Annotated in this window: 48 protein-coding genes (1 of these 48 running past the window's edge); 30 read left to right on the plus strand and 18 right to left on the minus strand. The window is 60.7% G+C overall.

Annotation, left to right across the window (positions count from 1 at the left end; genetic code table 11):
- The first annotated feature begins 380 nt into the window (after positions 1 to 380).
- A complete protein-coding gene (rhtA, locus tag AK821_RS20405) occupies positions 381 to 1,268 on the plus strand; it encodes a threonine/homoserine exporter RhtA (RefSeq protein WP_064391313.1) in 888 nt (295 codons plus the stop codon).
- A 170-nt stretch (positions 1,269 to 1,438) separates the two neighbouring features.
- Entirely contained in the window at positions 1,439 to 1,720 is a 282-nt protein-coding gene (locus tag AK821_RS20410) for a hypothetical protein (protein ID WP_064391314.1), read from the plus strand.
- A 9-nt stretch (positions 1,721 to 1,729) separates the two neighbouring features.
- Here AK821_RS20410 and AK821_RS20415 read toward each other — a convergent pair whose 3' ends face one another.
- The gene (locus AK821_RS20415) at positions 1,730 to 2,299 is read right to left on the minus strand and encodes a TetR/AcrR family transcriptional regulator (RefSeq protein ID WP_064391315.1); all 570 of its coding nucleotides are present in this window, start codon (positions 2,297 to 2,299) and stop codon (positions 1,730 to 1,732) included.
- A gap of 90 nt (positions 2,300 to 2,389) precedes the next feature.
- On the opposite strand from AK821_RS20415, the gene AK821_RS20420 reads away from it, so the two are divergent.
- On the plus strand, positions 2,390 to 3,118 hold the full coding sequence (locus AK821_RS20420; protein WP_064391316.1) for an SDR family oxidoreductase: 729 nt from the start codon (positions 2,390 to 2,392) through the stop codon (positions 3,116 to 3,118).
- Between the two features lie 36 nt (positions 3,119 to 3,154).
- Positions 3,155 to 3,745 (plus strand): 2-hydroxychromene-2-carboxylate isomerase, encoded by a 591-nt coding sequence (locus AK821_RS20425; protein WP_064391317.1) that lies wholly within the window; start codon positions 3,155 to 3,157, stop codon positions 3,743 to 3,745.
- A 65-nt stretch (positions 3,746 to 3,810) separates the two neighbouring features.
- Here AK821_RS20425 and AK821_RS20430 read toward each other — a convergent pair whose 3' ends face one another.
- From AK821_RS20430 to AK821_RS20445, 4 genes are all read right to left on the minus strand, one after another.
- Positions 3,811 to 5,619 carry an aminopeptidase P family protein gene (locus tag AK821_RS20430; protein ID WP_064391318.1) on the minus strand — a complete coding sequence of 603 codons (1,809 nt, stop codon included), beginning with the start codon at positions 5,617 to 5,619 and terminating at the stop codon, positions 3,811 to 3,813.
- Positions 5,620 to 5,675: 56 nt separating this feature from the next.
- Complete coding sequence (locus tag AK821_RS20435; RefSeq protein ID WP_064391319.1) at positions 5,676 to 6,842, minus strand: aminotransferase class V-fold PLP-dependent enzyme; 1,167 nt, start codon at positions 6,840 to 6,842, stop codon at positions 5,676 to 5,678.
- A 205-nt stretch (positions 6,843 to 7,047) separates the two neighbouring features.
- Complete coding sequence (locus AK821_RS20440; RefSeq protein ID WP_064391320.1) at positions 7,048 to 7,662, minus strand: LysE family translocator; 615 nt, start codon at positions 7,660 to 7,662, stop codon at positions 7,048 to 7,050.
- A 102-nt stretch (positions 7,663 to 7,764) separates the two neighbouring features.
- Positions 7,765 to 8,034, minus strand: a complete 270-nt coding sequence (locus AK821_RS20445) for a hypothetical protein (protein WP_064391321.1) — start codon at positions 8,032 to 8,034, stop codon at positions 7,765 to 7,767.
- A gap of 389 nt (positions 8,035 to 8,423) precedes the next feature.
- On the opposite strand from AK821_RS20445, the gene msuE reads away from it, so the two are divergent.
- Genes msuE through AK821_RS20465 form a run of 4 tightly spaced genes read left to right on the plus strand, consistent with a single transcriptional unit; the run spans position 8,424 to position 12,496 of the window.
- Positions 8,424 to 8,987 carry an FMN reductase gene (gene msuE / locus AK821_RS20450; RefSeq protein WP_064391322.1) on the plus strand — a complete coding sequence of 188 codons (564 nt, stop codon included), beginning with the start codon at positions 8,424 to 8,426 and terminating at the stop codon, positions 8,985 to 8,987.
- Between the two features lie 10 nt (positions 8,988 to 8,997).
- On the plus strand, positions 8,998 to 10,143 hold the full coding sequence (ssuD, locus tag AK821_RS20455; RefSeq protein ID WP_064391323.1) for an FMNH2-dependent alkanesulfonate monooxygenase: 1,146 nt from the start codon (positions 8,998 to 9,000) through the stop codon (positions 10,141 to 10,143).
- 41 nt (positions 10,144 to 10,184) lie between these two features.
- Positions 10,185 to 11,372: an acyl-CoA dehydrogenase family protein gene (locus AK821_RS20460; protein ID WP_064391324.1), complete on the plus strand. Its 1,188-nt coding sequence runs from the start codon at positions 10,185 to 10,187 to the stop codon at positions 11,370 to 11,372.
- Positions 11,373 to 11,395: 23 nt separating this feature from the next.
- Positions 11,396 to 12,496: a sigma-54 interaction domain-containing protein gene (locus AK821_RS20465; protein ID WP_064391325.1), complete on the plus strand. Its 1,101-nt coding sequence runs from the start codon at positions 11,396 to 11,398 to the stop codon at positions 12,494 to 12,496.
- Here AK821_RS20465 and AK821_RS20470 read toward each other — a convergent pair.
- Positions 12,493 to 12,846 (minus strand): antibiotic biosynthesis monooxygenase, encoded by a 354-nt coding sequence (locus AK821_RS20470; RefSeq protein ID WP_064391326.1) that lies wholly within the window; start codon positions 12,844 to 12,846, stop codon positions 12,493 to 12,495. The two genes, AK821_RS20465 and AK821_RS20470, sit on opposite strands and share 4 nt — an antisense overlap.
- A gap of 92 nt (positions 12,847 to 12,938) precedes the next feature.
- On the opposite strand from AK821_RS20470, the gene soxR reads away from it, so the two are divergent.
- The 4 genes from soxR (at position 12,939) to AK821_RS20490 (ending at position 16,053) form a co-directional block, all read left to right on the plus strand.
- Positions 12,939 to 13,391 (plus strand): redox-sensitive transcriptional activator SoxR, encoded by a 453-nt coding sequence (gene soxR, locus AK821_RS20475; protein WP_064391327.1) that lies wholly within the window; start codon positions 12,939 to 12,941, stop codon positions 13,389 to 13,391.
- 140 nt (positions 13,392 to 13,531) lie between these two features.
- Complete coding sequence (locus AK821_RS20480; RefSeq protein ID WP_064391328.1) at positions 13,532 to 13,990, plus strand: VOC family protein; 459 nt, start codon at positions 13,532 to 13,534, stop codon at positions 13,988 to 13,990.
- A 213-nt stretch (positions 13,991 to 14,203) separates the two neighbouring features.
- Positions 14,204 to 15,079 carry an alpha/beta fold hydrolase gene (locus AK821_RS20485; RefSeq protein ID WP_064391329.1) on the plus strand — a complete coding sequence of 292 codons (876 nt, stop codon included), beginning with the start codon at positions 14,204 to 14,206 and terminating at the stop codon, positions 15,077 to 15,079.
- A 23-nt stretch (positions 15,080 to 15,102) separates the two neighbouring features.
- Complete coding sequence (locus tag AK821_RS20490) at positions 15,103 to 16,053, plus strand: LysR substrate-binding domain-containing protein (RefSeq protein WP_064391330.1); 951 nt, start codon at positions 15,103 to 15,105, stop codon at positions 16,051 to 16,053.
- A 126-nt stretch (positions 16,054 to 16,179) separates the two neighbouring features.
- On the opposite strand, the gene leuD is transcribed toward AK821_RS20490, so the two are convergent.
- Entirely contained in the window at positions 16,180 to 16,794 is a 615-nt protein-coding gene (leuD, locus tag AK821_RS20495; protein ID WP_064391331.1) for a 3-isopropylmalate dehydratase small subunit, read from the minus strand.
- Positions 16,791 to 18,209 carry a 3-isopropylmalate dehydratase large subunit gene (gene leuC / locus AK821_RS20500; RefSeq protein WP_064391332.1) on the minus strand — a complete coding sequence of 473 codons (1,419 nt, stop codon included), beginning with the start codon at positions 18,207 to 18,209 and terminating at the stop codon, positions 16,791 to 16,793. The genes leuD and leuC overlap by 4 nt, the downstream gene beginning before the upstream one ends.
- A gap of 398 nt (positions 18,210 to 18,607) precedes the next feature.
- Between leuC and AK821_RS20505 the strand changes: the two genes are divergently transcribed.
- Genes AK821_RS20505 through AK821_RS20540 form a run of 8 tightly spaced genes read left to right on the plus strand, consistent with a single transcriptional unit; the run spans position 18,608 to position 24,877 of the window.
- Entirely contained in the window at positions 18,608 to 19,810 is a 1,203-nt protein-coding gene (locus AK821_RS20505) for a PepSY-associated TM helix domain-containing protein (RefSeq protein WP_064391333.1), read from the plus strand.
- Complete coding sequence (locus AK821_RS20510; protein WP_064391334.1) at positions 19,807 to 20,346, plus strand: hypothetical protein; 540 nt, start codon at positions 19,807 to 19,809, stop codon at positions 20,344 to 20,346. Before AK821_RS20505 ends, AK821_RS20510 begins: the two co-directional genes overlap by 4 nt.
- Positions 20,343 to 20,684, plus strand: coding sequence for a hypothetical protein (locus tag AK821_RS20515; protein ID WP_064391335.1), 342 nt, complete (start codon positions 20,343 to 20,345; stop codon positions 20,682 to 20,684). The genes AK821_RS20510 and AK821_RS20515 overlap by 4 nt, the downstream gene beginning before the upstream one ends.
- Positions 20,681 to 21,256: a DUF6162 family protein gene (locus tag AK821_RS20520; RefSeq protein ID WP_064391336.1), complete on the plus strand. Its 576-nt coding sequence runs from the start codon at positions 20,681 to 20,683 to the stop codon at positions 21,254 to 21,256. The genes AK821_RS20515 and AK821_RS20520 overlap by 4 nt, the downstream gene beginning before the upstream one ends.
- A 35-nt stretch (positions 21,257 to 21,291) precedes the next feature.
- Positions 21,292 to 22,221, plus strand: a complete 930-nt coding sequence (locus AK821_RS20525; RefSeq protein WP_064391337.1) for a metal ABC transporter substrate-binding protein — start codon at positions 21,292 to 21,294, stop codon at positions 22,219 to 22,221.
- Positions 22,218 to 23,072 carry a metal ABC transporter ATP-binding protein gene (locus tag AK821_RS20530; RefSeq protein ID WP_064391338.1) on the plus strand — a complete coding sequence of 285 codons (855 nt, stop codon included), beginning with the start codon at positions 22,218 to 22,220 and terminating at the stop codon, positions 23,070 to 23,072. The genes AK821_RS20525 and AK821_RS20530 overlap by 4 nt, the downstream gene beginning before the upstream one ends.
- Entirely contained in the window at positions 23,072 to 23,971 is a 900-nt protein-coding gene (locus tag AK821_RS20535) for a metal ABC transporter permease (protein ID WP_007917717.1), read from the plus strand. Before AK821_RS20530 ends, AK821_RS20535 begins: the two co-directional genes overlap by 1 nt.
- Positions 23,972 to 24,877 carry a metal ABC transporter substrate-binding protein gene (locus tag AK821_RS20540; RefSeq protein WP_064391339.1) on the plus strand — a complete coding sequence of 302 codons (906 nt, stop codon included), beginning with the start codon at positions 23,972 to 23,974 and terminating at the stop codon, positions 24,875 to 24,877.
- Positions 24,878 to 25,055: 178 nt separating this feature from the next.
- On the opposite strand, the gene AK821_RS20545 is transcribed toward AK821_RS20540, so the two are convergent.
- From AK821_RS20545 to AK821_RS20565, 5 genes are all read right to left on the minus strand, one after another.
- Positions 25,056 to 25,280, minus strand: coding sequence for an MbtH family protein (locus AK821_RS20545; protein WP_064391340.1), 225 nt, complete (start codon positions 25,278 to 25,280; stop codon positions 25,056 to 25,058).
- An 83-nt stretch (positions 25,281 to 25,363) separates the two neighbouring features.
- On the minus strand, positions 25,364 to 26,776 hold the full coding sequence (locus AK821_RS20550; protein ID WP_064391341.1) for an aspartate aminotransferase family protein: 1,413 nt from the start codon (positions 26,774 to 26,776) through the stop codon (positions 25,364 to 25,366).
- Positions 26,777 to 26,919: 143 nt separating this feature from the next.
- A complete protein-coding gene (locus AK821_RS20555) occupies positions 26,920 to 27,405 on the minus strand; it encodes a GNAT family N-acetyltransferase (protein ID WP_064391342.1) in 486 nt (161 codons plus the stop codon).
- Between the two features lie 114 nt (positions 27,406 to 27,519).
- The gene (locus AK821_RS20560) at positions 27,520 to 28,842 is read right to left on the minus strand and encodes an ATP-binding protein (RefSeq protein ID WP_064391343.1); all 1,323 of its coding nucleotides are present in this window, start codon (positions 28,840 to 28,842) and stop codon (positions 27,520 to 27,522) included.
- The gene (locus tag AK821_RS20565; RefSeq protein WP_007908710.1) at positions 28,842 to 29,522 is read right to left on the minus strand and encodes a response regulator; all 681 of its coding nucleotides are present in this window, start codon (positions 29,520 to 29,522) and stop codon (positions 28,842 to 28,844) included. Before AK821_RS20565 ends, AK821_RS20560 begins: the two co-directional genes overlap by 1 nt.
- Before the next feature lie 153 nt (positions 29,523 to 29,675).
- On the opposite strand from AK821_RS20565, the gene dsbD reads away from it, so the two are divergent.
- From dsbD to dsbG, 3 genes are read left to right on the plus strand one after another with little or no spacing between them, the layout of a single operon-like run.
- Complete coding sequence (gene dsbD, locus AK821_RS20570; RefSeq protein ID WP_064391344.1) at positions 29,676 to 31,409, plus strand: protein-disulfide reductase DsbD; 1,734 nt, start codon at positions 29,676 to 29,678, stop codon at positions 31,407 to 31,409.
- Entirely contained in the window at positions 31,409 to 32,290 is an 882-nt protein-coding gene (locus tag AK821_RS20575; RefSeq protein ID WP_064391345.1) for a TlpA disulfide reductase family protein, read from the plus strand. The genes dsbD and AK821_RS20575 overlap by 1 nt, the downstream gene beginning before the upstream one ends.
- Positions 32,266 to 33,036 (plus strand): thiol:disulfide interchange protein DsbG, encoded by a 771-nt coding sequence (gene dsbG / locus AK821_RS20580; RefSeq protein WP_064391346.1) that lies wholly within the window; start codon positions 32,266 to 32,268, stop codon positions 33,034 to 33,036. Before AK821_RS20575 ends, dsbG begins: the two co-directional genes overlap by 25 nt.
- A 103-nt stretch (positions 33,037 to 33,139) precedes the next feature.
- Here the strand turns inward: dsbG and AK821_RS20585 are convergent, their stop codons facing one another.
- Positions 33,140 to 33,955 (minus strand): alpha/beta fold hydrolase, encoded by an 816-nt coding sequence (locus AK821_RS20585; RefSeq protein ID WP_064391347.1) that lies wholly within the window; start codon positions 33,953 to 33,955, stop codon positions 33,140 to 33,142.
- A 229-nt stretch (positions 33,956 to 34,184) separates the two neighbouring features.
- On the minus strand, positions 34,185 to 47,183 hold the full coding sequence (locus AK821_RS20590) for a non-ribosomal peptide synthetase (protein ID WP_064391348.1): 12,999 nt from the start codon (positions 47,181 to 47,183) through the stop codon (positions 34,185 to 34,187).
- Between the two features lie 370 nt (positions 47,184 to 47,553).
- On the opposite strand from AK821_RS20590, the gene AK821_RS20595 reads away from it, so the two are divergent.
- Positions 47,554 to 48,108, plus strand: coding sequence for an RNA polymerase factor sigma-70 (locus AK821_RS20595; protein ID WP_008088195.1), 555 nt, complete (start codon positions 47,554 to 47,556; stop codon positions 48,106 to 48,108).
- 109 nt (positions 48,109 to 48,217) lie between these two features.
- Here the strand turns inward: AK821_RS20595 and AK821_RS20600 are convergent, their stop codons facing one another.
- The 3 genes from AK821_RS20600 to AK821_RS20610 all read right to left on the minus strand — a co-directional run bounded on the left by AK821_RS20600 (position 48,218) and on the right by AK821_RS20610 (position 50,832).
- Positions 48,218 to 49,231, minus strand: a complete 1,014-nt coding sequence (locus tag AK821_RS20600) for a GNAT family N-acetyltransferase (protein WP_064391349.1) — start codon at positions 49,229 to 49,231, stop codon at positions 48,218 to 48,220.
- A gap of 87 nt (positions 49,232 to 49,318) precedes the next feature.
- Positions 49,319 to 50,116, minus strand: a complete 798-nt coding sequence (locus AK821_RS20605) for a substrate-binding periplasmic protein (protein WP_064391350.1) — start codon at positions 50,114 to 50,116, stop codon at positions 49,319 to 49,321.
- Positions 50,117 to 50,208: 92 nt separating this feature from the next.
- Positions 50,209 to 50,832, minus strand: a complete 624-nt coding sequence (locus AK821_RS20610; protein WP_064391351.1) for a TetR/AcrR family transcriptional regulator — start codon at positions 50,830 to 50,832, stop codon at positions 50,209 to 50,211.
- A gap of 184 nt (positions 50,833 to 51,016) precedes the next feature.
- Between AK821_RS20610 and AK821_RS20615 the strand changes: the two genes are divergently transcribed.
- The 6 genes from AK821_RS20615 to AK821_RS20640 form a co-directional block, all read left to right on the plus strand.
- Positions 51,017 to 52,801: an acyclic terpene utilization AtuA family protein gene (locus AK821_RS20615; RefSeq protein ID WP_064391352.1), complete on the plus strand. Its 1,785-nt coding sequence runs from the start codon at positions 51,017 to 51,019 to the stop codon at positions 52,799 to 52,801.
- Between the two features lie 12 nt (positions 52,802 to 52,813).
- Positions 52,814 to 53,683 (plus strand): SDR family oxidoreductase, encoded by an 870-nt coding sequence (locus tag AK821_RS20620; protein ID WP_064391353.1) that lies wholly within the window; start codon positions 52,814 to 52,816, stop codon positions 53,681 to 53,683.
- A gap of 3 nt (positions 53,684 to 53,686) precedes the next feature.
- Positions 53,687 to 55,303, plus strand: coding sequence for a geranyl-CoA carboxylase subunit beta (atuC, locus tag AK821_RS20625; protein ID WP_064391354.1), 1,617 nt, complete (start codon positions 53,687 to 53,689; stop codon positions 55,301 to 55,303).
- Between the two features lie 30 nt (positions 55,304 to 55,333).
- Positions 55,334 to 56,491 (plus strand): citronellyl-CoA dehydrogenase, encoded by a 1,158-nt coding sequence (atuD, locus tag AK821_RS20630; protein WP_064391355.1) that lies wholly within the window; start codon positions 55,334 to 55,336, stop codon positions 56,489 to 56,491.
- Positions 56,488 to 57,285: an enoyl-CoA hydratase/isomerase family protein gene (locus tag AK821_RS20635; protein WP_064391356.1), complete on the plus strand. Its 798-nt coding sequence runs from the start codon at positions 56,488 to 56,490 to the stop codon at positions 57,283 to 57,285. Before atuD ends, AK821_RS20635 begins: the two co-directional genes overlap by 4 nt.
- A 110-nt stretch (positions 57,286 to 57,395) precedes the next feature.
- Positions 57,396 to 57,671: the 5' portion of an acetyl-CoA carboxylase biotin carboxylase subunit gene (locus tag AK821_RS20640; RefSeq protein ID WP_064391357.1), read on the plus strand. The gene runs 1,686 nt beyond the window's last position; the window shows 276 of its 1,962 coding nt (coding positions 1-276); its start codon is at positions 57,396 to 57,398; the stop codon falls past the right edge of the window.

Genomic DNA, 57,671 nt, shown 5'->3' on the forward strand with positions numbered 1-57,671 from the left:
TATTTTCAGAAGTTTTCGAAGAATTCTTCAACAACTTCAACCACTTGCGCTTCAGATCTCTCTGCAGCGGGAGGCGAATTCTACAGCGTTACACGCTGCTGTCAACACCTCTTTTTCAACTTCCTTTTGGCTTCGATGAACTGAAGCAACCTGCTGCCGAAACCTACATAACTCATTGAATCTCAAGGAGTTTTCCGTTTCGACTGCGCCGGAAGTGGGGCGAATTATAGACATCTCAAATCTGCCGTCAACCGTTAATTTCAATTTTCTATCGAAACGTCAGAATAGCTGCCTATATATAGACGCAACGACAGCGAATGCGCAGTATATTGCCCAACAGCTATAAAAATACCCGCTCCTACCTTGGATGATGCCTAGTAATGACTGACCAGCCCCGCTCCCTTGCCTCCATGCTGTTTCCGGTTGGCCTGCTATTAATAGCCATGGCATCCATCCAGTCCGGAGCCTCTCTGGCAAAAAGCATGTTCCCGGTCGTAGGTGCACAAGGAACCACAACCCTTCGCCTGATCTTTGCCAGCGTGATCATGTTGATTCTGCTGCGCCCATGGCGCGCCAGGCTCACAGCCAGATCCCTGCGTACCGTGATCGTTTACGGGATGGCGCTGGGCGGCATGAACTTCCTCTTCTATATGTCTCTGCGCACCGTCCCTCTGGGAATTGCCGTCGCCCTGGAATTCACCGGGCCGTTAGCGGTGGCCATTTATGCCTCACGGCGCGCCATCGACTTTCTCTGGATTGCTCTGGCGGCAGCCGGACTGATGCTGCTGATTCCCACCGGCGCGACAACTGCTGGTATCGATCTGGTGGGCGCCGGTTATGCATTGGGGGCTGGAGTTTGCTGGGCACTGTACATTCTGTTCGGGCAGAAAGCCGGCGCAGACAATGGTGTGACGACTGCGGCATTGGGCGTAATGATCGCGGCGCTGTTCGTGGCACCCATCGGCATTGTGCATGCTGGTGCCGCACTGCTGACGCCCTCACTGATTCCGATTGCCATCGGCGTCGCGATCCTCTCCACCGCACTGCCCTATACCCTGGAAATGGTTGCGCTTACACGGATGCCCGCGCGCACCTTCGGCACACTGATGAGCATCGAGCCGGCATTCGGCGCACTTTCAGGTCTGTTTTTTCTCCAGGAATACCTGTCGTTGTCACAATGGATGGCGATCATGTGCATTATTCTGGCGTCTGTCGGGGCAACGATGACCATGGGCAGCAACGCAAAGCCCGCCATCGCGGCAGATTGAAACAGGATTTGACCGGGGTCTGGTAATTGGCGTTCATTTAGGCCATGTTTAGATCCCGTAACCCATCGCCAGACATGGATTTTTTCGCAAAGGGACGTAGAAACGCTGCAGAAGCGAGCGAACACAGGCAGACCCGAGCATCAGACTCGCGGCCGCTATTAAGGACGGTAATGAAACGAATTTTGATACTGATCGCCGTACTGGCGATCGCGGGTTGTGCTGCGACTTCGGAAACTCAGGTCAAACGCGGCAAGAAGGGGTTGCATATCAACTGTTCAGGACTCTCGTCCTCCTGGGAAAAGTGCTATGCCAGTGCCGCGAATTCGTGCGCGCCAAAAGGTTACAAGGTCATCGCCAAATCCGGCGATGCCGTGGAAGAGCCGGGCGATTATCCGTTCGGTCTCAACCCCGCCGGCTACACAAGCCGCAGCATGATCGTCATCTGCAAATGACCCTCCGCCCTACTCCGCTCCCTGAACCGCGAGCTGACGGGCGATCTCTTCGTGACTGGATTTCAATACCGTACGCTGTACGTCCGGTGTCGCTAACATCCGCGCAACTACCAAAGCGCCGACGCATTGCGAAAGTATCGCCCACGCCAGACTATCGCTTCGCAATATCTGCGCCCAGCTCTCCTGAAGACGGCAGATCCAGATTTCTGCCTGCTCGCGCACCAGCACATCCGAGCGGGCAATCTCCGCCCCCAATGTCGGCAACGCACACCCCGCCTCAGGCTGCTCGACATGAGCCATGCTCAGGTATTGCTTGAGACAACGCTCAAACCGCTCGCGATCTTCATTGCCTTGCCCGCCAAGTCGCTCAAGGCTTTGACCTAGCTCACGTTCGACGATGGCAGAAAACAAAGCATCCTTTGAGGAAAAGTGGCTGTAAAAAGCTGCTCCACTCAGCCCGATGGCTTTCATCAGCCCATCCACCCCTACCGTGGAAAACCCCGAGCGCTTTGCCGACAACGAACTGCTCTGCAGCAATCGTTCGCGGGTTTCCAACTTGTGACCGGCCGAATAACGCATGTGTTGACCCTGTAATTCGCCGCCTTGACGTTATCCGGATCCTAGCATAACGTTCGTTAACTAAACGATCGTTAAGCAAAAGGATTCACCATGAATAACAACAAGGTCGTACTGGTGGTCGGTGCTGGAGATGCCACGGGCGGTGCAATTGCCAAGCGTTTTGCCCGCGAAGGTTTTGTCGCCTGCGTCACTCGCCGCAGCGCCGACAAACTCCAGCCGCTGGTAGACGCGATCAAGGCCGAAGGCGGCGAGGCTTATGGCTTTGCCTGCGACGCGCGCAAGGAAGAGGACGTCATTGCCCTGATCGAGGATATCGAAACCCGCCTCGGCCCGATTGAGGCATTTGTTTTCAATATTGGCGCCAATGTGCCCTGCAGTATCCTCGAAGAGACCGCGCGCAAATACTTCAAGATTTGGGAGATGGCCTGCTTCTCCGGTTTTCTCAATGCCCGCGAAGTAGCCAAACGCATGGTCACTCGCCAGCGCGGCACGATATTGTTCACTGGCGCCACTGCCGGTCTTCGCGGCGCGTCAGGATTTGCGGCATTCGCCGGGGCCAAACACGGTATCCGCGCGCTGGCGCAAAGCATGGCTCGGGAATTGGGGCCCATGAATATCCACGTCGCTCATGTGGTAGTCGATGGCGCAATCGACACTGACTTCATCCGTGACAGCTTTCCCGACAAATACGCCACCAAGGATCAGGACGGTATTCTCAACCCCGAGCATATCGCCGAAAACTACTGGTATTTGCACAGCCAGCCAAGGGACGCGTGGACATTCGAGCTGGATCTGCGCCCATGGAATGAACGCTGGTAAGCCCGTTCCCATAACAATAAACAGAGAGCCGCGAGCATGAGCAAAACCGTTGAGTTCTACTTTGACCTGGGCAGCCCCGCGACGTATCTGGCTTATACCCAACTGCCAGGTATCTGCGCTGAAAACGACAGCGAGCTGATCTACATCCCGATGCTGCTCGGTGGTGTTTTCAAAGCCACGGGCAACGCTTCACCCGCGATGATTCCGGCCAAGGGCCGCTACATGTTTGAGGATCTGGACCGCTACGCCAAACGCTACGGCGTCCCGCTGAAATTCAACCCGCACTTCCCGATCAATACACTGATGCTGATGCGCGCCGTGACTGGCATGCAACTGCGCCATCCGCAACGTTTCCCGGCATTCATCGATTGCCTGTTCAAGGCACTTTGGGTCGACGGTCGCAGCCTCGATGAACCGGCAACCGTTGCGGCGGTGCTGACTGAACACGGTTTTGATCCAGATGCTGTGCTGGCATTGACCAACGACGATGCCGTCAAAGCCGCACTCAAGGACAACACCGAAGCCGCCATTAAACGCGGCGTTTTCGGCGCACCGAGCATGTTTGTTGCCGGGCAATTGTTCTTCGGTCAGGATCGGCTCGATTTTATCGAGGAAGCCTTGCGCTAAACCTCGAATCACTGGCTGCCAGGGAGACGCTCGAAAGAGTCGCCCTGGCATTGCACAACAACAGATCAGATTGCTGCAGTGCGGGTTTCGAGCCAGTCCAGCGCGGCGCCATCAAGCAGTGGGCTCAAGCGTTCGCGGACTTCGGCGTGATAGGCGTTGAACCACTGCTTCTCTTCCTGACTCAGCAGTGACGGCAGCAGACAACGCGTGTCGATCGGGCACAGCGTCAGGGTTTCGAACTTGAGGAACTCGCCAAATTCGCTGCTGCCTGCCTCGCGGTTCATCGCCAGGTTTTCGATACGTACGCCCCAACGGCCCGGACGGTAAGTGCCCGGTTCGATCGAGGTGATCATCCCCGGCTGCATTGCAGTCTGCGGCGCCGGCGCAGCCTGATAGGCAATCACCTGCGGGCCCTCGTGCACGTTAAGGAAATACCCGACGCCATGGCCGGTGCCGTGACCGTAATCAACGCTATCTGCCCAGATTGGCGCACGGGCAATAGAATCCAGCAGCGGCGACAGAATGCCTTTCGGGAAGTGCGCCCGGGACAGCGCAATCACACCCTTGAGCACGCGCGTGCAGTCGCGCTTCTGCTCTTCAGTCGGCGTCCCCACCGGGACCATCCGCGTGATGTCGGTTGTGCCGCCGAGGTATTGACCACCCGAGTCGATCAGCAACAAACCGTCGCCCTCGATCACCGCGTGTTCTTCTTCGGTAGCGTGATAGTGCGGCATCGCGCCATTGGCGTTGAACGCGGCAATGGTGTTGAAGCTCAGCGATACATAATCCGGACGACGCTCACGGGCAGCCGTGAGTTTTTCATCGATGGTCAGTTCGGTGATGCGTTCGCGCCCCCAGGCCGATTCCAGCCAGGCGAAGAACTCGCACAACGCTGCGCCGTCCTGTTCCATCGCTTTGCGGATGTGTTGCGCATCAGCCGCGCTTTTTTGCGACTTGGCCAACGTGGTCGGGTTCAAGCCCTCGAGCAGTTTCACACCACCATCGAGGTTATCCAGTAAACCGCTGGTGACCCGTGCTGGATCCACCAGCAAGCTCGCGCCACCCGGCACGGCACGCAGCGCCTCAGCCACTTCACTGTAATCGCGCAGCGTCACGCCATCCTGTTCGAGCACAGCACGCAAATCAGCATCAACCTTGCTCAGTGCGACGAACAGCGTGGCCTGCTGTTGATTGATCAAGGCAAACGAAACAAACACCGGGTTGAACGACACGTCACCGCCACGCAGGTTGAACAACCAGGCGATGTCGTCGAGGGTGGCGATGAAGTGCCAGTCGGCGCCGCGCTCCTGCAGGGTTTCGCGCAGTTTGGCGAGTTTCTCGCCACGGCTGACGGTCGCTTGCGGCGGCAGATGTTGATAGATCGCTGCGTTCGGCAGGCTCGGGCGATCGCTCCAGACTTCCTGCAACAGATCGATGTCGGTCCGCAGACGTGCACCGCGCGCCTCAAGCTTGCTGCTTAACGTGCGTGCCGAAGCCACCGCCATCACCGCGCCATCGACGGCGACGACACCACCTTGCGGGGTCTGCTCGGCCAGCCAGTCGAGCGGATTCGGCTGACCCGGCTGCAATTTGACCAGCTCGATGCCGCTGCCCTTGAGCTCCTTGCTCGCCTGCTCCCAGTAACGACTGTCGGCCCAGACACCGGCGAAATCAGCGGTGACAATCAAAGTACCGACGGAGCCATGGAACCCCGACAGCCATTGCCGCCCCTGCCAGTAACCCGGCAGATATTCTGACAAATGCGGGTCGGCGGACGGCACCAGCAAGGCATGAATGCCTTCGCGGCGCATCAGTTCTCGGGTGTGCGCCAGGCGCTGGGGCACCGATCCTTCGGTCGAGGTCTGGGTACTCATCATGTCTCCTGCTAATCACTTCTTCGTTATTGTTCGTAGCCGTAGATTCGGCTCGTTTAAAGCCCGGTCGCCCAGAATGCCGGAGCACTGGCGCAGGCGGTCTTGATCAGTTCGACAGCCTTGTCGACGTCTTCGGCGGTGGTAAAGCGGCCGAGACTCAAACGGATGGTGCGGCTGGCCAGATGCGCATCGTGCCCGAGCGCCAACAGCACATGGGACGGCGTGTTGCTGGCGGAATTACAGGCCGACGTCGCGGAGAAGGCAATTGAATGACTGAGCGCGGTACTGTTGAATTCGCCCTCGCTGAACGTCAGGCTCAAGGTATGCGCAATGCGTTGCGCTGCGCTGCCATTCAGACGCACGCCCGGCAGGCTCAACAGTTGCTCAAGCAAGCGCTCGCGCAGGGCCGCGATGGACTTTTTCTCCTCCTCGAACGCGGCCGCCGCCAAGGCAAACGCCGCCCCCATGCCGGCAATCTGGTGAGTCGCCAATGTCCCCGAGCGCAAGCCACCTTCGTGACCGCCACCGTGAATCTGCGCCTGCAGGCGCTGGTGCGCGCGCGGACCGACGTACAACGCGCCGATACCTTTGGGACCGTAGAGTTTGTGTGCCGAGAAAGACATCAGATCGACCGGCAACTGCGCAAGGTCGATCGCTACTTTGCCGGCGCCCTGAGCCGCATCGACATGGAACAGTGCTTCGCGCCCGCGCACCAGGGCGCCAATGGCCTGAATATCGTTGACCGTGCCCAACTCATTGTTGACAAGCATCAGCGACACCAGAAAGGTGTCGTCGCGCATTGCGGCGCTGACCGCTTGCGGGGTGATCAAGCCATCGGCGTCCGGAACCAGATAGGTCACGGCAATACCCGCATCCTGCAATTGGCGAGCGGTATCGAGGATGGCTTTGTGTTCGATCTGACTGGTGATGATGTGGCCGCCAGAGACAGCGCGTGCCTGGGCCACGCCCTTGAGGGCGAGGTTGTTGGACTCGGTTGCACCGGAAGTCCAGACAATCTGTTCGGCCTGAGCACCCACCAGTTCGGCAACCTGTCGACGGGCCTGCTCGACCGTGTGCCGGGCCTGCTGGCCGAAGGCGTGGGAGCTGGAAGCCGGGTTACCGAAGTTACCGTGAAACCCCAGACATTCGATCATCACCTGGATGACCCGCTCGTCCACCGGGGTAGTGGCGGCGTAATCGAAATACAACGGACGTGTGTTCATAAAAGACTCGCAGAGCGTGTTCCGGGATCAGGAGGCTCGTGTCTGCAAACGGCTCGGCGCTGCCTCGTGAGCAGCGCGTCGGTTCGAGAGCGTCATCAATACCTGATCGGATGCCGTTAAAGAAGAACAACTTCATTTAAAAGTGCGTGGGAACGCTCCTGAAGTCGAGCTTAACAGGCATCGGGCCGGTGGTTGAAGCTATGCGTCAGCTAAAGCTTTCGAGAAGTAACGGGTACAGCGAAATCACCAGCAGCGCCGCCATGCCCCAGTTGAATACGCGCAACCAGCGCGGCGCCTTCAACACATTACGCAACAGCGTGCCGCAAGCGGCCCAGACGCCAACGCTCGGCAGGTTGATGATGGCGAACACCGCAGCGATCACCACGACATTGGTGAAATAGCCCTGCATCGGCGTGTACGTGCTGATGGCACCGATGGCCATGATCCAGGCTTTCGGATTGACCCACTGAAACGCCGCCGCGCCGAGGTAACTGATCGGCTTGGCTTCGCCCTCAACGCTGTCACCGACAGGGCCCGAGTGGGCGATTTTCCACGCCAGGTACAGCAGATAAGCAGCGCCGACGTAGCGCAGGACCGTATACAGCAGCGGATACGTCTGGAACACCGCGCCCAGGCCGAAGCCCACCGCCACCACAAGCACGAAGAAACCGCAGGTGATGCCGAGCATATGCGGGATGGTGCGGTTAAAACCGAAGTTGACCCCCGAGGCCAACAGCATGGTGTTGTTCGGCCCCGGTGTAATGGAGGTGACAAGCGCAAACAGGGCAAAGCCCAGCAGCAGATCAAGCGAGAGGTTCATGGTGCGGCAGTCCGTCAGGGTCATCCAGGTGTTGACCCTATCCCACGCAGCCCGGCAAACCCACGGACAGTTGAGCAAAACTTCAAGCGGTACAGTTGGTTTTCAGCTGGAGCGACCGTGCAGCTGTACGGCACGCTCGGCACTCATCTCACCCTGCTTGTCGAAACCGTAAGTCTGCTGTGGCTGACCGAGCAGTTGAGCTTTTTTCGAGTGGTATTCATCGAAGGACAAACCGCTGCGGTTCAGCGCTTCCATCGCCAGCTCGCGAGATTCCTCGGCGCTGTAAGGACGCAATTCCGGAGCAACGTGGCTGGCGCATCCGGCCAGTACAGAGACAGCGAGCAGCAGCGAAACAGTCAGTAGATGGTTCATGGGAGCGTCCTGGCGAGCAATGTGAGGGTCGATGGAGAAAGGCTACGCCCGGCCACGCTCATGCAGAAATCAACGCTCTCAATAGTGGCTATCAGGAATTCGACACGACAGCTTCATATCTCTTAAAGATCTATAAATATCAATTTACGTTCTTTTGCGGAATAACAAACAACCTATATAAATCCCTTCATGCACTCATCGCTGTGGCTCCAGCAACTGTTGCTCAGCCAACAGCGGTTCAGCAAACAGCGTCGATATTCACACAGCCGGTCGCCAGCGGAACGCTCAATGCCACGTAAAACGGGCTCTGCGGGCATTGGTACAGCACTTGCTCCAGTCCAGTAACTTACTCACTGCTCGCTGAGCAACTGTTGAAAAAGGAACTGATCATGTCGCGTCCCCTGAAAGTCGTCGCCCTCTCCGGTGGCACCTGGCGTCCCTCCCGCACCTTGGTGCTGACTCAAGCCTTGCTGGCTGAGCTGGCCGGGCATCTGCCGATCGAGAGTCACCTGATCGAACTCGGTGACATCGCCCGTCCGCTCGGCGGCGCGCTCTCGCGTCAGGAACTGAGCGCTGAAGTCGAAGCCGAGTTGCGAGCCATCGAACAGGCCGACCTGCTGATCGTTGCCGCGCCGGTCTATCGCGGCTCCTACCCGGGGTTGCTCAAGCATCTGTTCGACCTGATCGATCTCAACGCACTGATCGATACGCCGGTATTGCTGGCCGCCACCGGTGGCAGCGAACGCCATGCGTTGGTGCTCGATCATCAGTTGCGACCGCTGTTCAGTTTCTTTCAGGCCGTCACTTTACCGATCGGCGTATACGCCACCGAGGCTGATTTCGCCAACTACCAGATCACCAGCGAAACCTTGAAAGCACGTATCCGTCTGGCTGCGGAACGCGCTGCGCCGCTATTCGCCACGCAAATCAAACCGTTGCTGAAAATCGCCTGAGGAGCTGTTCATGGATGTTTTCTGGTTTCTGCCGACCCATGGCGACGGGCACTATCTGGGCACCACTCAAGGCGCGCGCCCGGTCACGCTCAACTATTTGAAACAAGTCGCGCAGGCGGCCGACAGCCTCGGTTACCACGGTGTGCTGATTCCCACCGGGCGATCTTGCGAGGACTCGTGGGTGATTGCTTCGGCGCTGGTGCCGTTGACCGAACGCCTGCGCTATCTGGTGGCGATCCGTCCGGGGATCATTTCACCGACAGTGTCGGCGCGCATGGCCGCGACACTCGACCGTCTGTCCAACGGCCGCCTGTTGATCAACGTTGTGACGGGCGGCGACCCGGACGAAAACCGGGGCGACGGCAGCTTCCTCAGCCATAGTGAACGCTACGAAGTCACTGATGAGTTTCTGAAAATCTGGCGCCGGGTGCTGCAAGGCGAGGCCGTGGACTTCGACGGCAAACACCTGAAGGTGCAGAACGCCAAAGCGCTTTACCCACCCGTACAGAAACCTTATCCACCGTTGTACTTCGGCGGCTCCTCCGACGCTGCGCATGATCTCGCCGCCGAGCAGGTCGACGTCTATCTGACCTGGGGCGAACCACCGGCCGCCGTCGCCGAGAAACTGGCCGATGTGCGCGAACGCGCGGCACGGCATGGGCGCAAAGTGAAGTTCGGTATTCGCCTGCATGTGATCGTGCGCGAGACCGCCGAAGAGGCGTGGAAAGCCGCAGACAAACTGATCGAACACATCAGCGACGAAACCATCGAAGCGGCGCAGAAATCCTTTTCCCGCTTCGACTCCGAAGGTCAGCGGCGCATGGCCGCGCTCCACGATGGCCGGCGCGACAACCTGCAAATCGCCCCCAATCTGTGGGCCGGCGTCGGCCTGGTGCGCGGCGGTGCCGGCACGGCATTGGTCGGCGATCCGCAGCAAGTGGCGGCGCGGATCAAGGAGTACGCCGATCTCGGGATCGAGAGTTTCATCTTCTCCGGCTACCCGCATCTGGAAGAGGCTTACCGCTTTGCCGAGCTGGTTTTCCCGCTGCTGCCCGAGCCTTACGCGAGCCTGGCCGGGCGCGGCTTGACCAACCTCACCGGACCGTTCGGCGAAATGATCGCCAACGACGTCCTGCCGACAAAAGCCACGGCATAACCCACCCCGCGCAGGGGCAGATTGAATTCAGGAGTGTTGGTGTGACTGCCAAACCGCAAAGTACCCTTTTATCGCCATTGCAGAGCGCCCGCCAACTGGCTGCCGAGTTTGCCCTGACCGCCATCGAGCGCGACGAACGCGGCGGCACGCCCAAGGCCGAACGCGATGCCCTGCGCGACAGCGGCTTGCTGGCCCTGAGCATCCCCAGCCGTTACGGCGGCCTCGGCGCGAGCTGGAGCGAAACCCTGCAAGTGGTGCGCGAGTTCGCCAAGGTCGACAGCTCGATCGCCCACGTTTTCGGTTTTCATCACCTGATGCTGGCCACCGTGCGCCTGTTCTCCCGCCCGGAACAATGGCAGCCGTGGTTCGAACAGACCGCACGGCAAAACTGGTTCTGGGGCAACGCGCTCAACCCGCTCGACACCCGCACGGTGGTCAAGGATCTCGGTGGCTGGCGCGAATTTTCCGGGAAGAAGAGTTTCTGCTCCGGCGCCAGCGACTCACAAATGCTGATCGCCTCGGCGGTCGATGAAAGCGCCGGCGGCAAGCTCTTGATCGCGGCGATCCCCAGTGGCCGCAGCGGCATTACCCTGCACAACGACTGGAACAACATCGGTCAGCGCCAGACCGACAGTGGCAGCGCCACGTTCGAGCGAGTGCGGGTTGAAGAATCGGAATTGCTCCTCGATCCGGGCCCACTGAGCACGCCATTCGCCTGCTTGCGCCCGCTGATCGCGCAACTGACGTTCACGCATATGTTCCTCGGGATTGCCGAAGGTGCATTCGAGGAAGCGCGGCAATACACCCTCAATGAAACCCGTCTCTGGCACAAATCCACAGCCCGTACTGTGCAGGAGGATCCGTATGTGCTCGCGCATTTCGGCGAATTCTGGGTCGCCCTTGAAGGCATTCGCCTACTGGTCGAACGTGCGGCGGCTTTGCTTGATGAAGCGTGGGCCAAAGGCCCGAACCTCAGCGCGGAAGAACGCGGTCATGTCGCCACGGCGATTGCCACGGCAAAAGTCGCGGCCAGCCGTCAGGGCCTGGACATTTGCAGCCGTTTGTTCGAAGTCACCGGGGCGCGCGCCACTCACGCCTCACTGCGCCTGGATCGCCACTGGCGCAACCTGCGCACGCAAACCTTGCACGACCCACTGGATTACAAACTCCATGAGCTGGGCGACTGGGCGCTGAATCAGGCGCTGCCGGTGCCGACGTTCTATTCCTGATTGCTCCTTGAAAGGACGAGCCCATGCAATTGCTGACCTTACCGCCCTCACCCGCGCTCGCGACGTCGATCCGCGCCACCGCGCAAGTGTTCGAAGACCCGAAATCTCAAGCGCTGCTCGCGCATTTGCAACAGGTCGCGCCGAGCGAAGCCAGTGTGCTGGTCATCGGCGAGACCGGCACTGGCAAGGAACTCGTCGCACGACATATTCACAACCTGAGCAATCGCCGCCACCGGCCGTTTATCGCGGTGAACTGCGGCGCGTTTTCCGAATCGCTGGTGGAGGCGGAATTGTTCGGCCATGAAAAAGGCGCGTTCACCGGTGCGCTGAGCGCCAAGGCTGGCTGGTTCGAGGAGGCAGATGGCGGCACGCTATTTCTCGATGAGATCGGTGATCTGCCGATCGCGATTCAGGTGAAGCTGTTGCGGGTCTTGCAGGAGCGTGAAGTGGTGCGGCTCGGTTCGCGCAAAAGCATCCCCATCGATGTGCGGGTGTTGGCCGCGACCAACGTACAACTGGAAAAAGCCATCAATGCCGGGCATTTCCGCGAGGATCTGTATTACCGCCTGAACGTGGTCAATCTGGAACTGAGCCCGTTGCGTGAACGCCCCGGCGACATTCTGCCGCTGACCCGCCACTTCATCGAGGCTTACAGCCAGCGCCTGGGCTATGGCCGCGTCAGCATCAGTCCGGGCGCCGAGCAGAAACTGCGCGCCTACAGTTGGCCAGGCAATATTCGCGAGCTGGAAAACGTCATCCATCACACCCTGCTGATCTGCCGCAATGGCGTGATCGAGCGTGATGATCTGCGCCTGTCGAACATGCGCATCGAGCGCCCCGACGATCATGCCGGCGCCGATGATTCACCGGAAGCCTTGCTGGAACAGGCCTTTCAAAAACTGTTCGCGCAACAGGCCGGAGCATTACACGAAAAAGTTGAAGACGCCTTGCTGCGCGCCGCTTACCGCTTCTGCCATTACAACCAGGTGCACACCGCCGCGCTGCTTGGCCTGAGCCGCAATGTCACACGTACGCGGCTGATCAAGATCGGCGAACTGGCGGTGAACAAGCGGCGACTGAGCGAAAACCTGCACGGCGAGCGGCTTATCCAGCTATCAATCTAACCGACCAGATTGCAGTGCAAGGCATCGTCGTGACTGCGGGCGATGCTGCTCAGCACCTGGAAGGAATTGAAGGTGACGGTTTTCGCCCGATGAATGTGGATCAGTTGCCAGAAATCCTGTTCGCCACTTTCAAAACTGCGAAAAGCTGCCTCCCCCGCCTCGCGGGTTTGCCATTGCAGAAAACTCAACACCCGCCGACCATCATCGCTGGCCTGCACGCTGGCGCTGAGGAAACCGTCGTAGCGCTGGGCCAGACGTTCGCTTTGCACTGAAAGAGCAGTGACCAGGGCCGGTTGCTGACGCGGTTCGATTTCAAATTCGATCAATTGGGTGAAACTATGGTTGTTCATGGAACGCCCCCACTCATCGTAAGACGAGTCTTGCGACTCGAAGGCCTGCAGGGTAAAACCTCTAGTTAAGTCAAGGTCAAGAGTCTTTTCCAATGATCACCCGAGAAAACCTGCACAAGCAGCTTACCGTCGGTGAAGTCGCGGCGCGCAGCGGTGTGGCGGTGACTGCGCTGCATTTTTACGAAGCCAAAGGTTTGATCAAGAGCCAGCGCAATGCTGGCAATCAGCGCCGCTATGCGCGCGCAGTGCTGCGCCGGGTGGCGTTGATCAAAGTCGCGCAGCGCTTGGGGATTCCACTGGCGGAGATTGGCGAGGCGCTGAAAATTCTGCCGGATGATCGCGCACCGACAGCGGCGGACTGGAAGGTGCTATCCGAGCAATGGCGACGCGAACTGGATGAGCGGATCGAGCAATTGACGCTGTTGCGTGACCGACTCAATGGCTGTATCGGCTGTGGCTGTCTGTCGATGGAAGCGTGCCCGTTGCGCAATCAGGGCGACGTGCTTGGCGAACAGGGGCCGGGGCCACACTTCACCAAGGACTAATGTAGGCCCCGTGGCGAGGGCATTTATCCCCTTACCACAGGAGAGATGCGCCCCTGCTGCTCGTCGGGCAAAAATCTGCACTGCGTGGACAGTTCTATAGTGTTTCTTCACCTCGCAAAACAACAATCAGGGAGAACGTCATGAGCGTCAAACCCATTCCCGAGGGGTATCACAGCATTACCCCGTATCTCGGCATTCACAAGGCCGCCGAGGCCATCGACTTCTATAAGAAAGCGTTTGGTGCCACCGAAGTCATGCGCCTGGCGATGCCCGACGGCGGTATCGGCCACGCCGAACTGCGCATTGGTGATAGCGCAATCATGCTCGGCTCGCCGTGCGACCAAGGGCCGTTGAGCAATCCGGACAACGCGGTGTCGGTCGGTTTGCATCTGTACGTGACCGATGTCGACAAATCCTTTCAGCGGGCGCTGGATGCCGGGGCGACCACCGTGTCCGAGGTCAAGGATCAGTTTTACGGTGATCGCAGCGGCACGTTGAAAGATCCCTATGGACATCTGTGGTTTCTGGCTTCGCGCAAAGAGGATCTGACCCAAGAGCAGATCAGGCAGCGGGCTATGGAGATGTTTCAGCAGGGTTAGGTTTTGTAATGTTTGTAAAGGCGCTATCGCGAGCAGGCTCACTCCTACGGGGGAATGCATTTCAATTGTAGGAGTGAGCCTGCTCGCGATGGGGCCGGTACAAACATACACATCACACTTCATGAAGCGGCCCATCACGCTTTGCGCCTTGCCCCGAACGTCAGACAATTTCAGGATGCATCCAACAAGAACCCTGAAAAAAGGATCAGTCTGATGTTTGCCGGATTCCTCAAAGACCAGCGTCACGTCAACGGCGTCGACATTGCCTATCGCCTCGGCGGCAGCGGCCCGGGCCTGCTGTTGCTGCATGGCCACCCGCAGACCCACGTGATCTGGCACAAGATTGCCGAACAACTGGCCGAGCACTTCACGGTGGTCGCCGCCGACTTGCGCGGCTACGGTGACAGCGGTCGCCCTGACGCCGATGACCAGCATCGCAATTATTCAAAACGTGAAATGGCTCGTGATGGCGTCGAGCTGATGCAGTCGCTGGGCTTCACGCAGTTCTCGATCCTCGCCCACGATCGTGGCGCACGGGTAGCGCATCGCCTTGCGCTCGATCACCCGGCCGCCGTGCAGCGCATGATGTTGCTCGACATCGCGCCGACCCTGTCGATGTACACGCAAACCAACGAAGCCTTCGCCCGCGCCTACTGGCACTGGTTCTTCCTGATTCGTCCGGCGCCGCTGCCGGAAACCCTGATCGAGGCCAATCCCGATGCCTATCTGCGCAGCGTGATGGGCAGTCGAAGCGCCGGGCTCAAACCATTTACCGAGCAAGCCTTCGACGAATACCGGCGCTGCCTGCAACAGCCGGGCAGCGCGCGCGGTATCTGCGAAGACTACCGGGCCAGCGCCGGCATCGATCTGGAGCACGACCGCACCGACATCGCCGCCCAGCATCATCTGAATCTGCCGCTGCGGGTCTTGTGGGGCGCGGAAGGCACGGTTGGGCGCTGTTTCGATCCGCTGAAAGAATGGCAGCAGGTGGCGAAGAACGTCAGCGGGCAAGCCCTGCCCGCCGGCCACTATATTGCCGAAGAAGTCCCTGAATTGTTGCTTGCCGAAGCACTGGCCTTTCTGCGCTGACCAGGGCTGCGGATCCCGATGCTATGCTGGCGGCTTCTGCCGCCAGTGCTCGTTTCGACATGCCCCAGAAGAAAGACACCTTGCCTCTGCCCGAAGACCTGCGGGTGCTGCTCACCGTGATCCGCAAGAACGGCTTTGCTGCCGCCGCGGATGAACTGGGCCTGTCCCCGGCGTACGTCAGCAAACGCATTCAGATTCTCGAAACCACCCTCGGCACACGCCTGCTGCACCGCACCAGCCGCCGCGTCTCGCTGACCGAGGATGGCGAGCGGGTACAGCGCTGGGCGTTGCGCATTCTCGATGATTTCCAGCAACTGCACGACGAACTCTCCGACGCCCACGACAGCCCGCGTGGGCGTTTGCACATCTGCAGCAGTTTCGGGTTTGGCCGCAATCACGTCGCCCCAGCCGTGTCGTTGCTGGCCGAACGTTATCCGCAACTGGAGATTCGCCTCGACCTGTTTGACCGCGTCGTGGACATCATCAACGAAGGCTTCGACCTGGAGATACGCGTTGGCGATGACATTCCCGGCCAGCACATCGGCCGGCGTCTGGTCAGCAATCGGCGCGTGCTGTGCGCGGCGCCAAGTTATCTGCAACGTCGCGGCACGCCGAAAACGCTGGACGACCTGCAGCAGCACGATTGCCTGGTGATCAAGGAGCGCGACAATGCCTTCGGCATCTGGAATCTGGATCGCGATGGCGGCCAAGAGAACGTGCGGGTCAGCGGGCCGTTGTCGTCCAACAACGGCGAGATTGTTTTGCAATGGGCGCTGGATGGTCGTGGGGTATTGCTGCGCTCATTGTGGGATGTGAAGCCGTTGCTCGAGCAAGGCCGTTTGGTGCAAGTGCTGGAAGATTACAGCCAGAGCGCGAATGTCTGGGCGGTATACCCGACACGGCTGGCGCATTCGGGGAAGTTGCGCGCGTGTGTGGAGTTTTTGCAGGCGCATTTCAAAAGCCTGTCGCTGTAACCAGAACACCGCAACCCCCTGTAGGAGTGAGCCCTGCTCGCGATAGCGGTGTGTCAGACACAGCAACTCTGACTGATCCACCGCCATCGCGAGCAGGCTCACTCCTACAAGGAGGCCAGCGGTGGGTCAGGAGAGCCAGGGGTTGTTGACCAGGTGCTGGCGTTCGAAATCCTTGATTTGTTCGCGGCGTTGCAAGGTGCTGCCAATTGCATCAAGTCCCAGCAGCAGCGAAGTTTTGCGCAGACCATCAATCTGGAAATCGATCACGCTGCCATCCGCCAAACCAATCTGCTGCGTCTCCAGATCAATACTGATCCGCGCCATTTCAGGCTGACCGACAAGCCGTCCGATGCGCTGCACCTGCGCCTCCTCCAGCGTGATCAACAACACCCCGTTGCGCTGGCAGTTGTCGAAAAAGATCCCGGCGAAGCTGCTACCGATCAGCGCGCGAATGCCCAACTGCTGCAACCCCCACACTGCGTGCTCGCGGCTGGAGCCGCAGCCGAAATTCGGCCCGACCACGAGAAAACCAGCCCTCTGCCACGCAGGCTGATTCAGCACAAACTGAGGATTCGGCGTGCCGTCCGGCAAAAATCGCAGATCGAAAAACAAACCGCGATCCAGGCCTTTCCTGTCGATGCCCTTGAGAAACTGCTTGGGCATGATCACGTCGGTATCGACGTTGGCGGCCAACAATGGCGCGGCCTGCCCGCTGACCTGAGTGAAGGGTTGCAGGCTCATGGGCGTACTCCAACGTGGCGGATGTCGGTGAGGCGGCCGCTGATCGCAGCAGCGGCGACCATCGCCGGGCTCATCAGATGGGTGCGTGCGCCAGCGCCCTGACGCCCCTCGAAATTACGGTTGGTGCTGGACGCGCAGCGGTCGCCGGGGGCCAGCACGTCGTCGTTCATCGCCAGACACATCGAACAGCCGGACTGACGCCATTCAAAACCGGCCTCGATAAAAATCCGCGCCAATCCTTCCGCTTCGGCTTGGGCGCGCACTTCGCTGGAACCGGGGACGATCATCGCCCGCACATGCTCGGCGACTTGCTGCCCGCGCACGACACGGGCGGCATCGCGCAAGTCCTCGATCCGTGCGTTGGTGCAGGAACCGATAAAGGCATGGCTGATGACGATCTCGCTGAGCGGCATGCCGGCTTCGAGGCTCATGTAGTTGAGGGCGCGGCGCATGTCCTGACGCAGGATCGGGTCGTTGATCGCTTGCGGGTCGGGCACCCGAGCGCCAATCGGTGCAGCCTGATCCGGGCTGGTGCCCCAGGTGACCATCGGTTCCAGCAGATGGGCGTCGAGATGAATCTCGCGGTCGAACAAGGCGCCGGGATCGCTGCGCAGGTCGCACCATTGTTGCAGTCCGCGCTCCCACAAGTCGCCGGTGGGCGCGCGGGGTTTGCCTTTGAGATAGGCGAACACCTTGTCGTCCGGCGCCATGAACGCGCCACGCGCACCGGCCTCGACCGCCATGTTGCAGATGGTCATGCGCGCCTCGACGCTCAGGGCATCAATGGTCGAACCGCAGAACTCGATGGCATAACCGGTGGCCCCGGACGCGCCAATCTGGCCGATCAGCGCCATGATCAGGTCTTTCGACGTCAGCCCCGCTGCCAACTCGCCGTCAACCGTCACGCGCATGCTTTTCAGACGTTTGTAGACCAGGGTCTGCGAGGCCAGCAGGTGTTCGATTTCCGAGGTGCCGATGCCGAAACCGAAAGCGCCGAGCGCGCCATACGTCGTGGTGTGGCTGTCGCCGGCAGCAATGACCATGCCCGGCAAAATAAAACCCTGCTCCGGCGCGATCACATGTTCGATGCCTTGGCGTTTGTCGAGGATATCCAGCAACTCGATACCGAAGTCCCGGCAATTCTCTGCCAGATACGACACCTGTCGCGCGCCACCGGCATCCGGCATCGCGGCCACCCGCAGCGGTGTGGTTGGATTGACGTGGTCAACCACCGCCAACGCTGTTTCCGGACGCCAGACACCCCGCCCGGCCTCGCGCAAACCGCTGAATGCCTGGGGACTGGTGTATTCGTTGATCACCTGACGATCGATATAAAGCAGGACATGGCCCTGATCGTCGAGGCGGCACACCGTGTGCGAATCGATGTGTTTGTCATAGAGGGTTCTGGCGGTCATCAAGGTGCTCACTCAGGCATTCATCGTGAGCTCCATGATAGGGAGCGCCGGCGGGCCATCAATTGCCTGACAGTGATGGCGTCATGCATGAATCGTGTTCGATCCGATGATCACTCGCCCCTGCAGGAGCTGCGGCACGCTGCGATCTTTTGATCCGGTTTTTCAGATCAAAAGATCGCAGCCTCGTTTCACTCGTCAGCGCTTGCAGTGGGACGTGTGGTGATCGGGGAATTGCGAAACATTTGCTTTCATATCCCCTTTCGGGATTTGCAGCGCTCATTCGTCTTATATAGATGCAGGCCGTTCGCGTAGGCAAAAGCCACGAGCGGCTTTTCGGGGATCCCGTGCTGCGAAGCCCGTAGCCACGCGCCCTTTCACCGAATACAAGACGCGCAATCATGTCGAAGAAATCCCGCTCCAAACTGTGGTTCCTCGTTCATAGCTGGCTGGCGTTACCGATCTGGTTTTTCGTGCTGATCGTCTGTGTCACCGGCACATTGGCGGTGGTCAGTCAGGAAATCGTCTGGCTGGCCAACCCGCAGATGCGCGCCAGCCAGCCGTCGGACGATGCTCCCCGTCTCGGTTATGAACAGATCATCACAGCGATCAAGACCGCTGAACCGCAGGCACTGGTACAACGCATCAGCCGCCCCGACGAATCGCATTTCGCGCTGGATGTCACCCTCAGCTATCCCGACGGGCGCTCGCTGGTCACCTACGTCAACCCGTACACGGGCGTGATCCAGGGCACGGCGCCGGAATTCAATTTCCAGGCCTTTACCCGTGCCTTGCATGGCTGGTGGCTGGTGCCGTTCACCAATGGTTACAGCTGGGGCTGGTATCTGGTGTCAGCGCTGAGCTTGCCGCTGCTGGCGTCGTTGATCACCGGTCTGGTGGTGTACAAGCGTTTCTGGAAAGGTTTTTTCAGTCCGACCCTGCGCATTCGCCACGGTGCGCGAATTTTCTGGGGGGACTTCCATCGTCTGAGCGGCATCTGGTCAATCTGGTTCATTGCGGTCATCTCCGTCACCAGCACCTGGTTCCTGATTGAAGCGGTGCTGTCCGATAACCACATATCGATTTCCAGCGAGGCGATCATTCCGGCCATGTCGCGCGACAGCGTGCCGTTGACCGCCGATGGCCTGCCACCGGCCCGGCTCAGTCTTGATCGCGCGATCGAAATCGCCCAGCAAAAGATTCCCGGGCTCGAGGCCAGCGTCATCAACATGCCTTTCAATGCCTACAGTCACCTCGATATTCGTGGCCGTGGCTGGTATCCACTGATGTTCCAGAGCGCGACGCTCAACCCGTTCAACGGCGAGCTGGCATCCTCCCGCGTGCTGTCGGATCGCACGTCACTGGAGTTCGTCACCGAATCCATGCGCCCGCTACATACCGGTGACTTCGGTGGTCTGTGGATCAAGCTGATCTGGTTCTTCTTCGGCCTGTTGCTGAGCATGATGGTGCTCAGCGGTTTGTTGATCTGGACCAAGCGCACCGCGCTGGCGACCGCCAACGCCCTTAAACGCGAAAGCAAGAAAGCCCGCACCGCCGCCGTGCAGCCCGCGACCACCCGCGAGACTTCGGAGGCCAGCCTGTGAGCCAGACGACGAGCATTGCCCAACCTTCACGCCTGAGCCGCTTCTGGCATAAATGGCGCTTCCATATCAATGTACTGCTGCTGCTGATTCCGCTGGGTTTCATGCCGAAATACTTTGCCGATGTGGCGTTGTTCCGTGGCGACAGCGGCCTTGGCGAGCGCGAGATCGGTGACGTCCAGGTCGGCCCTTGGAGCCTGCGCCTTGCCGAGTTGCGCAACGACGCGCCGCTCAATGGTCCCGCCGGTTACTCGAAGGACTTCAACGCTGCGTTGTGTGACGCCTGTATCGAACAGGTCAAGGCCACTTACCTGCGCATCGGCAAACCCCGCAGCCTGCGCGCCGCCGGGGTGATCTTCTTCGGCACACCGTACCGCATGGGCACGCAATTGCTGATCCCGGAAAAGACCAAACCCGACGCCGAACTGTGGATCACCATGGAAGGCTGGGACGGCAGCATGCACCAAGCCTCTATTCCCCTGAGCCAGGCCTCTCCCGCCACGATTGCATGGCTGACCAAACAAGGAGCCAAACCATGAGCCACGCTCGCCGCCCTTCCCGTCTGCGCCTGAGCGCCGCGCTGCTGGTGCTGAGCGCCGGCTTCAGTGCCAGCGCCCTCGCCCACAACCCGATGTGCGAATGCAAGGCCATCGATGCCGAACAGATCAAATGCACCGGTGGTTTCTCCGACGGCAGCGGCGCACCGGGGGTGACCCTCGATGTGATCGGCTACGACGAAACCATTCTGGTGCCGGGCAAGCTCGGTGCCGACTCGACACTGACATTCAAGAAGCCTGGCGCCGAGTTTTATGTGCTGTTCGACGCAGGTCCAGGCCATGTGGTCGAAATCGACCAAGCGGATATCGAGGCCCCATGAGTACACCAACCAGCCAAGTTGTGCGCCCGGCGGGTGCCGGCCATGAAACCCTCAATGTGCTGCTGTTGTGTCTGTTGATTCTGGCGATTGCCGGCTCGGTCGTCGCATGGCGCGGGGTTTCCCATGAGCCGGAGCCGGTCGCGACAAATCAACTCGACGCACGCCGCGACCTCAGTGCTTCGGAGCAAGGCATCTACGCCGACCTGCGGGTGACCCTCGACGAAATCCGCTTGCTGCGCGAAGAACAGCAAGCCCTGCCGACGCCGCAGAACCTCGCGGACGAAGGGTTTGCGCCGTTTGCTCAGGACGCCAGCTCGGTCAGCCGCGGCGGTCATGCCTGGCAGTTGTTGGCGGACGCCGCGTATTTCGGCCAAAGCCAGACTCCTGCCGTCGCGGGTTCGTTCGTGATGCTGCTCAGTGCCGACGACAAGGCGGCGCCGGACATCTGGCTCAACCGTGATGCAGCCGTTCAAGCCCCCGCACAACTCACCGCCGACGCTCTGTCCGCTGCCGGCTGGAAACAGATCGTCGCGCAATACGATGCCGGGGTTACCCGCGAACATCGCCATTGATTCCTCGCCCCTATCCGAGAGAAGACCGCTTGCCCATGTCTATTTCATCGCCGCGCCGCCCTTTGTTACGCCTGTTTCTGGTCGGCCTCTGCGCCTGCCTGCTGAGCCCGCTGGCCAGTGCCGATAGCGCCAAACGCCTGCGTATCGGCATTACCCTGCACCCCTATTACAGCTATGTGGCAAACATCGTCGGCGACAAGGCCGAGGTGGTGCCGCTGATTCCTGCCGGTTTCAACCCGCACGCCTACGAGCCGCGCGCCGAGGACATCAAACGCATCAGCGGGCTGGATGTGATCGTGCTCAACGGTGTCGGCCATGACGATTTCGCCGACCGCATGATTGCCGCCAGCGAAACACCGAACATCAAAACCATCGAAGCCAATGAAAACGTGCCGCTGCTGGCCGCCACCGGGGTTGCCGCACGCGGCGCCGGCAAAGTGGTCAACCCGCACACGTTCCTGTCGATCAGCGCCTCCATCGCGCAGGTCAACAACATTGCCCGCGAACTGGGCAAGCTTGATCCGGACAACGCCAAGACCTATATCCAGAACGCCCGCGCCTACGGCAAACGCCTGCGACAGATGCGTGCCGACGCCCTGGCCAAACTGACTCAGGCACCGAACGCCGAACTGCGCGTGGCCACGGTTCACGCGGCCTATGACTATCTGTTGCGCGAATTCGGTCTGGAAGTGACGGCGGTGGTCGAGCCGGCGCACGGTATCGAGCCAAGCCCGAGCCAGTTGAAAAAGACTATCGATCAACTGCGCGAACTGGATGTGAAAGTGATTTTCTCGGAGATGGACTTCCCGTCCACCTACGTCGAAACCATCCAGCGTGAGTCCGGCGTGAAGCTGTACCCGCTGTCACACATTTCCTATGGTGAATACACCGCCGACAAATACGAAAAGGAAATGACCGGCAACCTCAATACCGTGGTGCGGGCGATTCAGGAGTCGGGCGCATGACCTCCAAAGAAACGATTTCGAACGAACTCGAATCCCCTGTGGGAACGAGCTTGCTCGCGAAGGCGCCAGATCAGCCAACATCTGTATTGAATGACACAGCGCATTCGCGAGCAGGTCGAATCGTCGCACCGTCGCTCCCACAAGGACCGACTTTGGACTTTGCGGAGGTTTGTCTGACGCTCGGGCGCACGACGATTCTCGACAACGTCACCTTCCAGGTGCAGCCCGGCAGCGTGCATGCGCTGGTCGGCCCGAACGGTGGCGGCAAGAGCTCGCTGATCAAGACGCTGCTGGGGCAGATGCCGCATCAGGGCCAGCTCAGCCTGCAATGGCCCGGCGCCCCGGGCACCATCGGATATGTGCCGCAGGCGCTGGAGTTCGATCGTGGTTTACCGATGACCGTCGACGATTTCATGGCCGCGATGTGCCAGCGTCGCCCGGCGTTTCTCGGTTTGAGCAAACACTACGCCGGCGCCATTGGTGAAGCGCTGGAGCGGGTCGGCATGCAGGACAAACGCAAGCGGCGCATGGGTGCGCTGTCCGGCGGGGAACGGCAACGGGTGCTGCTGGCGCAAGGGCTGATTCCGGCGCCGCAACTGCTGGTGCTGGATGAGCCGATGTCGGCCCTCGACGAAGCCGGGATTCAAGTTTTTGAACGGCTGCTCAATGACTGGCGCGCAGCGGGCATCACCGTGCTGTGGATCGAACACGATCTGGAAGCGGTCGGGCGTCTGGCCAATCACGTCACCGGCCTCAACCGCCGCGTCCTGTTCGACGCCGCGCCGCAACAGGCGCTGACCCCGGAACGTCTGTTGAGCCTGTTTTCGACCCATCCACGGAGCGCTGCCTGATGAGTTACGAAGCCTTTCGTTTGATGGTGCAAGGCTGGGCCTCATCCGGTTACCTGCCGGAAGCGCTGGCCTACGGTTTTGTGGTCAATGCACTGCTCGCCGGTTTGTTGATCGGCCCGGTGCTGGGTGGTCTCGGTACGCTGGTGGTGGTCAAGCGCTTCGCGTTTTTCTCCGAAGCGGTCGGTCACGCCGCGCTGACCGGCGTGGCCATCGGCATTCTGCTCGGCGAACCCTACACCGGACCGTACGGCAGCCTGTTCGGTTATTGCCTGCTGTTCGGCATCCTGCTCAATTACCTGCGTAACCGTACCGGTCTGGCGCCGGACACTTTGATCGGCGTATTCCTGTCGGTGTCGCTGGCACTCGGCGCGAGTCTGCTGCTGATCCTGGCGGGCAAGATCAATGTGCACATTCTCGAGAACGTGCTGTTCGGTTCGGTGCTGACGGTCAACGGCAACGATCTGGCGGTATTGGCCATCGTCGGTTCGCTGGTCATGGCCCTGGCCCTGCCGCTGTACAACCGCATCATGCTCGCCAGTTTCAATCCGCAACTGGCGGCCGTGCGCGGCGTGGCGGTGAAAACCCTGGATTATCTGTTCGTGATTCTGGTGACGCTGATCACCGTGGCGGCGGTAAAAGTGATTGGTGCGATTCTGGTCGGCGCGCTGCTGGTGATTCCGGCTGCCGCCGCACGCTTGCTCAGTCAATCGCTCAAGGGCTTTTTCTGGTGTTCGGTGCTGATCGCCACCGTCAGCACCTTGTGCGGCATTCTCGCGCCCATCGTGTTCGACCTGCCGATCCCGTCCGGCGCCGCGATCATTCTGGTCGCTGGTATCGCTTTCGCCCTCGCCGCCATTGCGCGCGGGGTTGTCCCGAGTCTGAAAGGGAATCTTGGATAAATGACTTTTTCACTGCGTAAGCTGACCTTGGTCATGGCCTTGTGCGGCGTGGTTTGCACCCCATTGATGGCCGCCGAAAACACTAAACAGTTGCGGGTGCTGGCCTCTTTGCCCATCACCTTTGGCTTGGCTGAGGTGCTACTCAAAGGCACTGATGTCAATCTCGAACGAGCGGCGCCAGCGAACCTGCCGGGCAGTCGTCAGAGCGCCTATTTCACGGGGCGTGGCGCCCCGGCACTGAGCAAACTGGCAACCGCGGCCGATGCCGTGATTGGCGTGCGCTCGTTGTGGCCGGATGATCAGCTGTACCCGATCGCCCGTCGCAGCAATATCCGTATTGTCGAAGTCGATGCGGCACGCCCGGTCGACGGCGCCCTGCCCGGCATTGCCGTGCAACCGGATTTGAAAGTCGATGGCCTGAACAGCCAGCCATGGCTGGCGAGCAACAACATGGGGCGCATGGCCGATGTCATGGCGGCAGATCTGACGCGCCTGGCACCGAGTGCCAAGCCTGCGATCGAGGCGAATCTGGCAACGTTGAAGCAGCGTTTGTTGAAGCTCAGCGCCGACAGCGAGGCGCGATTAGCCAGCGCCGACAACCTCAGTGTGATGAGTCTCAGCGATCACTTCGGCTATCTGATCGGCAGCCTCAATCTGGAGCTGGTTGGCCAGGATCCACGGCCTGATGCGGAGTGGACACCCGAAGACCTGAAAAAACTGACGGCGACGCTCAAGGACAATGAAGTCGCGGTGGTGCTGCATCATCGACAGCCATCGGACGCAGTGAAAGCGGCGATTGCCGAATCGGGCAGTCATCTGGTGGTGCTGAGTACCGATGCGGCGGATCCGGTGGCGGAGCTGGAAGGCAATGTGGATTTGCTGTTGAAGGGTTTGAGCGGGGCTTAATTTCAGCTGAAACCGCGTTATCGTTCATCGCGAGCAGGCTCACTCCTGCATTTGGAATGCGCTCCCCCTGTAGGAGTGAGCCTGCTCGCGAAGAGGCCAGCCCGGACTACACAAATCCAAGGCAAGAAAAAACCCGCTGACTGTTTCCAGTCCAGCGGGTTTCTTTTTGCCCGGCCGCTTATTGCGCGGCAGCCTGCCCTTCCATCTTCTGGCGCAGGCTCAGTGGACGCATGTCAGTCCAGGTCTCTTCGATGTAAGCCAGGCATTCCTTTTTCAGGCCGCTCTTGCCCACGGTACGCCAGCCTTCCGGCACGGCTTTGTAGTCAGGCCAGATCGAGTATTGCTCTTCGTGGTTGACCACGACCTGAAAGAGGATGTCCTCGCGGTCGAATACTGACGTCATGCTGGTTCTCCATCGTTGTATGGGTGAGCCGCACAACGGGTGCGGCCGGGTATGTAGAAAGAACGTTCGGCGCGGCGGAAAATTTACAGCGCGGCAGTCGCAGCAATCAGGGCGCGACCGAAGATCTCGGCAACGCGGTCGATCTCGGCGGCGGTGATCACCAGTGGCGGCAGGAAACGCACCACCGCACCATGGCGACCGCCCAGCTCCAGAATCAGTCCACGCTTGAGGCATTCGCGCTGCACCAGCGGTGCCAGACGCGCGAACGCTGGCGGATGACCCAGCGCATCCGGCGTACCGGCCGGATCGACCAGCTCGACACCGAGCATCAAGCCACGGCCACGAATATCGCCGAGTTGCGGGAAGTCGCGCTGCAGAATATGCAGGGGTTCGCTGAGGCGTGCCCCCATGGCGGCGGCGTGTTCGCAGACCTTGTGTTCGACCAGATAACGCATCACCGCCGACCCGGCAGCCATGGCCATCTGGTTGCCACGGAAGGTGCCGGCGTGCGCACCCGGTTGCCAGGTGTCGAGCCAGTCGCGATAGACCACCACCGCCAGCGGCAGGCTGCCGCCAATGGCTTTGGACAGCACCACCACATCCGGGATGATGTCGGCGTGCTCAAAGGCAAACATCTTGCCGGTGCGGGCGAAACCGCTCTGGATCTCATCGACGATCAGCGCGACTCCCGCCTTCTCGGTGATCCGGCGCAAACCGCGCAACCACTCGATATCGGCGGGAATCACCCCGCCCTCGCCCTGCACCGCTTCAACGATCACCGCCGCGGGCAGTTGCACGCCGGCCTCGGGATCGTTGAGCAGGTTTTCCAGGTAGCTCAAATTGGCTTTGACGCCGGCAGCGCCACCGAGGCCGAACGGGCAACGGTAGTCGTACGGGAACGGCATGAATTGCACGCCGCTGCTGAGCAGGGCACCCAATGGCTTTTTCGGCCCCAGGCTGCCCATCAGGCTCAACGCGCCCTGGCTCATGCCGTGATAACCGCCGGAAAACGACAGCACGGTGCTGCGGCCGGTGGCGGTGCGCACCAGTTTCAGCGCAGCCTCCACGGCGTCGGTACCGGTAGGGCCGCAGAACTGGATTTTGGCTTGCGCCGCCAGCTCGCGTGGCAACAAGCCGAACAGATCCTGGACAAACTGATCCTTGACCGGCGTAGTCAGGTCCAGCGTGTGCAGCGGCAGTTCGTCGGCGAGCACCTGCTGGATCGCTTCGATCACCACTGGATGGTTATGCCCCAACGCCAGTGTGCCAGCACCGGCCAGGCAGTCGATGAAGGTACGCCCTTCGACGTCCTCGACATACAGCCCCTTGGCCCGCTTGAGTGCCAGCGGAATACGTCGCGGATAACTGCGAGCGTTGGATTCCTGCTGGCTCTGCCGAGCCAGTAACGGCGATTCATTGAACTGATACAACGTTTCCGCTGGCGCCGAGCTGACCCGGGCCGACGACTCTTCGATAAGGCTGGTGGCGACTGACATCTCTCGACCCCTCAATTCGCTATGGATTGTGACCAAAACAGCACACCGCACAGGTGCGCATTCCGGTCGCGGAGCGCACTTGCAGGTTTTCCTGTTCTGGAAACGCTTAAGCGCGGCGAGGATTTAGACCCTTGATCGAGATGTCAGACAGGAACCGCCAACGACTTGTGCATGGGCGTGGCTTTTACGCCGTGATGGAGCAAGGCCGGTGCCGACGCGTGATAACCCAGATGCCGATAAAACGCTTCGCCGGTGCGTGTACTTTTCAAGGCCACGCTGGGCCTGCCACGGATTCGCAACCAGCCTTCGAGATCCGCCATCAGCGCCCGACCGGCCCCTCGGCGAAACCATTCCGGTTGCACATGGCAGAAGGTCACATCACCACTGGCGGCCGCCATGCCGACGCCGACCGGTTTGTCCGATAACAATGCGATGTTGAGATAGAAATGCGGATCGAGCAGCCACGCATTGATGCGCTCTGCCGATTGCTGACGTATCCAGGTATTGACGAGGCGCGGGTCGTTACGGTGATCAAGCGCGCAACCGACGCGAATCGAGCGTTCGATGATACGGCCGATGATGCCGGAGTCGGCGGGTGTGGCGGCGTAAATATAGACGGGAGCATCCATTGCGCTGTTCTCTCAATCCGTTGAGTCAAAGCAGGGGCCGACCTTAACCCCGCCCCGCCCGGATAGCGAACGCCAAGAAGTTACATTTGATGAGAATCCCCTGTACGAGTGAAATCAGAGCGTTTGCAGGGGCATGGTCAGTTCGACGCGTAAACCGTCAGGTCGGCTGTCGAAATGCAGCGCGCAGTCACAACGCTGGACGATCGCCTGGACAATCGCCAGGCCGAGGCCGCAGCCGGTGCTTTGGCCGTTGCGCCAGAAGCGCTGGGTCAGGTGCTGCAAATCATCCGGGGCAATGCCTGGACCATGGTCGCGTACGACAAACCGTACGCGATTGCCGATGGTCTCCAGGCTCACCTCGACCGCACAATCTTCCGGCGTATGGCGCAGCGCGTTGTCGAGCAAATTGCGCAGCGCGGCAATCGCCAACACCGCTGGCATTTGCAACGGAGCCTCAGAAAGTTGCGCAGGCAATTGCAGTTTGATCCGCAGTCGTTCGCCGCCAGTGGCGTCCTGAATCGCCAGTCGGGCGACCTGTTCGGCGCTGCATTGCGAACCGTCGTCGAACGACAGACTGCCTTCGACACGCGCCAGCAACAGCAATTGCTCCAGCGTGCGATGCAAGCGATCGGCGCCCTCCTCCGCCCGCGCCAGCGATTGATCGCGAGCGCTGCCTTCGGTCATGCGTGCCACTTGCAGGTGGGTCTTGATCGCGGTCAGCGGGCTGCGCAGTTCATGGGCGGCATCACCGGTAAGGCGACGTTCGCGTTCGATGGTTTTACCGATGCGCTGGAACAACTGATTCTGCGTTTCCAGCAGTGGCTTCAGCTCACTGGGAAACGACTGCAGCTGCAACGGTTCGAGCGAATCGGCGTTACGCCGCATCAACGCCTCACGCAGACGATTGAGCGGCGCCAGGCCCTGTCCGATTCCCAACCACAACAGGCACAGGCAACCCAACAGCGCCACACCGACTGGCACCGACGCCGCCAGCAGGATCGACATGTTCAGCGCTTCGCGTTCGATCTGTCGATCCGCCGTGGTTATGCGTACGTCGCCGCGCGCGAGGGTAAAGCTGCGCCACGGCGCACCATCGATCATCTGGTCGTGGAAGCCCATTTTCTCGGCTTCCAGTGCTTGCTCGGGATTGTTGTGGCTGCGCGCGAGAATTTCCCCGCGCAAGGAGCTGACCTGACAGGCCATGCCACCCGGAATGTTCAACTGTTCGGCACTGAAATGGGTGCCCTCGCCCTTGCTCGGCAATGTCGGCAACTGCTCCAGCAACCCGGCGACCATGCGCGCCGAAGCGACCAGGCGCTGGTCCAGCGAGAACATCATCTGATTGCGCAAGTCGCTGAGCATCCAGGCCGCCGCCAGTGCCCAGATCAGCGCGAAGGCTGCGCCGAGGGTCAGACTCAAACGCAATCGCAGACTCATCACTTGCCTTGATCCCCACCGTCGGCCGGGCCGAGGCGGTAGCCCAGACCGCGCACGGTTTCGACGATGCCTTTACCAAGCTTGCTGCGCAGGTGATGGATGTGCACGTTCAGCGCGTTGCTTTCCAGTTCGTCGTTGAAGCCATAGACGCTGTCTTTCAACTGCTCGGTGGACAGTACACGACCACGGTTGTGCAGCAGCGCTTGCAGCAGCGACTGCTCACGGCGCGACAAGTCCACCGGTTGCCCGGCGAGGGTGGTTTCGCGGCTGCTCGGGTCGTAGGTCAACGCGCCATGTTCGATCAGATTGACGCTGCGCCCGGCCACACGCCGCAACAGGGTTTGCAGCCGTGCAAACAGCTCCCGCAGATCGAAGGGTTTAAGCAGGTAATCGTCTGCCCCGGCCTGCAAACCGTCGACGCGGTCAGTGACCGAGTCACGTGCAGTCAGGATCAGTACCGGGATTTCGAGGCCGCTTTGCCGCAGTTGTTGGAGCAATTTGAGGCCATCTTCATCGGGCAGGCCGAGATCAAGCACCATCACGTCGAATTCGGCAACCTTGAGCATCGCCCGTGCCTTTGACGCCGTGTTGACGTGCTCGACGGTCAACCCCTGCGCCGTGAGACCGGCAACGATCCCGCTGGCGATCAACTCATCGTCTTCGCAAACCAGTACGTGCATGGTGAGTCCCGTAGAAAAAAGCCGATTAGGCAGTTGGCCGATTAAGCTGACATTATGCCCCGAACGTCACAGCGACAAGGGCATGGCGGTTAATCATCGGTTAATCGCCACCGCCCATTGTGCACCTCACTTGCACAGGGACAAGGCTCCTCCATGCGTCATTTTTTTCTTTTGTTTGCTCTGCTGATTTCGAGCCTGGCCCAGGCTGGAAACAACCCATTTGAGTCAAAACCGGAGTTTCTGCCGGTCGATAAAGCGTTCGTGCTCACGTCCGGGCGTCTGGAATCGGGTGAAACCCAGCTGTTCTGGCAAATCACCGACGGCTATTACCTGTATCAGAAACGCCTGAAATTCGACGGTCTGAGCGCCGAACAACAACCGGCATTGCCCGAAGGCGAATCGCACAGCGATGAGTTTTTCGGTGAGCAACCGGTTTACCGCCAAGGCCGGGAAGTCAAAACCCCCGCCTCGGCCAGCGGCCAGATCAAGGTCAGCTATCAGGGCTGTGCCGATGCCGGCCTGTGCTATCCGCCGCAAACCCGAGTGATTGACCTCGGCGGTAAAGCCGCCGTCGCGGCAGGCACCGAAGCACCGGATCAGGCCTTGGCCAGCAGCCTGCAACAGCGCGCGCTGGGCTGGAGTCTGCTGGTGTTCTTCGGCCTCGGCCTGCTGCTGGCGTTCACCCCTTGCACGCTGCCGATGCTGCCGATTCTCGCCGGTATGGTCGTCGGCAGTGGTGCCACACCGCGTCGCGGTTTTGCGCTGGCCGGCAGTTATGTGATTTGCATGGCGCTGGTGTATGCGGCGATGGGCGTGATCGCCGCGCTGCTCGGCGCGAACCTGCAAGCGTGGTTGCAGAACCCTTGGCTGCTTGGCACGTTCGCCGCGATCTTCGTGGTGCTGGCGTTGCCGATGTTCGGTTTCTTCGAGCTGCAATTGCCGGTGGCGCTGCGTGATCGTCTCGAACACGCCTCGCGCAGTCGTAGCGGCGGCAGCCTGGTCGGCGCCGGCGTGCTCGGCGCGCTGTCGGGCTTGCTGGTCGGCCCGTGCATGACCGCGCCGCTGGCCGGCGCGCTGTTGTACATCGCGCAGAGTGGCAATGCCCTGCACGGTGGCTTGATTCTGTTCTCGCTGGGCATCGGTATTGGTGTGCCGCTGTTGTTGCTGGTGACCGTCGGCAATCGCTTCCTGCCCAAACCCGGCGAGTGGATGAACCTGCTCAAGGGCGTGTTTGGTTTCCTCTTTCTCGCCACGGCATTGCTGATGCTGCGGCCGGTGCTGGACCCGTCGTTGTGGCTGGGCTTGTGCGGCGCGCTGTTGTTGATTGCCGCTTACAGTGCCTGGAAACAATCCGAAGGCTTTGGCCGTGTTGCACAGATGTTCGGCGCAACGGCGCTGCTGCTGGGTTTGTGGGGCAGTTTGCTGGTGATCGGCGCGGCAGGTGGCAGTGATGATCCGTACCAGCCGTTGCAGGTTTATAGCGCCGGTCGCACGACCAGCGCTGCACCCAATGGCCATGAAGCGTTCACCACAATCAACAATCCCGACGCCCTGCAACGCGAACTGGATACAGCGAAAACCAAAGGCCAATGGGTCTTGCTCGACTATTACGCCGACTGGTGCGTGTCGTGCAAAGTCATGGAAAAACAGGTGTTCGGCAAGGACAAGGTCATGCAGGCATTGAGCGATGTGCGCCTGCTCAGGCTTGATGTCACCGCCGACAATGCCGCCAGCCGCGAGCTGCTCAGCCGTTACAAAGTGCCGGGGCCACCGAGCTTCGTCTGGATCGGCACCGACGGCGAAGAGCGTCGCAGCCAGCGCATCACCGGCGAAGTCGATGCCGACACGTTCCTGCAACGCTGGGCCACCACCCGAGACGCCAATTAATGCTGACTTTCACCCTCGGCACCTTTGCCATCGCGCTCAACCACCTGCTGCTGATCAGTGCATTGGCGCTGGCGACCTTTGTCGGCTGGCGGGTGGCCAAGCGCGGCGGCGATAACCCCGAGTCGGCGTTATTCAGCCTGTTTCTGCTCGGCATGCTGGCGGCGCGCATCGCCTTTGTCGTGCTGTACTGGAGCCATTACCGCAACGATCCGTGGCAGATCATCGATCTGCGCGACGGCGGTTTTCTCGCCTGGCCTGGGGTGATCGTTCTGCTGCTGGCGGCGTTCTATCGCGGCTGGCGTCGGCCCGGTCTGCGCCGTCCGCTGGGCTTTGGCGTGGCCAGTGGCGTGGTGTTCTGGTTATTGGCGACCTTGTCATTGAATATCTACGAACAGGGCACACGCCTGCCGGATATTTCCCTGCGCAACGCCGCTGGGGAATCCATCCAGCTCAGCGACTACCAGGGCGGCCCGCTGGTGATCAACCTGTGGGCCACCTGGTGCCCACCGTGCCGACGCGAAATGCCAGTGCTGGAAAGCGCCCAGCAACAACGCCCGGACCTGACCTTCCTGTTCGTCAATCAGGCCGAAAGCATGCAAAGCGTGGCGACCTTTCTCGAAACCCAGGGCCTGAGCCTGAACAACGTATTGTTCGATCGTCGCGGCCAGCTCGGTCAGGCCGTGGGTTCAATGGCGTTGCCGACTACGCTGTTCTATAGCCCCGACGGGCGTCTGCTGGCCAGTCATCTTGGCGAGCTGTCCAACGCCAGCTTGGCGCGCGCGCTGGAAAACTTCGACACCCCGACCCCGAATTCGACCCCGGCCACTGCCCCGGCCACCTCTGCAAGGAAACTGCCATGCCCCGCCTCCGCCACCTGCTGACGCTGACTCTGGGCACTGCCCTGCTGCACTTGCCGTTGGTGCAGGCTGCTGAAGAACTGCCCGCAGCGATCAAGCAGATCGAAGCCAAAGGCGCAAAAATCGTCGGCCAGTTCGACGCCCCCGATGGCCTGCGCGGTTACGCAGCGCAATATCAGAACCGTGGCATGGCGCTGTACCTGACCCCGGATGGCAAACACGTTCTGCTCGGTAATCTATACGACGCCGACGGCAAGGACCTGAGCAGCGAACCGCTGCAAAAACTGGTGTATGCGCCGATGGCCAAGGAAGTCTGGGCCAAGTTCGAGGCGAGCAACTGGATTCAGGACGGCAACAAGGATGCACCGCGCACCGTGTACCTGTTCAGCGATCCGAACTGCCCGTACTGCAACATGTTCTGGGAACAGGCGCGGCCATGGGTGAAATCCGGCAAGGTGCAGCTGCGGCACATCATGGTCGGGATCATCCGCGAGGACAGCCCGGGCAAGTCAGCGGCGTTGCTCGCTGCGAAGGATCCGGCCAAGGCCCTGGAAGATCATGAAAAGGCTGGCAAGGGCAGCACGCTCAAGGCCTTGAAAGATATTCCGGTGGCGGTGCAGAGCAAACTGGCGGCGAACATGCAGTTGATGGAAGACCTCGATTTGCAGGCGACACCGGCGATCTTCTATATGGATGACAAGGGTGAGTTGCAACAGCAGCAAGGTGCGCCTTCGCCGGACAAATTGGCGAAGATTCTCGGGCCTAAGTAATTTCCGGTGCTTGGACTGGCCCCATCGCGAGCAGTCTCACTCCTACAGGGGAATGCATTCCAAATGTAGGAGTGAGCCTGCTCGCGATTGAAGATCACTCGGTTTAACGGTTGCGCTCGCTGAGGAAGGTAAGCAACGCCTCCGTCACAAACTCGGGATTCTCCAGATTGGAAATATGCCCCGCCTGCGGCACCAGCACCCACGGGCAGCCGATCAACTCAGCCATTTCCTGTGCTTCCGAGGGTGGTCGCGGCTTGTCCTGATCGCCACACAGCACCAGCGTGGACGCGGCATTCAATTCGCGCAAACGCGGCAACACATCATCACGACCAAAAGTGATACGCCCCATCGGCACGATGCTGTCGCGCAGTCGATCAGACGAATACGCCGCCAGTTTTGCACGGAAATCCTGATACAGCGCCGACTGCGGATCGATGCCCGGACGGAAGAAGATCGGCACGACGATATCCAGTAATTGCTCGGAGATTTCGCCGGTGTCTTCGATCTGCTTGAACAGCGAGAAGTAGTACTGGCGGGTGGGCTCAGGTTCGACACCGACGTAAGTGTCCATCAGCACCAGACCGTTGATGCGCTGCGGTGCCGCCAATGCCAGGCGCACGCCCCACATGCCGCCGACCGATAGTCCGACAAGAGTGACCTGATCGATGTCCAGATGATCGAGCAGGGCTTGCGCCTGACGGGCGATATCATTCAGGGACGCCGTGTCTTCAGGCAACCGGCCCGACTCGCCATGGCCCCACAGATCCAGGGCAATCACCCGATAGTGCGGTGACAACGCGGCAATCTGCGGCGCCCACATGGCCTGGTCCCACAGATAGCTGCCAGCCAGCAACACCGCCGGGCCTGAGCCTTGATCAATGTAATGCAGCGCTTGTCCGTCAACCGTGAAAAAAGGCATCGACCACCTCCGCGACAAAAAAGAGAACCGGCAGACTGAGCTGCCGGTTGCTGATCGTCAATCGAGAATTGTCTGAAAATGTGCCGGTTTAATGTGTTGAATTCACTGACGCCATCGCTGGCAAGCCAGCTCCCACAGTGTCCGAAGGTGTTCACAAGTTTTGTGTTCACATCAGGAAATTGTGGGAGCTGGCTTGCCAGCGATGAGGCCGGTACAGACACCGAAAAAACTACAGACCCTCCAGCTCCGCCATCAGATCATTCAACCGATCAACCTTCTCTTCAGTGATATCACTCGCCGCCAGTCCATCAATGTACTCGGCCAACTCCTCCACTGTGCTGCACTCGAACATCGCCCGCAGCGGCACATCACGTTGCAGGGATTTCTGCACCCGCGAAGCGATTTGCGTGGCCAGCAACGAATGCCCGCCCAACTCGAAGAAGTTGTCGCGCACCCCGACCTGCTCGACCTTCAGCACCTCAGCCCAAATATCAGCCAGCGTCTGCTCAAGATCATTGCGCGGCGCCAGATAGTGCTGGCTCTGCAACTGGCCGATTTCCAGTGCCGGCAAGGCTTTGCGGTCGAGTTTGCCGTTGGCATTCAGCGGCAGTTGGTCGAGCCACGACCAGTGCAGCGGCACCATGTATTCCGGCAATTCGGCGCGCAGGCGCTGTTTGATCCGCTCCAGGCGTTCGCTCGGATTGAGTGCCGAATCGGCGGCGACCAGATAGCCGACCAGGTGCTTACCGTTGACACCCTCCTGCACACCGACCGCACCATCGCGCACTTCCGGCTGTTCATGCAGGCGCGCTTCGATCTCACCCAGTTCGATGCGGTAACCACGAATTTTCACCTGGTGGTCAACCCGGCCAACATATTCCAGCACACCGTCACTGCGGCGCCTCGCCAGGTCACCGGTGCGATACAGACGCTCGCCCGGCGCACCGAACGGGTTCGGCACAAACACCGGCGCGGTGCGCAACGGATCGCTGACATAACCGCGACCAACGCCGGTGCCCGCGACACACAACTCACCCACCGCGCCCAACGGCACCAACTCCAGCGCGCCATCGACCAAGTACAACAAGTTGTTGTCGGTCGGCGTACCGATCGGCAAATAGCTGCCGCGCGTCGAGGCCAAGTCGACACGGAAAAACGCCACGTCATCCGAACACTCCGCCGGTCCGTAAGCGTTGACCAGACCGATGTCCGGGTAACGCAACAGCCACTGGTGCGCCAGTTCTGGCGGCATGGCTTCACCGGTCGGCAACATCCAGCGCAGACCATCGAGGCTCAGTCGCTCCGAGGCGAGCATGCCCTGAATCAGCGACGGCACGCTTTCCAGCACGGTGATGCCCTGCGCTTGCACGTGCACCAGCAAACCTTGCGGATCGTGGGCGATGGTGTTCGGCACGATGTCCACCCGCGCACCGAACAGCGGCGCGGCGAGGAACTGCCAAACCGAAATATCAAAGCTTTGCGATGCGGTCTGGGCGATGACGTCGGCGTCGCTCAGGTTCAGATATGGCACCTTGCTCAACTGGTTATTGAGCATGCCGCGCTGCTCGACCATCACGCCTTTCGGCAAGCCAGTTGAGCCCGAGGTGTAGATCACGTAAGCGAGGTTGTCCGGGCCGCTATAGATGCCCAAGTCCTGTGCCGATGTCGCCGCCGTTTGAATCTCTTCCCACACCAGCAAGCGTGGGCGATTGGCGCAGCTGAATTCATCCAGCAAGGTCTGCGCCTGTTCAACGCACGCTTGAGTGCAGACCAGCACCGGCGTGCGGCTCAGCTCGATGATGCGTTGCAGACGCTGGCTCGGCAGGCCCGGATCCAGCGGCAGATAACCGGCACCGGCCTTGAAGCTGCCGATGATCATGCCGAGCAGATCGAGATTACGTTCGGCGAGCAGTGCCACCGGTTGATCCATCTGCACACCCGCGGCGACCAGTGCATGGCCGAGACGGTTGGCGTTGTGGTTCAGCTCGGCGTAGCTCTGTTGCTGATCAAGGCACGTCGCGGCGATACGCTGCGGATGCGCAGCGACCTGCGCTTCGAACAGCGCCACGTAGCTCTGCTCCAGCGGATAGTCGTGGGCACTCTGGTTGCAACCGTGCAACAGGAAATCCTCTTCCTCGGTACCCAGCAGCGGCAGATCGGCCATGTCGCCATGGAAGCCATCGACCAGCGCCAGCAGCAGACGCTTGAACTCGCCGAGCATGCGCTCGATGGTCGTTTCATCGAAGTAACGCTGATCATAAGACAGGTGCAGGCCAAGGTCGTCGCCCGGGTAGCACACTGCCGTCAACGGGAAGTTGGTGTGGGTACGGCCCGAATCCGACGTCGCGTTGAGACTCTGCGCACGGTCCAGTACCGAGACTTCCACCGGGGCGTTTTCAAAGACGAACAGACTGTCGAACAGTGGCTGGCCTTTCGGCAATTCGCTTTGTTCCTGGATGTTCACCAGCGGCAGGTATTCGTACTCGCGCAGCTGCATGTTGCTGTCGAGCAAACCGCTCAGCCACTGACGCACACTGCTGCGCTGATCGTCTGCAGGCATCTGCACCCGCAGCGCAATACTGTTGATGAACAGGCCAACGGTGCGTTGCATCTCCGGCATTTCCACCGGGCGCCCGGCCACGGTGACGCCGAAGAGCACATCACGATCGCCGCTCATGCGCCGCAGTACCAAGGCCCACGCCGCTTGGGCGAAGGTGTTGATGGTCAGCTGATGGGCCTGCGCCAGTTCACGCAGACGTGCACCGTCCTCGACATTAAGACGGGTGTAGCGGTCGCCAACGATCATGCCGCCGCTTTCGCCAGCATGTTCGCGCAGGAATGGCCGGTCACTCGGGATCGGCGTGGTGCGCTCGAAGCCTTGCAGGTTCTGCTGCCACCAGTTCCGCGCTTCGGCGAGGCTCTGGCGTTGCAGCCAGCCGATGTAATCGCGATAACGCGGCGGCACGGCGAGTTGCGCTTCACGACCCTCGCCCATCGCGGTGTAGATCTCGAAGAAGTCGTTCATCAACAGCGAGCGACACCAGGCATCGATAAGGATGTGGTGGTTGCTCATCATGAACCAGTAACGCGCCGCGCCGACCTTGATCAGGCGCAGGTGGAACGGTGCCTGATTGAGCAGATTGAAACCAGCCTCGCGCTCGTTTTTCAGCAGCGTTTGCAGCTGCGGTTCCTGCTCGCTTTCAGCGATGGCGCTCCAGTCCAGATACTCGATCGGCGTGCGACCCGGCGTGTGAATCACTTGCAGCATGTCTTCGCCAACGTTCCAGCAGAACGAGGCGCGCAGCGCTTCGTGACGGGCGATCACCGCTTGCCACGCCTGGGCGAAACGCTCGGCGTCGAGTTCGCTGTTGATGCGGTAGCGATCCTGCATGTAGTACAGACCGGTGCCCGGTTCGAGCAGGGTGTGCAGCAACATGCCTTCCTGCATCGGCGTCAGCGGATAGACGTCTTCGATGTGCGCGGCCGGTACCGGCAAGGCATCCAGTTGCGCCTGAGTCAGTCTGGCCAACGGGAAGTCCGACGGCGTCAGGCCACCGGCCTCGTCTTGCAGGCAATGGGCGATCAGGCTTTGCAGTTCACCGATATAAGCATCGGCTAGATCGTTGATGGTCTGCGCCTCGTAACGCTCGCCGCTGAAGGTCCAGCGCAGGAGCAATTCACCGCCGTAGACCTGACTGTCGATGCTCAGTTCGTTCGGCAATGGCGCCTGCGGATCGTGGGCAGCACCGACCGGCTCATCCAGCGGACGGAACAGCGCATCACTGCCGAAACTCTGGTCGAACTGACCGAGGTAGTTGAAGGTGACCGGCGCGTTCGGCAGCGCGGCCATGCTGCGCTGGCTGAGGTCATCGGCGAGATATCGCAGCACGCCATAACCCAGACCTTTGTGCGGCACGGCACGCAGTTGCTCCTTGATCGCCTTGATCGAAGCGCCCTGCCCTGCAGCTTCTTCGATGTTGTGCGGGGTCAGGCGCAGCGGATAAGCGCTGGTGAACCAGCCGACGGTTCGAGTCAGATCGATCTCGTCGAACAGCGTTTCGCGGCCGTGGCCTTCCAGTTGAATCAGCGCCGACGGCTGCCCGCTCCAGCGGCACAGCACGCGCGCCAATGCGGTCAGCAACAGATCGTTAACCTGAGTGCGATAAGCGCTCGGCGCTTGTTGCAGCAACTGCCGGGTGTGCTCGGCATCGAGGCGCACGCTGACGGTTTGCGCATGACGATTGTGCTGGCCGCCCTGTGGGTTTTCGCACGGCAAATCGGCGTTCTGACCGGCCAGTTGGGTCTGCCACCAATTGAGTTCTTCACGCAGGGATTCGCTGCCGGCGTAGGCCTGCAGACGCGCTGCCCAATCCTTGAAGGCACTGGTTTTCGCCGGCAGTTTCACCGCTTGTTCGGCGTCGAGTTGGCGGTAAACGGTTTGCACATCGTCGAGCAATACGCGCCACGAGACGCCGTCGACCACCAAGTGATGGATGGCGATGAACAGGCGTTGCTGACCTTCAGGGCCATCGACCAGCACGGCGCGCACCAGCGGACCATTTTGCAGATCGAGGCTGCGTTGAGCATCGGCGAACAGCGCTTCGCACTTGTCCATCGAGGTCACGCGCACTTGCCACAAGACAGCGGCATCGGACACCGCTTGGTGCGTGGCTTGCCACTCGCCGTTGGCCTCGGTAAAGCGCAGACGCAGGGCGTCGTGCTGCTCGATCACCGCCAACAACGCCTGCTCCAGACGGTGCGGTTCGAGGGTCACGGTCGGCTCCAGCAACAGCGCCTGGTTCCAGTGCTGACGCTCCGGAATTTCCGTGTCGAAGAACCAATGCTGAATCGGCGTCAGACGCGATTCACCAACCACCAAGCCTTGCTCCGCCGTCACCCGCTCGGTGCGGCTGGCCACAGCGGCGAGGGTCTGCACGGTCTGATGCTGGAACAGATCACGCGGGCTGAAATGAATACCCTGCTGGCGCGCACGGCTGACTACTTGAATCGACAGAATCGAGTCGCCGCCCAGTTCGAAGAAGTTATCGTTGAGGCCAACCTGTTCAACGTTGAGCACCGCGCACCAGATCTGCGCCAGGGTCTGCTCAAGTTCATTGCTCGGCGCAACGTAGTCCTGACGATTCAGCTCCGGATCCGGCGCTGGCAACGCGCGGCGGTCGAGTTTGCCGTTGGCGGTCAGCGGCATGCTCGCGAGCAAAATCAGGTGCGTCGGCACCATGTAATCCGGCAGTTGCGCCTTGAGGTGCGATTTCAGCGCCTCACGCAGCTCTGCCTGTTTCGTTTCGCTTTGCTCGGCGATTTCGCTGACCAGATAGCCCACCAGTTGTTTGCCGCTCGGCGCATCCAGTGCCAGCACCACGGCTTCGCGGATCGAATCGTGATCGAGCAGGCGCGTTTCGATTTCGCCCAGTTCGATACGGAAACCCCGGATTTTCACCTGATGGTCGATTCGCCCCAGATACTCCACCAAACCATCGGCACGCTGCCGCACCAGGTCGCCAGTGCGGTACATGCGCCCGCCATCGGTGGCGAACGGGTCAGCGACAAAACGTTCGGCAGTGATGCCTGGACGGTCATGGTAGGCCTGGGCCAGACCGGCGCCGCCGATGAACAATTCACCGGTCGCGCCTTGCGGCACCAGCGCCAGATCGGCGTCGAGAATGTACGCCATACGCGCGCCAATCACGCTGCCGATCGGCACACTGCCCGCGCCCTCTTCCAGCACCTCCGGCGCCAGACTGGCCAGCGGCATGACCACGGTTTCCGTCGGGCCGTAGGCGTTGAAGAACATCGCCGGTTTGAACGCTGCACGAATGCGTTGCAGATGTTCACCGGTCAACGCTTCGCCGCCGGTGATGATCATCCGCACCGGCAGAATTTCATTTTGCGTCGAGAGGAACTGCGCCAACTGGCTGCCGTAGCTCGGGGTGAAACCGAGCACGTTGATTTTATGCGTGCGGATCAGACCGCAGATTTCTTCCGCGTCCCACTGACCCTGCGCGCGCAATACCACCTGCGCGCCACTGAGCAGCGGCACCAACAGACGCTCAGTCGCGGCGTCGAAGTTGATCGAATAGAAGTGCAGTTCGCAATCGTCCGCACGCATGCCGAAACGCTCGATCACTGCTTGGCAATGCATGGCGATTTCGCCGTGGGAGACCACCACGCCTTTCGGCTTGCCGGTCGAGCCCGAGGTGTAAATCAGGTACGCCTGATGTTGCGGCAGGCTGATAAACGGCAGTTCAGTGGCCGGGTAATCAGCCAGCTCCACGCTGTCGTCTTCCAAACACCAACGCGCCACGCTCGCCGGCAGATCGCCGAGGGCTTTGAACATCGCGCGATCGCTGAGCAGCAGGCCAATGCGACTGTCTTCGATCATGTAATGCAGACGGTCGAGCGGGTATTCCGGGTCCAGCGGCACATACGCACCGCCAGCCTTGAGAATCGCCAGCAGGCCGATGACCATTTCCAGCGAACGTTCCAGCGCCAGACCAACGCGCACTTGCGGGCCAACGCCACGCTCACGCAGGGCCCAGGCCAGACGATTGGCGCGGGCGTCGAGTTCGGCGTAGCTCAGGGTCTGCCCGGCGAAGGTCAGGGCCGGTGCGTCTTTGCGCGCCAGCGCTTGTTCGGCGAACAGATGATGGATGCACTGGTCAAGACGATGCTCGCCCGGCGCGATGCCGAGGCTGTCGAGCAACTGCTGTTGCTCGGGCTGCTCGAGCAGCGGCAATTCACTGAGGCGCTGTTGCGGATCGGCGATCAGCGCTTCCAGCAAGTTGCGCCAATGTTTGGCCATGCGCGCGATGGTCGGCTCGTCGAACAGATCGGTGCTGTACGTCAGGCAGCAACCGAGGCGATGATCGAGGTCGGTGACTTCCAGATTGAGGTCGAACTTGGTCGCCCGCGCATCGTTGGCCAGGTACTCGACGGTCATACCGGCGAGCATGCGGCTCTGCTGGAATTCCCAGCGTTGCACGTTGCACATCACCTGGAACAGCGGGTTGTACGCGGCACTGCGCGGCGGCTGCAACGCTTCAACCAGATGATCGAATGGCAGATCCTGATGCGATTGGCCTTCGATCACGGTGTGGCGCACCTGCTCGAACAATTCGCCGACCGACATCATGCCGTCGAGCTGGCAGCGCAGCACTTGAGTGTTGAGGAAAGCACCGATCAGCCCTTCACTTTCCGGACGAATACGGTTGGCCACCGGCGCGCCGATGCGCAGATCGGTCTGGCCGCTGTAGCGGTAAAGCAGGGTGGCGAGCGCGGCGGTCATGGTCATGAACAGGGTCAGACCGTTTTGCGCATTGAACGCACGAACCCGCGCGGCGAGGTCGTCGCTCAGGTCGAAACGGAACAGCTCGCCCTGGTGGCTTTGCACCGGCGGACGCGGGCGGTCGCCGGGCAATTCCAGCAGCGGATGTTCGCGACCGAGTTGCGCCGTCCAGTAATCGAGTTGGCGTTGACGCTCACCGGATTCCAGCCAGTGGCGCTGCCAGACGCTGTAGTCGAGGTACTGCACCGGCAGCGGCTCCAGCGGCGAATCGCGGTCGTCGACAAACGCTTCGTACAGTGCGCTGAGTTCGCGGGCGAAGATATCCATCGCCCAGCCTTCGGTGACGATGTGGTGCAGGGTCAGCACGAAGTAATGTTCCTGCTCGGCGGTCTTCACCAGACAGGCGCGCAGCAGCGGGCCAGTTTCCAGATCGAACGGCAGATGCGCTTCTTCATCGGCGAATTGCTGAACCTGTTGCTCGCGCAGATCGGCGGCAATCTTCGAGAAATCCTTCCAGCCCATACGCACGCCGGTTTCGGCATGCACCTGCTGACGGGCGACGCCGTCGACACTCGGGAACGTGGTGCGCAGGGTTTCGTGGCGCAGGATCAGCGCTTGCAATGCGGCCTCGAAACGCTCGACGTGCAACACGCCGCGCAAGCGCGCCATGCCACCGACGTTGTACGCAGGGCTGTCCGGCTCCATCTGCCAGAGGAACCACATGCGCTGTTGCGAGTAGGACAGCGGCACCGGTTTGCTGCGATCAACCTTGTCGATCGGCGGCTGTTTGTTGGTGCGGCCGCTGGCCTGGATCAGGCGGATCTGTTCGGAGAAATCACCGAGTTCGCTGTGCTCGAACAAGGCGCGCAACGGCAGCTCGACGTCGCAGGCCTGACGGGTGCGCGAGATGATTTGCGTGGCCAGCAGCGAATGACCGCCGAGGGCGAAGAAGTCGTCGCGCAGACCGACTTGGGTAAGGCCAAGGACTTCGCGCCAGATCGCGGCGATCTGCTGTTCCAGCTCAGTCACCGGCTCGACGTGTTCACGTACTTGCCATTGCGGCTCGGGCAGCGCGCGGCGGTCGAGTTTGCCGCTTGGGCTGAGGGGCATTGCGTCAAGACGCATCAATTGCGCCGGGACCATGTATTCCGGCAGCTCGGCGGCCAGTGCGGTTTTCAGCCGGGTGATTTGCTCGTCATGATTTTCGCTGGCATCGGTGGCGGTGAAGTAGCCGATCAGCTGCGCGCCGGCAGCGGTTTCACGCACCAGCACCACGGCTTGGGCGACGCCGTCCTGCGCTAGCAAACGTGCTTCGATTTCTTCCGGTTCGACGCGGAAGCCACGCAGTTTGACCTGTTGATCGAGACGGCCGAGGTATTCGATCACGCCGTCAGACGTCCAGCGCGCACGGTCGCCGGTACGGTACAAACGTGCGCCCTGCTCGCCCAGCGGATCGACGACAAAACGCTCTGCGGTCAACGATGGACGGCCGAGGTAACCACGGGCCAGACCGATGCCGCTGATGCACAGTTCACCCGGCACACCGGCCGGCACTGGATTGAGATCGGCATCGAGCACGCGGCAAATCACGTTGCCCAACGGACGACCGATCGGCGAGCGTTCGCCATCGGCCGTGGTGCAATGCCAGTGGGTGACGTTGATCGCGGTTTCGGTCGGGCCGTAACGGTTGTGCAATTGCACCGCCGGCAGTTGCGCCAGCACGCGGTTACGCAGTTCGGCCGGCAGCGCTTCACCGCCGGAGAATACCCGGCGCAGGCTGGTGCATTCGGCGCTCAGCGGTTCATCGATGAACAGCGAGAGCAGCGGCGGCACGAAGTGCAGCGTGGTCACGCCATATTCCTGAACCAGTTGCGCGATGCGGTGCGGATCGCGGTGTTCACCCGGGCTGGCAATCAACAGGCGCGCACCGGTGATCAACGGCCAGAAGCATTCCCACACCGAGACGTCGAAACTGATCGGTGCCTTTTGCATCAGCACATCCGTTTCATTCAGTGCGTAAGTGTTCTGCATCCATTGCAGACGTTCGGCCAGTGCCGCGTGGGTGTTGCCGACACCTTTCGGTTGGCCGGTGGAACCCGAGGTGTAGATCACGTAGGCGAGGTTGTCGCCGTACAGGTGCAGGCCCGGCGCCTGGCTCGGCCAGTTTTCCAGGTGCAGCGCGTCCATGGCGATAACACTGACGCCGTCGCTGGCCGGCAAGCGGTCGAGCAATTCGGTCTGGGTCAGCAGCAGTTCGACGCCGCTGTCGCTGAGCATGTAGGCCAGACGATCCGCCGGGTAGTCCGGGTCCAGAGGCACGTAAGCGCCGCCGGCCTTGATGATTGCCAGCAGACCGATCAGCAGTTGCGGCGAACGCTCGGCGGCGATGGCTACACAAACGTCCGGGCCGACGCCTTTGTCGCGCAGGTAATGCGCGAGGCGATTGGCCTGGGTGTGCAGTTCGGCGAAGTCGAAGCTGCCGCCGTCCCACACCAGCGCGGTGCGTTCCGGCGTGAGGCGCGCCTGTTCATTGAGCAACTCTGGCAGCCACTGTTGCGCCGGGGTGCACGGGGCGACGCTCCAGTCTTTTTGCTGATTGTATTCGCCGACGGTGAGCAGTTGCAGATCGCCAATCGCTTGCTCCGGACGTTCGCAAACTTCGCGCAGCAGGTTGCTGAAGTGTTCGGCCAGACGCCCGATGGTCGCGGCGTCGAACAGTTCGCTGGCGTAGTCGAACGACAGGGTCAGGCGACCGTTACGGTCTTCTTCGCTATGCAATTGCAGGTCGAACTTGGCTTCGCGGCTGTGCCACGGCAATTCTTCAGCAAGCAGACCCGGCAGACGCTTGAGTGCACTCAAATCGCGCTGCTGGTGGTTGAACATGACCTGGAAAAGACCTTGTTCGCGGGCCTGCGGGAACGCTTCGAGCAACTGTTCGAAGGGCAGATCCTGATTCGCCTGGGCACCGAGCGCGGCTTGGCGGGTCTGGGCCAGCAGTTCGACGAATGACAGGCGCGAATCGATCTCGGCGCGCAGCACCTGAGTGTTGATGAAAAAGCCGATCAGGCCTTGGGTTTCCAGGCGCGGACGGTTGGCGTTGGGCACGCCGATGCGAATGTCGCGCTGACCGCTGTAGCGGTGCAGCAGGCTCTGGAATGCCGAGAGCAGCAGCATGAACGGCGTCGATTGATGCGCCTGCGCGGTGGTGCGGATCGCATCGCTGAGGCTCACACCCAGACGCACGGTGTGGCGGGCGGCACTGTGAACGTGTTGAGCCGAACGCGGGTGATCCGTGGCCAATTCCAGCGCCGGATGTTCGTCACCCAACTGCGCTTTCCAATACGCCAGTTGCCGTTCGCCCTCGCCTTGCGCCAGCCATTGGCGCTGCCAGCTGCCGTAGTCGGCATATTGAGTTGGCAGCGGCGCGAGGCTGGCAATCGCACCTTGCGAAGCGGCGGCGTACAGGCGCGAGAACTCGTCGATCAATACATTCAGCGACCAGCCGTCGGCGATGATGTGGTGCAGGGTCACCAGCAGTTGGTGATCTTCGTCATCGAGACGCACCAGCGTCACCCACAGCAGCGGGCCTTGTTCCAGGTCGAACTGGCTGCGTGCTTCGTCTTCGCGGATTTGCTGCGCGCGCGCTTCGCGCTCATGGGCCGGCAGGTCGCTGATGTCGATCAGTTGCAGGTTGAATTCAGCGGCGGCATCGACGTGTTGCAGGGCGACGCCGTCGCGCTCGAAGAAGCGTGTGCGCAGCGATTCGTGGCGTTCGATCAGTTGCTGGAAGCTGGCGCGCAAGGCGTCTTCATCGAGCTCGCCGCGCAAGCGCAGGCCGCCGGGAATGTTGTAGGCGCTGCTCTGCGGGTCGAGTTGCCAGGTGATCCACAAACGGTTTTGCGCCAGCGATTGCGGCATCGGCTCGTTGCGCGACAACGCGCCGATCGCGCCTTGGGCGTTGCCGCCGTCCTGCTGCTGTTGCGCCACCGCAGCGGCAAATGCCGACAGCGTCGGCGCTTCGAACAACAGACGCAGGTTCAGCTCAAGGCCAAGTTCTTCACGGACCCGGGCGATCACTTGCGTGGCAGCAATCGAGTTGCCGCCAAGCAGGAAGAAGTGGTCGTCGGCGTTGACCTGTTTGACGTTGAGTTGTTCGGCCCAGAGCTTGCCGATCAGTGCTTCGAGTTCGGAGGCGCTGGCGGTCGACTCTTGGTCTTCAGTTACTGTCGACGGGAATACGGCGTAGCTGTCGAGGCTGCCATCGGCCAAGCGATTGCGGCACGCCGAACGCTGCAATTTGCCGCTGGAGGTTTTCGGCAGCGCGCCCGGATTGAGCAGCACCACCACGCTTGGCGCCTCTTGATACGCCTCGGCCACCGCTTGGCGAATGGCTTTGATCAAGGCTTCCGGCGGGAGGATTTTCTGCACGCTGCGGCTGATTTCCGCCGCGATGCCGATGCCCTCTTCACCATCCTGACTGACCGCAAATGCGGCGACGCGGCCCTTGCGCACCACTTCCACTTCGTTCTCGACGGTCTTCTCGATGTCCTGCGGATACAGGTTGTGGCCGCGCACGATCAGCATGTCTTTCAGGCGACCGGTGATGAACAGCTCACCGTTGCGCATGAAGCCCAGGTCACCGGTGCGCAGCCAGGCGCGGCCGGCATGCTGGACGAAGGTCTTGGCGCTGGCTTCGGGGTTGCGCCAGTAACCGTGGGCGATGCTCGGACCGGCCGCCCAGACTTCACCGACGGCGTTATCGGCGAGTTCTACGAGCGTGCTCGGCTCGACGATCAGCACCGCGTGTTCCGGCTGACTGATGCCGCAACTCATGATCGGGCTGCCCTCGCCCGGCTCGGCGCGGTTTTGCGCCAATGCTTGATCATCCACCCGCAATGCCGGGATGCCGGTGCCGCGCGGGGTGCCGGCGACGAACAACGTCGCCTCGGCCAGACCGTACGAGGCCATGAAGTTATCAGCACTGAAACCGCACGCAGTGAACTTCTCGGCGAAGCGTTCGAGGGTGTCGAGACGAATCGGCTCAGACCCGGAATAGGCTACGCGCCAGCGACTCAGGTCGAGACGTTCAAGGGCCGATTCACTGACCCGTTCGCTGCACAAGCGGTAGGCAAAATCCGGCCCGCCACTGATGGTGCCGCCGTATTGGCTGATCGCTTCGAGCCAGCGCAGTGGACGACCAAGGAAGTACGCCGGCGACATCAGAATGCACGGCACGCCGCTGAAGATCGGTTGCAGCAGACCGCCGATCAAACCCATGTCGTGATACAGCGGCAACCAACTGACGATCACATCATCCGGGTTCACGTCGATGCCGAAACCGTGACGGATCAGCAGTTCATTGGCGACCAGATTGCCGTGGCTGACCTGCACGCCTTTGGGCAGCGCGGTGGAGCCGGAGGTGTATTGCAGGAAGGCGATGTGGTCTTGCGGCAGGTTCGGTTCGACCCAGTTTTCGGCCTGTGCGCTGTCGAGCGTATCGACGCACAGCAACGGGGGCGCGCCTTCGATCTGCTGCAAAGCGTCACGCAGGTCGGCGCTGGTCAGCAGCAGACGTGGTTCAGCGTCGGCGATGATCGACAGCAGGCGCTCCTGGTGATGACGACGCGCGGACTCCGGCGGATAAGCCGGCACGGCGATCACGCCCGCGTACAGGCAACCGAAGAACGCCGCGACATAGTCCGGGCCGCTGGGAAACAGCAGCACTGCGCGATCGCCGAACTCAGCCTGGGCCTGCAGTGCTGCCGCTATGGTGCGCGCGCGTTCATCCAGCTCGCGGTAACTGAGCACCACGCCCTGCTCCTCGGTTTCAGCGAGAAAACGCAAGGCCAGTTGATCCGGCGTCAGGGCCGCGCGGCGCTGGAGGGCTTGGACCAGGGTGCTGGGGAGTTCGAACGCGTCGGTCATGAGGTTTCCTGCCTGAATTCGGCTTGCGAGTGGAATCGGGTTGCTGTGTCACGCCCTTCGAGGGCATGCAGGGCGCGGTCTACGCCGACCGCGCAAGGCACTGGAATGCTGTCTGGCCGGGACTCTGTACCCGGAACCATTCACCAATGAGAACGGATGACGTCTTGAAATAATTAGTCGGCAGGCTGGATCGCCAACGGGGACGGGGTGTGGCGGCGTGTCGCAGTTCTCACAACGCACCGATTTGGATCATTAATTCTTTTTCTCATTTGACAATCATTATCATTCAACATAATTTGTCGCTCGATGTGTAGGACGGCCCCGTCCCCCCAGGCGTCCCACTAACCTATTTGGCAGCAAGGTGATTTCCATGACGGAACAAGTATCCACAAGCAGGTGCGATTCACCGCTACTTCAGGCATTCGTCGACAATCGACTGATTCTGGTCAAAATTGCAGCCCGCATTACCGGCTGCCGCTCACGTGCCGAAGACGTGGTGCAGGACGCATTTTTCCGACTGCAGTCGGCACCGCCGATCACCTCGTCGATCAAGGCCCAACTGAGTTATCTGTTCCAGATCGTGCGCAACCTCGCCATTGATCACTACCGCAAACAGGCGCTGGAACAGAAATACTCCGGCCCTGAAGAGGAAGGGCTGAACGTGGTCATTCAGGGTGCTTCGCCGGAAACCTCACACATCAATTTTTCGACCCTGGAACACATCGCCGACGCGCTGACCGAACTGCCCAGCCGCACTCGCTATGCGTTCGAAATGTACCGCCTGCACGGCGTGCCGCAAAAGGACATCGCCAAGGAACTCGGCGTATCGCCGACCCTGGTCAACTTCATGATTCGTGATGCACTGGTGCACTGCCGCAAGGTCTCGGGCAGTCGGCGGGATGCGGTGATTGCGGGTCGTCGTTAAGACCACATGGCCAGATAGAAAAAGATCGCAGCCTTCGGCAGCTCCTACAAGGAAATGCATTCCTCTGCAGGAGCTGCCGATGGCTGCGATCTTTTGCTTTTAAATCACCTCAGGCCAATTTGCACCGATCAAAAAACCGCTCACGCCCCAGCATCATCAGCGCCGCGCGCTTGTGCGGGAAATCGAACTCCTTCTCGCAGTGGAAGCACTGATTCTGCATATGGCCAATCATCTTCGCGTTGTCGGCGCGGGGCTCGGCGACCACACGCTGGGTGCGCGGATCATCGAGAAACAGGTAATGCACCAGCGCCGATAACCAGCTCGCCACTTTGTGCGGACCGCGGTGATCTTCTTCGCCCACCAGCATGTGAATGCCGCGATCGTAATTGTCGGCATCGTAGAACGGCGCAATCCGATCTTCCTTCGCCCAATAGGCTTCGAAATAAGCGAACGGCTGATCATCGAAACAGCCGATCAGTGTCAGCGTGTGCGGATCGGCATCGAGCTTGCTCAGGTACTCGCGATGTTTTTCGAGGCTGCCCTCCTCCTGCCAGAAACTGGCTACCCGCGGACTGTTCTGCCAGCGATTGAAACGTGACAGATCTTCTTCGATCTCCACCGTTCGCAGGGAAATCCACGCACCAAGGCGCGCGTCGAAACGCCGATACACTTCACCCCGCGGCTTCACCGGTCGCAGCGGATGGCGCTTGCCCTGGCTGATGACCATTTGCTGCGGGTAGCTGCCGCTCAGCGAGGTTCCGAGCCACGGTTGCGGCAGTTGCCAGAACAGCGTGCGCTCGCAGCGATATTCACCGGCCACTTCAGTGCTTGCCAGCAAACCGCTGAGCAGCGCTTCAGTCGGCGGCTGATCCAGTTGCCAGGTCAATTGCTGGCAGTCAGGATCGCGGGCGAACAACCAATAACAGGCGGCCCACAGCGCTTGCCCTGGCGGCAAGGCAAAACGCTCATCGATCTGGATCGGCCCTTTGACCTCACGATCAAGGCGCAGACGAATCAGCGGTCGTCCGTCCAGGCTCAGGCTCAGACGGCTTTCGGTGGCATCAGCGATCAGATGACTGCCCGAAGGCAACGCAAGGGCAGTCAGGTCATTCAGATTGGACATGGGTCGGGCTCACGATAATCGTCGACAGTTCAACGATGGGACGTGATCCGGAATGAGAAATTTAGGCTTTGCAGGGAAATCAATGCCTCAGTGGTGAGGCACCGGTACCACGGCAATCTTGTATGGCTCGAAAATCTTCAGCATTTCACCGTTGTCGCGCAACCCCTGGAGCAGTCTGGCAAATGCCTCACCGCTGATCGGCGCGGTCGGCCGCAGAATCGCGTAGTGGTGATAGACCTGATCGACGCGCTGCGAGACCAGCAGCTCATCACGGACTTTTTCATTACGCAGCAGGTAATCGCTCAGATACGAGCGGGTGACCAGGGCGATATCGGCGCGTCCGCGCAGCACCATCAGCAGGTTGCTGTCGTGGGAATAGGTCAACGTGGCATTGAAGTTCTGTGCGAGGAACTTGGGGTCCGCGTTGAAGTTGGCGAATTCGTAGTGATACCCGCTGAACAGTGCCAGACGCTTGCCGGTGAGGCTCGCAAAGTAACTTTGCTGACGACCGTCTTCGCGTTGCGCGACGAAAATTTCGGCGTCTTCAAGGCCCATATCGACGTCGGTGTGGGGAATATCCTTCCAGCCCCATTCCGGGTTCTCGAAGATCGCCATGTCGATCCGGCCCTGCTTGAAATCACCAAAACGTCGCGGAATCGATGTCGGTACGAGGACGAACTGATAGTCGCTTTGCAGCCCGTTCAAGGCCTCGACCAGTTGCGGCAGCAGACCGGTGTCGGCACCATTTTCCGGGCGAATGGTGTATGGCGGGAAGTGTGCCGCGCCAACCCGAACCAGTTGCGCTGCCTGGACAGGCAACAAGCATGATGCCGTCAGAGCGGCGAGCAAAAAACCCGCGGCCGTCCGAATTGGCGAAGACTTCAAAACACCCCACTCCCCGAAAAAATACCGATCATTGCATTCAAGCTAGGCGGTTTCGCCCAGTTAGCCAGTTTCCCGGCCGGATAGAAAGTCGTTCAACGCTCTTCGAGGACCAGAATCAACGCCTCCTCCGCCAGTTGCTCAAGGCTCAAGCCACCGCCGGCACGGAACCAGGTGGTGGTCCAGGACAACGCGCCAGTGAGGAAACGTCGGGTAATAAATACGTCGCCGCGGATCAAACCGTGCGCCTTGGCTTCGCCGAGCACTTGCAGCCAGAGGTCTTCATAAACATCGCGCAACGCCAGGACTTTGGCCTGACCGTCCTCGGACAACGAGCGCCATTCGTAAACCAGTACCGCCATCGCTTCGCCGCTGCCGCCCATGATCGACTGCAGTTCGCAGCGAATCAGCGCCAGCACGCGCTCGCGCACATTGCCGGCTTCGGCGAGTGCCGCACGCATCAACGCGGTGTTGTAGCGGATGGTTTCCTCCATCACCGCGCGGAGAATTTCATCCTTGCTTTTGAAGTGATGAAAAATGCTCCCCGACTGAATACCGACTGCGCCGGCCAGATCACGCACCGTGGTGCGTTCATAACCTTTGTTACGGAACAGGTGAGCCGCCACTTGCAGCAATTTGCCGCGAGCGCTGTCCGGGTCGGTCAACTGACCTTCGTCGACCAATTCGCGCATGACCCTCAGGGCTTTTTGCTCGTCCACCCGTTCTCTCCTACAGTCGATCAGTCTGTTGCCCCCTGAAACCGCAGGGTTGCGCGCAATTTAAGCCGCCAGCGACGACCAAGCAAGCGCTTGGGCAGAAGATAATCTTAGCCATTTACAAACCAAGCGCTTGCTTGGTAGCCTCAAGACACTTCTGTCGCAGGTTTCTGAGTCGGAGATAAAAATGCCAACCACCGTCCGTATCGGATGCGCCAGTGCATTCTGGGGTGACACGTCTACCGCCGCTGCTCAGCTTGTGGCCGGAGGGCGCCTGGATTATCTGGTGTTCGATTACCTGGCCGAGATCACCCTGTCGATCATGGCCGGCGCACGTATGAAAGATCCGCAGGCGGGTTTCGCCGGCGACTTCATCGAAGTCCTGACGCCGCTGCTGCCACAGCTGGCGGAACAGAATATCCGCGTCATCAGCAACGCCGGTGGCGTCAATCCACTTGCCTGCGCCGCCGCATTGCAAGCGGCCTGCGACAAGGCCGGAGTAACACTGAAAATCGCCGTACTGCTCGGCGATGACCTGCAACCGCAACTCAAACAACTCAGTGGCATCCGCGAGATGTTCAGCGGTGCACCGCTGCCGCCGATGTGCGTGTCGTCCAACGCCTACCTCGGCGCACCGGGGATCGTCGAAGCCCTGCGCCTGGACGCCGACATTGTCATTACCGGGCGGGTGGTCGACAGCGCGGTGGTCAGCGCGGCACTGGTGCACGAGTTCGGCTGGTCGTGGCACGACTACGACAAACTCGCCCAGGCCGCGCTGGCCGGGCACATCATCGAATGCGGCGCGCAATGCACCGGTGGCAATTTCACCGATTGGCGCGACGTTCCGGATTACGAACACATCGGTTTTCCGATCGTTGAAGTCAGTGCCGACGGCCAGTTCATCGTCAGCAAACCCGAAAATTCCGGTGGACTGGTCACGCCGCTGACGGTCGGCGAACAGTTGCTCTATGAGATAGGCGACCCACAGGCGTATCTGTTACCCGATGTAGTCTGCGATTTCACTGAAGTCAGGCTTCAGCAGCGAGGCAAAAACGCCGTCCATGTGCATGGCGCCAAAGGGCTTCCGCCAGGCGACAGATACAAAGTCAGCGCGACCTGGCCGGATGGCTTTCGCTGCACTGCCAGTTGCCTGATCGCCGGCATCGATGCGGTGGAAAAAGCGCAGCGTGTCAGCCAGGCAATCATCGACAAAACCGCAGAGATGTTCAGCCAGCGCGGCTGGCCAGCCTACAGCGAAACCAGCATCGAACTGCTCGGCAGCGAAGCCACCTACGGCCCCCATGGCCAGCGTCGCGACAGCCGCGAAGTGGTGATCAAAATCGCTGTGCGCCACCCGAACAAACAGGCGCTGGTGCTGTTCTCCCGCGAAATTGCCCAAGCCGCGACCGGCATGGCCCCGGGGCTGACCGGCATCGTCGGGGGACGGCCAACGGTGTACCCGCTCATCCGCCTGTTCTCATTCCTGATCGAGAAAACCACCTGCACCTTGCAAGTCGACATTGCCGGCGAACGCCATCCTTGCACCCTGCCCTCGCAGGAGGCACTCGACAGCGGAGATTTGCCTATTGCCCGGCAGCCACCGAAACCCCAGGGCCGCGCCGATGCCAGCGTGCCCTTGGTAAAACTCGCCGTGGCGCGCTCCGGAGACAAGGGCAATCACAGCAACATCGGCGTGCTGCCACGTAAACCCGAATACTTGCCGTGGATCGCCGAAGCACTGACCCCGGCGGTGATCGTCGACTGGATGCGCCACGTACTCGACCCGATCCATGGCCGGGTCGAGCGCTGGTATCTGCCCGGCACCCACAGCCTCAACTTTCTCCTGGAAAACGCACTCGGCGGCGGTGGCGTGGCCAGCCTGCGCATCGACCCGCAAGGCAAAGCCTTCGCCCAACAACTATTGGAAATCCAGATCCCGGTGCCGCAGGGCATCGCCGAACAGCTCGACTAGAGGAGGGTTTGCATGGCTTACGCGTCGATTTTCAACGCTGATCTGTTCAGCGGCCAGACCATCATCGTCACCGGCGGTGGCAGCGGCATTGGTCGCTGCACCGCCCATGAACTGGCGGCGCTTGGTGCCAATGTGCTGCTGGTCGGGCGCAAACCGGAAAAGCTGCAAAAGGTCGCCGCTGAAATCGCCGAAGACGGGGGCCGCGCGCACTGGAAGGCCTGCGATATCCGCGATGAAGAAGCGGTGAAGCAATTGGTGAAAGAACTGATTGCCGAGCACGGGCCGATCCACGGTCTGGTCAACAATGCTGGCGGCCAATACCCGTCGCCATTGGCTTCGATCAATCAGAAAGGTTTCGAAACCGTGCTGCGCACCAACCTCGTTGGCGGTTTCCTGATGGCGCGGGAAGTGTTCAACCAGTCGATGAGCAAACACGGCGGCAACATCGTCAACATGCTCGCCGACATGTGGGGCGGCATGCCCGGCATGGGCCACTCGGGTGCGGCGCGGTCGGGCATGGACAACTTCACCAAGACCGCCGCGTTCGAATGGGGTTACGCCGGGGTGCGGGTCAACGCGGTGGCGCCGGGCTGGATCGCCTCCAGCGGTATGGACACTTACGAAGGCGCGTTCAAAGCGGTGATTCCAACCCTGCGCGAGCATGTGCCACTCAAGCGCATCGGCACCGAATCGGAAGTCAGCGCGGCGATTGTGTTTCTGCTCAGCCCGGCGGCGGCGTTCATCAGTGGCAGCACCTTGAAAATCGATGGTGCAGCCAGCCTCGGCAGCCGTGCATGGCCGCTGCACAAGGCGACTCACAGCGAATCGTTCAATGGTTTCCACCGCGCCTACCTTCCAGACGTGCTGAAGGACAAGGAGTAAGCCATGCCGCAGATCCAGTCCCAACTCGACCCGCACAGCGAGGCTTTTGCGCGCAACCGTGCGGCGATGCTCACGGCCATCGAACACGTCCAGCAACTCGAACAGAACCTGCTGAACAAGGCCGCCGAAGCCAAAGGGAAATTCGACAAACGCGGGCAATTGCTGCCCCGCGAACGCTTGAACCTGTTGCTCGATCCCGGTGCACCCTTCCTCGAACTGGCCAGCCTCGCCGGCTACAAATTGCATGACGACAAGGACGGCAGCTCGGCCGGCGGCGGGCTGATCGCCGGCATCGGTTACGTCTGCGGCATCCGCGCGATGGTCGTGGCCAACAACAGCGCGATCAAGGGCGGCACCATTTCGCCAAGCGGCTTGAAAAAATCCCTGCGCCTGCAACAGATCGCCCAGGAAAACAAACTGCCGGTGATCACCCTCGCCGAAAGCGGCGGTGCCAACCTCAATTACGCAGCGGACATTTTCGTCGAAGGCGCACGCAGTTTTGCCAATCAGGCGCGCATGTCAGCGATGGGCTTGCCGCAGATCACCGTTGTGCACGGCTCGGCCACGGCGGGCGGCGCCTATCAGCCGGGGCTGTCGGACTACGTGGTGGTGGTGCGCGGCAAGGCCAAGCTGTTTCTGGCCGGCCCGCCACTGTTGAAAGCAGCCACCGGCGAAGTCGCCACCGATGAAGAACTTGGTGGCGCGGAGATGCACGCACAGGTTGCCGGCACGGCTGAATACCTGGCGGAAAACGATGCCGATGGCGTGCGTCAGGTGCGTGAAATTCTCCGTATGTTGCCGTGGAACGAACAATTGCCGTGGCTGCCGGAGCCACAATACAAAGAGCCGCTCTACCCGATCGAAGAACTGCTCGGGTTGATCCCCGACGATCCGAAAAAGCCTTATGACGTGCGCGAAATCATCGCGCGCATTGCCGACGAATCCTGCTTCGTCGAATTCAAGGGCGAGTTCGATCAACAGACAATTTGTGGTCAATTGAAGATTCAGGGCCGCGCTTGCGGTTTCATCGGCAACAACGGCCCGATCACCCCGAACGGCGCGAGCAAGGCAGCGCAGTTCATTCAGTTGTGCGACCAGAGCCAGACGCCGCTGCTGTTTTTCCACAACACCACCGGCTTCATGGTCGGCACCGAATCGGAACAGCAAGGCGTGATCAAGCACGGCTCGAAACTGATTCAAGCGGTGGCCAACGCGCGGGTGCCTAAACTGACGATAGTCGTCGGCGGCTCTTACGGTGCCGGCAACTATGCGATGTGCGGACGCGGACTCGATCCACGCTTCATCTTCGCCTGGCCGAACAGCCGCACGGCAGTGATGGGCGGCGCGCAGGCCGGCAAAGTCTTGCGCATCGTCACCGAAGCCAAGCAGCTCAAAGATGGTTTGACGCCAGACACGAAGATGCTCGACATGCTCGAACAGGTCACCGCACAAAAACTCGACAGCCAATCCACCGCCCTCTACGGCAGCGCCAACCTGTGGGATGACGGGCTGATCGATCCACGCGACACGCGCACCCTGCTCGGCTACTTGCTGGACATCTGCCACGAAGCCGACATTCGCACGCTGCAACCCAACAGCTTCGGCGTCAGCCGGTTCTGACCGCCACGGATTTTACGGAGAACAATAACAATGATCTTCACCCCGGAACACGAAGCCCTGCGCCGTACCGTCCGCCAGTTCGTCGAGCACGAGATCAATCCACACGTCGATGAATGGGAAAAGGCCGGACGCTTTCCGATCCACGAGATTTTCCGCAGGGCTGGCGACCTCGGTCTGCTCGGCATTTCCAAACCGGAAAAATTCGGCGGCATGGGCCTCGACTACAGCTATTCGATTGTCGCCGCCGAGGAGTTCGGCACTATTCATTGCGGCGGCATTCCGATGTCGATCGGTGTGCAGACCGACATGTGCACGCCAGCCCTCGCCCGCTTCGGTTCCGATGAGTTGCGCGAAGAATTTCTGCGCCCGGCGATCACTGGTGAGCAGGTTGGCTGCATCGGTGTTTCTGAAGTCGGCGCCGGTTCCGACGTGGCCGGGCTGAAAACCACCGCGCGCAAGGACGGTGACGACTACGTGATCAACGGCAGCAAGATGTGGATCACCAACTCGCCGAGCGCCGATTTCATCTGCCTGCTCGCGAACACTTCGGACGACAAACCGCACATCAACAAGTCGCTGATCATGGTGCCGATGAACACGCCGGGGATCAGCCTCAGTTCGCACCTGGACAAACTGGGCATGCGCAGTTCGGAAACCGCTCAGGTATTTTTCGACGACGTGCGCGTGCCGCAACGCAATCGCGTCGGCCACGAAGGCGCCGGGTTCATGATGCAGATGCTGCAGTTCCAGGAGGAACGTCTGTTCGGCGCGGCGAACATGATCAAGGGTCTCGAGTATTGCGTCGACAGCACCATCGAGTACTGCAAGGAGCGCAAAACCTTCGGCAATGCGCTGATCGACAATCAGGTGATCCACTTCCGCCTCGCCGAATTGCAGACCGAAATCGAATGCCTGCGCGCGCTGGTCTATCAGGCCACCGAGCAGTATGTGAAAGGCCAGGACGTGACGCGACTGGCGTCGATGGCCAAGCTCAAGGCCGGGCGTCTGGGTCGCGAAGTCAGCGACAGTTGCCTGCAATATTGGGGCGGCATGGGTTTCATGTGGGACAACCCGGTGGCCCGCGCCTATCGCGATGTTCGACTGGTGTCGATTGGCGGCGGCGCCGACGAAATCATGCTGGGGATCATCTGCAAACTGATGGGCATTCTGCCGGGGAAAAAGAAATGAGCAGCCTGCCCGATTGCCAGACGCTGTTGCTGGAACTGCATGGCGGCGTGCTGCACATCACCCTCAATCGCCCGGACAGCCGCAATGCGATGAGCTTGCAGATGGTCAGCGAATTGCGCGCGGTGCTGGCCTGCGTACGCGATGACCGCAGCGTTCGCGCATTGGTGCTCAGCGGTGCCGGCGGGCATTTCTGTGCCGGTGGCGACATCAAGGACATGGCCAGTGCTCGTGCTCAGGGTGTGGATGCTTACTGTGATTTGAATCGCGCTTTTGGTGCTTTGCTGGAAGAGGCGCAGCACGCGCCGCAAGTGCTGATCACCGTGCTGCAAGGCGCAGTGCTCGGTGGTGGTTTCGGTCTGGCCTGTGTCAGCGATATCGCCATTGCCGATCACCAGGCGCAATTCGGTCTGCCGGAAACCAGTCTGGGTTTGCTGCCGGCGCAGATCGCACCGTTTGTGGTCCAGCGCATCGGCCTGACCGAAACCCGTCGGTTGGCGCTAACGGCAGCGCGTTTTGACGGGCATCAGGCACGACGTCTGGGGCTGGTGCATTTTGTCGAGCAGGATCCGCAGGCACTGGCCGAACGTTTGGATGAGGTGCTGCAACATGTGCTGTGTTGTGCGCCGCAGGCGAATGCGATGACCAAGAAATTGTTGTTGGCCAGTGCCGGGCAGCCTTCGAGTGAACTGCTTGATGAGGCGGCGCAGTGGTTTGCCGAGGCGGTGACGGGGGAAGAAGGGATCGAGGGCACCATGGCTTTTGTGCAGAAGCGTAAACCGCGGTGGGCTACCTGAAAGCATCGCGAGCAGGCTCACTCCTACATTTGAAATGCGTTCCCCTGTAGGAGTGAGCCTGCTCGCGATGAGGCCTCCACATCCACCGCCAAAACCTCAGGAAACCCACCATGCCAACCCTCCATAAAATCCTGATCGCCAACCGCGGTGAAATCGCCTGCCGCATCCAGCGCACCGCCCAGGCGTTGGGTTACCGCACCGTCGCCGTCTACAGCGACGCCGACGCCGATGCCCTGCACGTACAAATGGCCGATCAAGCCGTACACATTGGCCCGTCCCCGGTGCAGCAGTCGTATCTGAATATTCCGGCGATCCTTGACGCCGCTCGTCGCAGCGGCGCCGACGCCATCCATCCCGGCTACGGCTTCCTCTCGGAAAACGCCGAG

Origin of the sequence: Pseudomonas sp. RIT-PI-r (genome assembly GCF_001297015.1) — a bacterium.
In the GTDB taxonomy this organism is placed as follows: domain Bacteria; phylum Pseudomonadota; class Gammaproteobacteria; order Pseudomonadales; family Pseudomonadaceae; genus Aquipseudomonas.

Bases quoted from the DNA above. Each gene is read 5' to 3' on its own strand.
- rhtA (WP_064391313.1), top strand. From the start codon at position 381: ATGACTGACCAGCCCCGCTCCCTTGCCTCCATGCTGTTTCCGGTTGGC.
- AK821_RS20410 (WP_064391314.1), top strand. From the start codon at position 1,439: ATGAAACGAATTTTGATACTGATCGCCGTACTGGCGATCGCGGGTTGT.
- AK821_RS20415 (WP_064391315.1), bottom strand. From the start codon at position 2,299: ATGCGTTATTCGGCCGGTCACAAGTTGGAAACCCGCGAACGATTGCTG.
- AK821_RS20420 (WP_064391316.1), top strand. From the start codon at position 2,390: ATGAATAACAACAAGGTCGTACTGGTGGTCGGTGCTGGAGATGCCACG.
- AK821_RS20425 (WP_064391317.1), top strand. From the start codon at position 3,155: ATGAGCAAAACCGTTGAGTTCTACTTTGACCTGGGCAGCCCCGCGACG.
- AK821_RS20430 (WP_064391318.1), bottom strand. From the start codon at position 5,619: ATGAGTACCCAGACCTCGACCGAAGGATCGGTGCCCCAGCGCCTGGCG.
- AK821_RS20435 (WP_064391319.1), bottom strand. From the start codon at position 6,842: ATGAACACACGTCCGTTGTATTTCGATTACGCCGCCACTACCCCGGTG.
- AK821_RS20440 (WP_064391320.1), bottom strand. From the start codon at position 7,662: ATGAACCTCTCGCTTGATCTGCTGCTGGGCTTTGCCCTGTTTGCGCTT.
- AK821_RS20445 (WP_064391321.1), bottom strand. From the start codon at position 8,034: ATGAACCATCTACTGACTGTTTCGCTGCTGCTCGCTGTCTCTGTACTG.
- msuE (WP_064391322.1), top strand. From the start codon at position 8,424: ATGTCGCGTCCCCTGAAAGTCGTCGCCCTCTCCGGTGGCACCTGGCGT.
- ssuD (WP_064391323.1), top strand. From the start codon at position 8,998: ATGGATGTTTTCTGGTTTCTGCCGACCCATGGCGACGGGCACTATCTG.
- AK821_RS20465 (WP_064391325.1), top strand. From the start codon at position 11,396: ATGCAATTGCTGACCTTACCGCCCTCACCCGCGCTCGCGACGTCGATC.
- AK821_RS20470 (WP_064391326.1), bottom strand. From the start codon at position 12,846: ATGAACAACCATAGTTTCACCCAATTGATCGAATTTGAAATCGAACCG.
- soxR (WP_064391327.1), top strand. From the start codon at position 12,939: ATGATCACCCGAGAAAACCTGCACAAGCAGCTTACCGTCGGTGAAGTC.
- AK821_RS20480 (WP_064391328.1), top strand. From the start codon at position 13,532: ATGAGCGTCAAACCCATTCCCGAGGGGTATCACAGCATTACCCCGTAT.
- AK821_RS20485 (WP_064391329.1), top strand. From the start codon at position 14,204: ATGTTTGCCGGATTCCTCAAAGACCAGCGTCACGTCAACGGCGTCGAC.
- AK821_RS20490 (WP_064391330.1), top strand. From the start codon at position 15,103: ATGCTGGCGGCTTCTGCCGCCAGTGCTCGTTTCGACATGCCCCAGAAG.
- leuD (WP_064391331.1), bottom strand. From the start codon at position 16,794: ATGAGCCTGCAACCCTTCACTCAGGTCAGCGGGCAGGCCGCGCCATTG.
- leuC (WP_064391332.1), bottom strand. From the start codon at position 18,209: ATGACCGCCAGAACCCTCTATGACAAACACATCGATTCGCACACGGTG.
- AK821_RS20505 (WP_064391333.1), top strand. From the start codon at position 18,608: ATGTCGAAGAAATCCCGCTCCAAACTGTGGTTCCTCGTTCATAGCTGG.
- AK821_RS20515 (WP_064391335.1), top strand. From the start codon at position 20,343: ATGAGCCACGCTCGCCGCCCTTCCCGTCTGCGCCTGAGCGCCGCGCTG.
- AK821_RS20520 (WP_064391336.1), top strand. From the start codon at position 20,681: ATGAGTACACCAACCAGCCAAGTTGTGCGCCCGGCGGGTGCCGGCCAT.
- AK821_RS20525 (WP_064391337.1), top strand. From the start codon at position 21,292: ATGTCTATTTCATCGCCGCGCCGCCCTTTGTTACGCCTGTTTCTGGTC.
- AK821_RS20530 (WP_064391338.1), top strand. From the start codon at position 22,218: ATGACCTCCAAAGAAACGATTTCGAACGAACTCGAATCCCCTGTGGGA.
- AK821_RS20535 (WP_007917717.1), top strand. From the start codon at position 23,072: ATGAGTTACGAAGCCTTTCGTTTGATGGTGCAAGGCTGGGCCTCATCC.
- AK821_RS20540 (WP_064391339.1), top strand. From the start codon at position 23,972: ATGACTTTTTCACTGCGTAAGCTGACCTTGGTCATGGCCTTGTGCGGC.
- AK821_RS20545 (WP_064391340.1), bottom strand. From the start codon at position 25,280: ATGACGTCAGTATTCGACCGCGAGGACATCCTCTTTCAGGTCGTGGTC.
- AK821_RS20550 (WP_064391341.1), bottom strand. From the start codon at position 26,776: ATGTCAGTCGCCACCAGCCTTATCGAAGAGTCGTCGGCCCGGGTCAGC.
- AK821_RS20555 (WP_064391342.1), bottom strand. From the start codon at position 27,405: ATGGATGCTCCCGTCTATATTTACGCCGCCACACCCGCCGACTCCGGC.
- AK821_RS20560 (WP_064391343.1), bottom strand. From the start codon at position 28,842: ATGAGTCTGCGATTGCGTTTGAGTCTGACCCTCGGCGCAGCCTTCGCG.
- AK821_RS20565 (WP_007908710.1), bottom strand. From the start codon at position 29,522: ATGCACGTACTGGTTTGCGAAGACGATGAGTTGATCGCCAGCGGGATC.
- dsbD (WP_064391344.1), top strand. From the start codon at position 29,676: ATGCGTCATTTTTTTCTTTTGTTTGCTCTGCTGATTTCGAGCCTGGCC.
- AK821_RS20575 (WP_064391345.1), top strand. From the start codon at position 31,409: ATGCTGACTTTCACCCTCGGCACCTTTGCCATCGCGCTCAACCACCTG.
- dsbG (WP_064391346.1), top strand. From the start codon at position 32,266: ATGCCCCGCCTCCGCCACCTGCTGACGCTGACTCTGGGCACTGCCCTG.
- AK821_RS20585 (WP_064391347.1), bottom strand. From the start codon at position 33,955: ATGCCTTTTTTCACGGTTGACGGACAAGCGCTGCATTACATTGATCAA.
- AK821_RS20590 (WP_064391348.1), bottom strand. From the start codon at position 47,183: ATGACCGACGCGTTCGAACTCCCCAGCACCCTGGTCCAAGCCCTCCAG.
- AK821_RS20595 (WP_008088195.1), top strand. From the start codon at position 47,554: ATGACGGAACAAGTATCCACAAGCAGGTGCGATTCACCGCTACTTCAG.
- AK821_RS20600 (WP_064391349.1), bottom strand. From the start codon at position 49,231: ATGTCCAATCTGAATGACCTGACTGCCCTTGCGTTGCCTTCGGGCAGT.
- AK821_RS20615 (WP_064391352.1), top strand. From the start codon at position 51,017: ATGCCAACCACCGTCCGTATCGGATGCGCCAGTGCATTCTGGGGTGAC.
- AK821_RS20620 (WP_064391353.1), top strand. From the start codon at position 52,814: ATGGCTTACGCGTCGATTTTCAACGCTGATCTGTTCAGCGGCCAGACC.
- atuC (WP_064391354.1), top strand. From the start codon at position 53,687: ATGCCGCAGATCCAGTCCCAACTCGACCCGCACAGCGAGGCTTTTGCG.
- atuD (WP_064391355.1), top strand. From the start codon at position 55,334: ATGATCTTCACCCCGGAACACGAAGCCCTGCGCCGTACCGTCCGCCAG.
- AK821_RS20635 (WP_064391356.1), top strand. From the start codon at position 56,488: ATGAGCAGCCTGCCCGATTGCCAGACGCTGTTGCTGGAACTGCATGGC.